The organism is Oceanicaulis sp. UBA6590 (assembly GCF_002433705.1).
GTDB lineage: Bacteria > Pseudomonadota > Alphaproteobacteria > Caulobacterales > Maricaulaceae > Oceanicaulis.
In genome coordinates, this window is the sequence record NZ_DJIQ01000064.1 from 1 (window position 1) to 57,118 (window position 57,118).

48 protein-coding genes, 2 tRNA genes and 1 pseudogene (1 of these 51 cut by a window edge) are annotated in these 57,118 nt (G+C 63.8%); 31 read left to right on the forward strand and 20 right to left on the reverse strand.

All coding sequences use genetic code 11. The features are described 5' to 3' along the window. From B2Z70_RS13305 to aroA, 6 genes and pseudogenes are all read right to left on the reverse strand, one after another. Positions 1-371: pseudogene (locus tag B2Z70_RS13305) on the reverse strand (tryptophan synthase subunit beta); the annotation flags it as partial. Positions 372-471: 100 nt separating this feature from the next. After that, complete coding sequence (locus B2Z70_RS13310) at positions 472-1,122, reverse strand: phosphoribosylanthranilate isomerase (protein WP_292983876.1); 651 nt, start codon at positions 1,120-1,122, stop codon at positions 472-474. A gap of 56 nt (positions 1,123-1,178) precedes the next feature. Next, complete coding sequence (locus tag B2Z70_RS13315; protein WP_292983878.1) at positions 1,179-2,027, reverse strand: putative metalloprotease CJM1_0395 family protein; 849 nt, start codon at positions 2,025-2,027, stop codon at positions 1,179-1,181. Between the two features lie 75 nt (positions 2,028-2,102). Next, positions 2,103-2,387, reverse strand: a complete 285-nt coding sequence (locus tag B2Z70_RS13320) for an integration host factor subunit beta (RefSeq protein ID WP_009802569.1) — start codon at positions 2,385-2,387, stop codon at positions 2,103-2,105. 150 nt (positions 2,388-2,537) lie between these two features. Next, on the reverse strand, positions 2,538-4,235 hold the full coding sequence (rpsA, locus tag B2Z70_RS13325; protein ID WP_009802570.1) for a 30S ribosomal protein S1: 1,698 nt from the start codon (positions 4,233-4,235) through the stop codon (positions 2,538-2,540). 334 nt (positions 4,236-4,569) lie between these two features. Further along, positions 4,570-5,919, reverse strand: a complete 1,350-nt coding sequence (gene aroA, locus B2Z70_RS13330; RefSeq protein ID WP_292983881.1) for a 3-phosphoshikimate 1-carboxyvinyltransferase — start codon at positions 5,917-5,919, stop codon at positions 4,570-4,572. A gap of 118 nt (positions 5,920-6,037) precedes the next feature. Between aroA and B2Z70_RS13335 the strand changes: the two genes are divergently transcribed. Continuing rightward, positions 6,038-6,493 (forward strand): TIGR02300 family protein, encoded by a 456-nt coding sequence (locus B2Z70_RS13335; protein WP_292983883.1) that lies wholly within the window; start codon positions 6,038-6,040, stop codon positions 6,491-6,493. 124 nt (positions 6,494-6,617) lie between these two features. Beyond that, a tRNA-Ala gene (locus B2Z70_RS13340) sits at positions 6,618-6,693 on the forward strand. 55 nt (positions 6,694-6,748) lie between these two features. Here the strand turns inward: B2Z70_RS13340 and B2Z70_RS13345 are convergent. Next, on the reverse strand, positions 6,749-9,982 hold the full coding sequence (locus tag B2Z70_RS13345) for an Eco57I restriction-modification methylase domain-containing protein (protein ID WP_292983885.1): 3,234 nt from the start codon (positions 9,980-9,982) through the stop codon (positions 6,749-6,751). Between the two features lie 182 nt (positions 9,983-10,164). On the opposite strand from B2Z70_RS13345, the gene B2Z70_RS13350 reads away from it, so the two are divergent. Beyond that, on the forward strand, positions 10,165-10,398 hold the full coding sequence (locus B2Z70_RS13350) for a DUF1150 family protein (RefSeq protein ID WP_292983887.1): 234 nt from the start codon (positions 10,165-10,167) through the stop codon (positions 10,396-10,398). A gap of 108 nt (positions 10,399-10,506) precedes the next feature. Next, entirely contained in the window at positions 10,507-11,028 is a 522-nt protein-coding gene (locus B2Z70_RS13355) for an RNA methyltransferase (RefSeq protein ID WP_009802574.1), read from the forward strand. Positions 11,029-11,049: 21 nt separating this feature from the next. On the opposite strand, the gene B2Z70_RS13360 is transcribed toward B2Z70_RS13355, so the two are convergent. The 3 genes from B2Z70_RS13360 to B2Z70_RS13370 all read right to left on the reverse strand — a co-directional run bounded on the left by B2Z70_RS13360 (position 11,050) and on the right by B2Z70_RS13370 (position 13,763). Then, a complete protein-coding gene (locus tag B2Z70_RS13360) occupies positions 11,050-12,321 on the reverse strand; it encodes a UbiH/UbiF/VisC/COQ6 family ubiquinone biosynthesis hydroxylase (protein WP_009802575.1) in 1,272 nt (423 codons plus the stop codon). Between the two features lie 59 nt (positions 12,322-12,380). Next, a complete protein-coding gene (locus tag B2Z70_RS13365) occupies positions 12,381-13,079 on the reverse strand; it encodes a cupin domain-containing protein (protein WP_292983890.1) in 699 nt (232 codons plus the stop codon). A 102-nt stretch (positions 13,080-13,181) separates the two neighbouring features. Next, positions 13,182-13,763: a sigma-70 family RNA polymerase sigma factor gene (locus B2Z70_RS13370; protein WP_292983892.1), complete on the reverse strand. Its 582-nt coding sequence runs from the start codon at positions 13,761-13,763 to the stop codon at positions 13,182-13,184. Positions 13,764-13,929: 166 nt separating this feature from the next. On the opposite strand from B2Z70_RS13370, the gene B2Z70_RS13375 reads away from it, so the two are divergent. Further along, positions 13,930-14,439 carry an invasion associated locus B family protein gene (locus B2Z70_RS13375; protein WP_292983893.1) on the forward strand — a complete coding sequence of 170 codons (510 nt, stop codon included), beginning with the start codon at positions 13,930-13,932 and terminating at the stop codon, positions 14,437-14,439. On the opposite strand, the gene B2Z70_RS13380 is transcribed toward B2Z70_RS13375, so the two are convergent. Further along, the gene (locus B2Z70_RS13380) at positions 14,436-15,305 is read right to left on the reverse strand and encodes a LysR family transcriptional regulator (protein WP_292983894.1); all 870 of its coding nucleotides are present in this window, start codon (positions 15,303-15,305) and stop codon (positions 14,436-14,438) included. The two genes, B2Z70_RS13375 and B2Z70_RS13380, sit on opposite strands and share 4 nt — an antisense overlap. A gap of 90 nt (positions 15,306-15,395) precedes the next feature. Here B2Z70_RS13380 and B2Z70_RS13385 point away from each other — a divergent pair, with 90 nt between their 5' ends. Further along, the gene (locus B2Z70_RS13385; RefSeq protein ID WP_292983895.1) at positions 15,396-16,190 is read left to right on the forward strand and encodes a sterol desaturase family protein; all 795 of its coding nucleotides are present in this window, start codon (positions 15,396-15,398) and stop codon (positions 16,188-16,190) included. Positions 16,191-16,193: 3 nt separating this feature from the next. Here B2Z70_RS13385 and B2Z70_RS13390 read toward each other — a convergent pair whose 3' ends face one another. Further along, positions 16,194-16,991, reverse strand: coding sequence for a DUF6065 family protein (locus tag B2Z70_RS13390; protein ID WP_292983896.1), 798 nt, complete (start codon positions 16,989-16,991; stop codon positions 16,194-16,196). A 50-nt stretch (positions 16,992-17,041) separates the two neighbouring features. Here B2Z70_RS13390 and rlmN point away from each other — a divergent pair, with 50 nt between their 5' ends. Both rlmN and B2Z70_RS13400 read left to right on the forward strand, forming a co-directional pair. Then, positions 17,042-18,229, forward strand: coding sequence for a dual-specificity RNA methyltransferase RlmN (rlmN, locus tag B2Z70_RS13395; RefSeq protein WP_040612636.1), 1,188 nt, complete (start codon positions 17,042-17,044; stop codon positions 18,227-18,229). Further along, positions 18,226-19,578: an RsmB/NOP family class I SAM-dependent RNA methyltransferase gene (locus tag B2Z70_RS13400; RefSeq protein WP_292983897.1), complete on the forward strand. Its 1,353-nt coding sequence runs from the start codon at positions 18,226-18,228 to the stop codon at positions 19,576-19,578. Before rlmN ends, B2Z70_RS13400 begins: the two co-directional genes overlap by 4 nt. Positions 19,579-19,729: 151 nt before the next feature. On the opposite strand, the gene B2Z70_RS13405 is transcribed toward B2Z70_RS13400, so the two are convergent. Then, the gene (locus B2Z70_RS13405) at positions 19,730-21,217 is read right to left on the reverse strand and encodes an NADP-dependent isocitrate dehydrogenase (protein ID WP_292983898.1); all 1,488 of its coding nucleotides are present in this window, start codon (positions 21,215-21,217) and stop codon (positions 19,730-19,732) included. 138 nt (positions 21,218-21,355) lie between these two features. On the opposite strand from B2Z70_RS13405, the gene B2Z70_RS13410 reads away from it, so the two are divergent. Continuing rightward, complete coding sequence (locus B2Z70_RS13410) at positions 21,356-22,225, forward strand: LysR family transcriptional regulator (protein ID WP_292983899.1); 870 nt, start codon at positions 21,356-21,358, stop codon at positions 22,223-22,225. A 6-nt stretch (positions 22,226-22,231) separates the two neighbouring features. On the opposite strand, the gene B2Z70_RS13415 is transcribed toward B2Z70_RS13410, so the two are convergent. Continuing rightward, positions 22,232-22,912 carry a tellurite resistance TerB family protein gene (locus tag B2Z70_RS13415; protein WP_292983900.1) on the reverse strand — a complete coding sequence of 227 codons (681 nt, stop codon included), beginning with the start codon at positions 22,910-22,912 and terminating at the stop codon, positions 22,232-22,234. Positions 22,913-23,101: 189 nt separating this feature from the next. Here B2Z70_RS13415 and B2Z70_RS13420 point away from each other — a divergent pair. The 5 genes from B2Z70_RS13420 to B2Z70_RS13440 all read left to right on the forward strand — a co-directional run bounded on the left by B2Z70_RS13420 (position 23,102) and on the right by B2Z70_RS13440 (position 28,222). Next, positions 23,102-23,191, forward strand: a tRNA-Ser gene (locus tag B2Z70_RS13420). A gap of 111 nt (positions 23,192-23,302) precedes the next feature. After that, entirely contained in the window at positions 23,303-24,139 is an 837-nt protein-coding gene (locus tag B2Z70_RS13425; protein WP_292983901.1) for a protein NO VEIN domain-containing protein, read from the forward strand. A gap of 162 nt (positions 24,140-24,301) precedes the next feature. Then, positions 24,302-25,594, forward strand: coding sequence for a tetratricopeptide repeat protein (locus B2Z70_RS13430; protein ID WP_292983902.1), 1,293 nt, complete (start codon positions 24,302-24,304; stop codon positions 25,592-25,594). A gap of 103 nt (positions 25,595-25,697) precedes the next feature. Beyond that, complete coding sequence (locus B2Z70_RS13435; RefSeq protein ID WP_292983903.1) at positions 25,698-27,593, forward strand: sensor histidine kinase; 1,896 nt, start codon at positions 25,698-25,700, stop codon at positions 27,591-27,593. Beyond that, the gene (locus tag B2Z70_RS13440; RefSeq protein ID WP_009802589.1) at positions 27,590-28,222 is read left to right on the forward strand and encodes a response regulator; all 633 of its coding nucleotides are present in this window, start codon (positions 27,590-27,592) and stop codon (positions 28,220-28,222) included. Before B2Z70_RS13435 ends, B2Z70_RS13440 begins: the two co-directional genes overlap by 4 nt. A 5-nt stretch (positions 28,223-28,227) precedes the next feature. Here the strand turns inward: B2Z70_RS13440 and B2Z70_RS13445 are convergent, their stop codons facing one another. Together B2Z70_RS13445 and trhO are read right to left on the reverse strand one after the other, a co-directional pair. Next, positions 28,228-28,872, reverse strand: coding sequence for a glutathione S-transferase (locus B2Z70_RS13445; protein ID WP_292983904.1), 645 nt, complete (start codon positions 28,870-28,872; stop codon positions 28,228-28,230). Further along, positions 28,865-29,803, reverse strand: coding sequence for an oxygen-dependent tRNA uridine(34) hydroxylase TrhO (gene trhO, locus B2Z70_RS13450; protein ID WP_009802591.1), 939 nt, complete (start codon positions 29,801-29,803; stop codon positions 28,865-28,867). Before trhO ends, B2Z70_RS13445 begins: the two co-directional genes overlap by 8 nt. Before the next feature lie 352 nt (positions 29,804-30,155). On the opposite strand from trhO, the gene B2Z70_RS13455 reads away from it, so the two are divergent. The 3 genes from B2Z70_RS13455 (at position 30,156) to B2Z70_RS13465 (ending at position 36,857) form a co-directional block, all read left to right on the forward strand. Further along, positions 30,156-32,774 carry a TonB-dependent receptor gene (locus B2Z70_RS13455; protein WP_009802592.1) on the forward strand — a complete coding sequence of 873 codons (2,619 nt, stop codon included), beginning with the start codon at positions 30,156-30,158 and terminating at the stop codon, positions 32,772-32,774. Between the two features lie 96 nt (positions 32,775-32,870). Beyond that, positions 32,871-34,895, forward strand: coding sequence for a tetratricopeptide repeat-containing sulfotransferase family protein (locus B2Z70_RS13460; RefSeq protein ID WP_292983905.1), 2,025 nt, complete (start codon positions 32,871-32,873; stop codon positions 34,893-34,895). 15 nt (positions 34,896-34,910) lie between these two features. Beyond that, positions 34,911-36,857, forward strand: coding sequence for a BCCT family transporter (locus tag B2Z70_RS13465; protein WP_292983906.1), 1,947 nt, complete (start codon positions 34,911-34,913; stop codon positions 36,855-36,857). Positions 36,858-36,879: 22 nt separating this feature from the next. Here the strand turns inward: B2Z70_RS13465 and B2Z70_RS13470 are convergent, their stop codons facing one another. Further along, positions 36,880-37,461, reverse strand: a complete 582-nt coding sequence (locus B2Z70_RS13470; protein WP_292983907.1) for a TetR/AcrR family transcriptional regulator — start codon at positions 37,459-37,461, stop codon at positions 36,880-36,882. A gap of 129 nt (positions 37,462-37,590) precedes the next feature. Between B2Z70_RS13470 and B2Z70_RS13475 the strand changes: the two genes are divergently transcribed. From B2Z70_RS13475 to B2Z70_RS13485, 3 genes are read left to right on the forward strand one after another with little or no spacing between them, the layout of a single operon-like run. After that, positions 37,591-38,775 (forward strand): efflux RND transporter periplasmic adaptor subunit, encoded by a 1,185-nt coding sequence (locus B2Z70_RS13475; RefSeq protein WP_009802596.1) that lies wholly within the window; start codon positions 37,591-37,593, stop codon positions 38,773-38,775. Positions 38,776-38,829: 54 nt separating this feature from the next. After that, complete coding sequence (locus tag B2Z70_RS13480) at positions 38,830-42,063, forward strand: efflux RND transporter permease subunit (RefSeq protein ID WP_292983908.1); 3,234 nt, start codon at positions 38,830-38,832, stop codon at positions 42,061-42,063. Then, positions 42,060-43,475 carry an efflux transporter outer membrane subunit gene (locus B2Z70_RS13485; RefSeq protein ID WP_292983909.1) on the forward strand — a complete coding sequence of 472 codons (1,416 nt, stop codon included), beginning with the start codon at positions 42,060-42,062 and terminating at the stop codon, positions 43,473-43,475. The genes B2Z70_RS13480 and B2Z70_RS13485 overlap by 4 nt, the downstream gene beginning before the upstream one ends. 76 nt (positions 43,476-43,551) lie before the next feature. On the opposite strand, the gene hutC is transcribed toward B2Z70_RS13485, so the two are convergent. Further along, complete coding sequence (gene hutC, locus B2Z70_RS13490; RefSeq protein ID WP_292983910.1) at positions 43,552-44,244, reverse strand: histidine utilization transcriptional repressor HutC; 693 nt, start codon at positions 44,242-44,244, stop codon at positions 43,552-43,554. Between the two features lie 96 nt (positions 44,245-44,340). Here hutC and hutI point away from each other — a divergent pair, with 96 nt between their 5' ends. From hutI to B2Z70_RS13515, 5 genes are all read left to right on the forward strand, one after another. Then, on the forward strand, positions 44,341-45,534 hold the full coding sequence (hutI, locus tag B2Z70_RS13495) for an imidazolonepropionase (protein WP_292983911.1): 1,194 nt from the start codon (positions 44,341-44,343) through the stop codon (positions 45,532-45,534). After that, positions 45,528-47,057, forward strand: coding sequence for a histidine ammonia-lyase (gene hutH, locus B2Z70_RS13500; RefSeq protein WP_292983912.1), 1,530 nt, complete (start codon positions 45,528-45,530; stop codon positions 47,055-47,057). Before hutI ends, hutH begins: the two co-directional genes overlap by 7 nt. Beyond that, positions 47,057-48,724 (forward strand): urocanate hydratase, encoded by a 1,668-nt coding sequence (hutU, locus tag B2Z70_RS13505; RefSeq protein WP_292983913.1) that lies wholly within the window; start codon positions 47,057-47,059, stop codon positions 48,722-48,724. Before hutH ends, hutU begins: the two co-directional genes overlap by 1 nt. 8 nt (positions 48,725-48,732) lie before the next feature. Continuing rightward, the gene (gene hutG, locus B2Z70_RS13510; RefSeq protein ID WP_292983914.1) at positions 48,733-49,662 is read left to right on the forward strand and encodes a formimidoylglutamase; all 930 of its coding nucleotides are present in this window, start codon (positions 48,733-48,735) and stop codon (positions 49,660-49,662) included. 86 nt (positions 49,663-49,748) lie between these two features. Next, positions 49,749-51,107 (forward strand): dicarboxylate/amino acid:cation symporter, encoded by a 1,359-nt coding sequence (locus tag B2Z70_RS13515; protein WP_292983915.1) that lies wholly within the window; start codon positions 49,749-49,751, stop codon positions 51,105-51,107. Here the strand turns inward: B2Z70_RS13515 and B2Z70_RS13520 are convergent. Next, entirely contained in the window at positions 51,096-51,560 is a 465-nt protein-coding gene (locus B2Z70_RS13520; RefSeq protein ID WP_292983916.1) for a GNAT family N-acetyltransferase, read from the reverse strand. The two genes, B2Z70_RS13515 and B2Z70_RS13520, sit on opposite strands and share 12 nt — an antisense overlap. Beyond that, positions 51,557-52,150: a TetR/AcrR family transcriptional regulator gene (locus B2Z70_RS13525; RefSeq protein ID WP_292983917.1), complete on the reverse strand. Its 594-nt coding sequence runs from the start codon at positions 52,148-52,150 to the stop codon at positions 51,557-51,559. Before B2Z70_RS13525 ends, B2Z70_RS13520 begins: the two co-directional genes overlap by 4 nt. A gap of 120 nt (positions 52,151-52,270) precedes the next feature. Between B2Z70_RS13525 and B2Z70_RS13530 the strand changes: the two genes are divergently transcribed. From B2Z70_RS13530 to B2Z70_RS13555, 6 genes are all read left to right on the forward strand, one after another. Next, on the forward strand, positions 52,271-53,143 hold the full coding sequence (locus B2Z70_RS13530; RefSeq protein ID WP_292983918.1) for an NAD(P)H-binding protein: 873 nt from the start codon (positions 52,271-52,273) through the stop codon (positions 53,141-53,143). A gap of 41 nt (positions 53,144-53,184) precedes the next feature. Beyond that, on the forward strand, positions 53,185-53,613 hold the full coding sequence (locus B2Z70_RS13535; protein ID WP_292983919.1) for an anthrone oxygenase family protein: 429 nt from the start codon (positions 53,185-53,187) through the stop codon (positions 53,611-53,613). A gap of 205 nt (positions 53,614-53,818) precedes the next feature. Continuing rightward, positions 53,819-54,706 carry a LysR family transcriptional regulator gene (locus B2Z70_RS13540; RefSeq protein ID WP_292983920.1) on the forward strand — a complete coding sequence of 296 codons (888 nt, stop codon included), beginning with the start codon at positions 53,819-53,821 and terminating at the stop codon, positions 54,704-54,706. Positions 54,707-54,809: 103 nt separating this feature from the next. After that, positions 54,810-55,418 (forward strand): flavodoxin family protein, encoded by a 609-nt coding sequence (locus B2Z70_RS13545; RefSeq protein WP_009802611.1) that lies wholly within the window; start codon positions 54,810-54,812, stop codon positions 55,416-55,418. Beyond that, a complete protein-coding gene (locus tag B2Z70_RS13550; protein ID WP_292983921.1) occupies positions 55,415-56,422 on the forward strand; it encodes a cyclase family protein in 1,008 nt (335 codons plus the stop codon). The genes B2Z70_RS13545 and B2Z70_RS13550 overlap by 4 nt, the downstream gene beginning before the upstream one ends. Before the next feature lie 96 nt (positions 56,423-56,518). Further along, positions 56,519-57,118 carry the beginning of an amidohydrolase family protein gene (locus tag B2Z70_RS13555; protein ID WP_292983922.1) on the forward strand. Its footprint extends 843 nt past the window's final position, so only the first 600 of its 1,443 coding nucleotides appear in the window; the start codon lies at positions 56,519-56,521; the stop codon falls past the right edge of the window.

Consider the following 57,118-nt stretch of genomic DNA (forward strand, 5'->3'; position numbering starts at 1 on the left):
TGCTGGCCGGCGCCGGTTTCGGCGATGATGCGGGTCTTGCCCATGCGCTTGGCCAGGAGAACCTGACCGAGGCAGTTATTGATCTTGTGCGCGCCGGTATGGTTGAGCTCGTCGCGCTTGAACCAGATCTTCGCCCCGCCAAATTCCTCGGTCAGGCGCTCGGCGAAATAGAGCGGGCTCGGACGACCCACGAAATCACGGCTGAATTCCTCGAACTCGGCGATGAAATCGGGATCGTTCTTGTAGTGCTCATACGCCTCTTCCAGCGCCAGAATGTTCGGCATCAGCGTCTCGGCCACATAGCGGCCGCCGAACTGTCCGAAACGCCCTTCAGCATCAGGCTGTTGGGAAAATGCGTTGGGTTGGGTCATGACGAAGTCTTTCACGACGACAGGGCGGTGGGGTCCACCATCCTGAAAGGGTCAGAAGGTCGGCCTCAGAGAAGCCGGTAAAGGGCGGCGGCGCAAGCCTTCAGGCTGCTTTGACGGCAGTGATGAAGGCCTTGATTTTGTCTACACATTTCACGCCCGGCGCGCTTTCAACGCCCGACACGACATCGACGCCCGGCGCCCCCGATTGCGCGATGGCGTCCGCCACGCTGTCGATGGTCAAGCCGCCAGCGAGCAGCCAGGGCTGGCCGGGATCAAAGTCTCTCAGAAGGCTGTAATCCCATGCCTGACCCAAACCGCCGGGTCGGTCGGCATGCTTGGGCGGTTTGGCGTCAAACACGAAGCCGTCCACATGGTTCTGATAGGCGCGCGCCTTTTCAAGGTCTTGTGCGGTCGAGATTCCCAAAGCCTTCCATACGCCCAGCTCGGCATAATGGCGGGCGTCGAGGCACCGCATCGGGCTCTCCCCGCCATGCAGCTGGATGTAGTCGGGCCGCATGGCGCGCAGCACTTCGCCCATCAGGGCTTCATCGGGATCGACCAGCACCGCCACCGATTTCGCAGCGCCCTTGCGAGCCGCGAGTTCGCGCATCTGCGCAAGTGAGACATGACGCGGGCTTTTGGGAAAATGGATGAAGCCCAGATAGTCCGCGCCTGCCGCCACGGCGGCGTCGACCGCCGCGATGGAATTGAGGCCGCAAATCTTGATCTGGGTATGGGATGACGCGCTCATGGAGCGGACTTAGCGCTGAAGCGCGGCGTCGCCAAGTCACAGCTGCAAAAGGCAGCCTATGCGAAGATGGCGCTGGTCTGGCGGATCGCTTGCGCCCGTGTGGTGGCGGTATAGGCGCCATTGGCCTGATTGAGCGCGGCGGGAGCAGGCTCGGCGCCGCTGAAGCCGAAGGCGGTCTGGCTCTGATCGGTGTTGGCCTCTGACGCAGGGGCCACCTCATCGCGAGGCAGCACCGAGCCCGATTGCGCCGGGTCGACGGGCTTTTCGCCGTCAAGCGCGGCCTGTCGTTCTTCGCGGTCCTGCGCGGCGAGTTCCGCGCGCGCCTGTTGAGCGGCGGCGTCGGCGGCGGCGGCGACCTTGCGGTCCTGACCTGAGGGCTCGGCCGGGGCGAGAGCGGCGGCCTTGACCACGCGCATCTTCTCGATGGTCGCCTCGGGATCGCCGGCAATGGGGCTTGAATCGATCTGGACCTCGCCGCCCACCGCGTATTGCTGACCGTCTGGTCCTTTTTGATATTCGTAAGAGGGGGCGCTGGCGTATTGGCCGCCCGCGGCCTGGTGCGCCTGTTCATGCTGGCGCACTTCCCGATCGCGCTTCTTCAGCTCTGCGACCTGCTTCTGCTCGCCTTCGGAGAGCGTCTCGCCAGACGCGGACCGGGCGGCGCCGGGCTTGTCTGACGGCTCGGCGGTGCGCGTAGCGTCCTGAGCGCCGACCTGACGGGCCTGGGCGGAGAGGGTGACGGGATCAGAGATGACGCGGCGGGACGTATCCGCCAGTGCAGCGTCGGATGCAGGTTGAGTCCGCCCGTTCGCCTGGGCGCGCAGCTCAGGCGATAGGGGCGTCGCGCCATACCCGCCCTGATAGGCAAGGTCAGCGCCGCCGGCTGTCAGCGGCGAAAGCGCCATGCATCAACTCACAGGTGCAACCTGCCGATGAGCGTGGCCGATAAATCTTAAGGTTTGGGTAACGGGGGTTAAGGCCTAGGCCTTGCCGTCGACCCGTTCACGCAATTCCTTGCCGGTCTTGAAAAAAGGCACGTGCTTTTCCTTGACCGAAACGGGCTCGCCAGTGCGCGGATTACGACCCTGGCGCGGCGGGCGGTTGCGGACGGAAAACGCGCCGAAACCGCGCAGTTCAACGCGGTCGCCACGCTCGAGCGCCTGAGTGATTTCTTCCAGCACCGTATTCACCACCCGCTCCAGATCCTTCTGGTACAGATGGGGATTTTCTTCTGCGAGCTTCTCGATGAGTTCGGATTTGATCATGGTGCGGTCCCCTTGAAGGCCGTCAGTGTAGGAACACCTGAACAGACCCGTCAATCGGTTAGCCGGGTTGCAACCCAAAAAAGAACCCCCGATGCCGGGCATCGGGGGTTCACGCTCCCTCAGACGGGGAGAAAGTTGAAGATCAGACGATTAGTCCTCGTCTTGACCTTTCAGAGCGGCGCCCAGGATATCACCCAGGGACGCGCCGGAGTCCGAAGACCCGTACTGTTCGACGGCTTCTTTCTCTTCCGCCATTTCCAGCGCCTTGATGGACACCGAAACGCGGCGAGACGCCTTGTCGATATTGGTGACGCGCGCGTCGACCTTGTCGCCGACAGCAAAACGCTCGGGGCGCTGCTCGGCGCGGTCACGCGAGATGTCGGACTTGCGGATGAAGGCCTTGACCAGGTTGTCCGGGCCGAGGGTCACTTCGATGCCGCCGGTGGTGATTTCGGTGACGGTGCAGGTCACGGTCTCGCCGCGCTTGAAGCCGCCTTCGTCCATCGGATCGCCGCCCAGTTGCTTGACGCCCAGGGAGACGCGTTCTTTCTCGACATCGACGTCCAGAACCTTGGCGCGCACGGTGTCGCCTTTCTTGTAGTCCTGGATGGCGTCTTCGCCCGAACGATCCCAGTCGAGATCGGACAGGTGAACCATGCCGTCGATTTCTTCGTCGACGCCGATGAACAGACCGAATTCGGTGATGTTCTTGACTTCGCCTTCGACTTCAGAGCCGACCGGGTGCGCTTCCGCGAAGACTTCCCACGGATTGCGCTGGGTCTGCTTGATGCCAAGCGAAACGCGACGCTTGTCCGGATCCACGTCGAGCACCATCACGTCCACTTCCTGGGAGGTGGAGACGATCTTGCCCGGATGGACGTTCTTCTTGGTCCAGCTCATCTCGGAGACGTGCACCAGGCCTTCGACGCCCGGCTCCAGCTCCACGAACGCGCCGTATTCGGCGATGTTCGTGACGCGGCCCTTGAAGACAGCGCCGTTCGGGTATTTCAGCGCCACGCCGTCCCACGGATCGGACTGCAGCTGCTTCATGCCGAGCGAGATGCGCTGGGTGTCCTTGTTGATCTTGATGATCTGCACCTGAACGGTCTGGCCAACCTCGACCACTTCGCTCGGGTGACCCACGCGCGACCAGCTCATGTCGGTGACGTGCAGCAGGCCGTCAATGCCGCCCAGATCCACGAACGCACCGTAATCGGTGATGTTCTTGACGACGCCTTCACGCACTTCGCCTTCGGCCAGCTGACCGACGAGCTCAGCGCGCTGCTCGGCGCGGGATTCTTCCAGGACAGCGCGGCGGGAGACCACGATGTTGCCGCGCGGACGGTCCATTTTCAGGATCGCGAACGGCTGTTCCTTGTTCATGAGCGGAGCCACGTCGCGCACCGGACGGATGTCCACCTGAGAGCCCGGCAGGAACGCGGATGCGCCGCCCAGATCCACGGTGAAGCCGCCTTTGACGCGGCCGACGATGGCGCCGTTGACCGGCTCTTTGGATTCGAACGTCTTCTCCAGACGGTCCCAGGCTTCTTCGCGGCGGGCTTTGTCGCGCGACAGAACCGCTTCACCCATCGCGTTCTCGATACGCTCAAGGTAGATGTCGACCTGATCGCCCAGTTTCGGGGCTTCAGAGCCGGGGCCGGTGAATTCACGCAGGGCCACGCGGCCTTCGGTTTTCAGACCGACGTCGATGACAACGGTGTCGTGCAGGACGGCAGTGACGGTGCCGCGCACCACCGTGCCTTCCATGAGGTCGCGGCCCGCAAGGGACGCTTCCAGCATTGAGGCGAAATCATCGCGGCTCGGGGCCGAGGTGTTGGTTTCAGACATGTTAGAGGATGGCTCCAGGGGTTGTCGTCGTTTCCGGCCGGCCGGTTGTGTCCGGCGGTCTTGCCGCGCGCGGCGGCTGGAAGTCTCCAAATCAGCCGCGAACGGCCGGAATACGCGTTCCAAATGAGCAGAGCGAAGCGGCAGGGCGGCGCGATCGAGCCGTAAGTCAGAACCGACGAACAAGATGAAGGCGCGCCAGGCCGCGGGACATCGCCCGCCCGGCGAATGACTGGCCTCTTCCTGTCCTCAGACGCAACAGGCCAATCGCGCGCGGACTTACCGCAAATTTACTAGGAGAGCAAGGCTTTCAGGGCTGGCTAACTGACTCCAGCCCCTAGGCGATTTCCGCGCCGAGCGCCGCCATGTGGCCAAAGAAGTCCGGATAGCTGGTGGCGATCATGCCGACATCATCCACGCTCACCGGCGCCTGCGCCCCGAGGCCCATGATCAGCGCGCTCATGGCAAGGCGATGATCATGATGGGTTTTCACCATTCCGCCGCCCGGAACGCCGTCCTGACCGCAACCGTGAACGGTCAGGGAATCCTCGCCCAGCTCGATCTCGACTCCGTTGGCTTGCAGGAGCGCGGCGCTGGCAGCCAGCCGATCACTTTCCTTGGCGCGCAATTCCGCCAGCCCCTTCATCACGGTCACCCCGTCGGCGAAGGCGGCGATGACCGAGAGGATCGGGTATTCATCGATCATGGAGGGCGCGATGGAGGCGGGAACCTCGACGCCGTGAAGGGCGCCCGAGCGGACGGTGATGTCCACCAGCTGCTCGCCGCAACGCTCGCCGGCGGGAGTCATCTCAAGGTCCGCGCCCATCATCTTCAGGACCTCGTAGAGTCCGAACCGGGCGCTGTTGGTCATCACGCCGGTGACCGTGATCTCGCTGTCGCGGGTCACCAGCGCCGCAGCCGCCGGGAAGGCCGCCGAGGACGGATCGCCGGGAATGGAGACATTCGCCGGGCTGAGCGTCCGTCCGCCGCGCACCCGGGCGATCAGGCCTGCGCCCTGGCGCTCGACGCTCAGATCGGCGCCATAGACCGGCGCCATGACCTCGGTGTGATCGCGGGTCGCGTGGGGTTCGCGCACGATGGTTTCGCCGTTCGCGCCGAGACCCGCCAGCAGGATCGCGCTTTTCACCTGGGCGGAGGCGACGGGCGGGGTGTAATCGATCGCGTTGAGGCTCGACGAACCGCGCAGCGTCACGGGCAGGCGCCCGCCATCGCTCGACTGGCTTTTCACCCCCATTCGCGACAGCGGATCGAGAACGCGCGCCATGGGGCGCGAGGACAGGCTCTCATCCCCTACAAACTCCGCGGTGAGGTCAAAGCGGCTCGCTGCACCCATCAAAAGGCGCACCCCGGTGCCGGAGTTGCCCAGATCAAGCGGTTCGGACGGGCTGGTCCACTGGCCGCGACCCGTCACGCTCCAGCGGCCAGCGCCTTCGCGCTCCACCTGCGCGCCAAGCGCAGCGACGGCTCGAGCCGTCGCCAGCACGTCTTCACTTTCCAGCAATCCCTCGATGCGGCTCTCGCCATCGGCAAGCGCAGAAAAAATGACGGCGCGATGGGAGCAGGATTTGTCAGCGGCCGCCTGCAGTCGTCCTTTCAGGGCATTGACAGGGCGGGCGGTTTTAGGCCCGCTTACGGCCTTGGACGGGGTGGGCGTGGCGTTGGACATGCAGGCTCCGCGGGCAGGCAGATGACAGAAGGCTTCAATCGGGTTTTGACAGCCGCGCCAGAACATGGCAACTGGCGCGCCGATTTGATCGCCCTTCGCTGTGAAAGGATATGGACTCGTGGCGAAAGCTGAACTTGGGACCAAGCGCGTTTGCCCGGAAACCGGCAAGAAGTTCTATGACCTGAACAAGGACCCGATCGTGTCCCCGTTCACCGGCATGGAATATCCTCTGTCGTATTTCGAGGAAGTCTCTGTCTCCACGAAGGCTCCCAAGCCTGAGAAGGAAGCAGAAGAGGATACGGACGCTGAAGCCGAAGACGAGTCCGATGAGGACGAAACCGAAGACGACGACGCCCCCGAGCTTGACGAGGAGCCGATCGATCTGGGCGGTGATGACGATGAGGACGAAGCGCCGGTCGCCAAGCGCGCAACCCCGGCGGATGATGATCTCGACGGCTTCTCCGACGATGAATCCGATCTCGATGATGATGACGATGACAGCGTCCTTCTGGACGATGACGACGATGATCTGGACGATGATATCGCTCTGGACGACGATGAGGACGACGTCTGATCGCGCGCACTGTCATTGAGGGGATCGAGTGCTGAAAAACAGGCTTGATTGCTCTCAAACGCGCGGCTAGGTTCCGCGCTCTCGAAACGGCGGGCCCCAATCCCGCCCGCTTCGCAAAGGTTTCGGGGCCATAGCTCAGTTGGGAGAGCGCTTGAATGGCATTCAAGAGGTCGGCGGTTCGATTCCGCCTGGCTCCACCAAAAAGAACCCCTGCGCTCACGCGCGGGGGTTTTTCTTGGTCTGGCACGGGTCGCCTCAGATTGCGCTTTCCAGCAGGGTGATCTCGTCCCCGGTCAGGTCAAACAGCGCATAGACGATCTGATCGATCTGGCGCTCGGCGTCCCTGATCTCCGCACTCAGGCGATGAATCTCGGCGCGGTCGCGTTTCATCCAGTCCTCCCAGTCTGACCGTTCAGCGAGCGGAATATCGCTCTTGAAGACCTTTTTCACTTCGGCCCGGAAGGCGGCGAAATCAGGCAAGTCCCACCAGGTCTTGAGTTTGGTGGTCAGCTTGGGTTCGCGATCCGGCGGACACAGATCGGCAATCCGGCGTGTGAACGCGGATTGGAGATCGAGGCGGGATTGGGCGGCTTCTTGTGCCTTTGCCGCGCAATTTGCAATTATAGTGCCTTCTTCGAGGCTAGTATTGGGTAGGGGAAGGTCCTGAATGTATTGGGATTTAGCTCTATAATACCCTCCCCGAGCTAGGGGTGTCATTGCTTTAAAGTAAAACCATATTATTTTTGAGTTTAGTATTCCAAGGTGGGTGTAAGAGCTTGACGGTATTATAAACCCAGTTGTATCGCAAATAGACCCTGTAGTATCAATTTGCATTGACGGACAGGAAATAATGTCTCCATACATAATTTTGGGATTTGAGAATTTCTCATAGTATGAACATGCTCTCAGCTCCCACCAAAAGTCACCTTGATCTGTTCGGCGGCGCGCTCGATCTTCGAATTTAACCAGCCAATCTGATATTGCAGGGTAATGCTGACTAAGTCTTGAGAATGCGAGATCTTCATCCAGGTCACCAAATTGTGATTTAGTCCACCCCTTGGGAAACAAAATTAGCCATTTTTGAGATTCTGAAGAGTGCCATCGTTTCAGATTCTTACCTTCTAGGAAGGGTTTGAACATCTCTTCAGAATTGGGATCTTTGCGGCATATTTCCTGTTTCTTGCTTTCATCAATAACAAAAGCGGGATTCAAGCCAGTTTTTATACCGTATAAGGGCTTCCCATATACCTCTTTCAGGGTCTTGCGCCCCTTGCGGATCTTGTCGCGAAGGGCGCGCAAGGCGGGGTTTTCCAGTTCCCACGAGCCGCAGCCGAGCGCGGATTGCGGATAATCGCCCGCCGCTTGTTCCCAGCTGGCGGCGAAATTGGTTTGCGGCAGGGCGTCCAGCTTCCAGAAGCGCAATTCATGCCCTTTGGGCGCGGCGCCGCGTTTGAGCGTCAGGATGGCGGGGTAGGTGGTGACGCCTTCAAACACCTGAAGATCGCCAAAATCCACCACGCTTTCAATTGTGGCCTCTTTCAGCAGATAGTCACGCAAGGGCCTGCCCGAGCCGGTCTTGAAGAAGGTATTGGACGAGATATAGCCCAGCCGCCCACCGGGCTTGAGCAGGCGCAAGCCGCGTTCATAGAAATAGCAATACAGGTCTGCCCGGTCGGCGACCACTTCGTAGCGCTTTTCCAGATAAGGCTTGAGCGGCTTCAGGAATTCCATGCGCACATAGGGCGGATTGCCCAGCACCACATCGAACCCGCCTTCTTCAAAGACCTGGGGGAAGGCGCTTTCCCAGCTGAAGGCGTGATCGAGATAGGCGAAATTGCTGTCCTCGATCAGGCTGTCGCCAACGCGAATGCTGGGCGAGAGGCTGTCGAGCACCTTGCCGCGTCGGGCGGTCTTGATCCACAGCGACAGCTTGGTGATCTCGACGCTTTCCTCGTTCACATCCACGCCGAACAGGTTCTGGGTCAGGATCTCGCTATCAGGCACGTAATCGAGCAGGTCGCCGAAATGCTCGGTATGGGGCAACAGATCCCTGATCTTGTCGTTCACCCGCGTCAGCTCGGCCTTCATGAAATCGAACGCCATAATCAGGAAGACGCCGGAGCCGCAGGCCGGATCGACAATGCGCAGTGTTCTCAGGCGCTCGCGATAGGCTTGCCAGGCTTCAAGTTCGGCCGTCTTGCGCTTCCACTTGATCGCTTCATAGTCGGTGACATCCACGCCTTTCAGGGCGTGGGCGCGCAAAATGTCCTCGAAAATCTCTTTCAGATGCACGCCCAGCGTCTGGGCGACGATAAAGCGCGCCACATAATCTGGCGTATAGACCACGCCATCGCGCTTGCGCCGGCCTGTTGTGCCGCTGGTGCGCTCTTGCTCGACCTCCTCGCCGCGGGCGATCGCCTGCAGGCGCTCCACATCGGCGATGGATTGCTCGAAAATGTGACCCAGCACGGTAACGGAGACTTCAGAGGCGAAATCGTATTCGCCCAGCGTCTTGAAGCCTTCACAGATGTCATCGGGCAGATTGAGGGCGTCAATCGCCGCATCCTCGCGAAATAGGCCGCCATTATAGCGCGGAATGTTCAGCTCCGTGCTGCCTTGGTCGATAGCGCGGAAGAGGCCCTTGAAATTGTCCCAAACCGGGCGCGGATTGTAGGGGTCACGGGCGATGAAGGCGTTTTCAAGCGTGTTGTTGGGCAACAGCCCGGTGTCTTCAGCGAAGGCGATGAAGAGGACGCGGTCGAGGATCTTCTGGGCCAGGGCGATGGCGTCGAGCGGGGCGATCTCGGTATTGGCGAATTGCACCGCGTTCAGAAGCTGAAGGCGGAGCGTCTTATAGTCCTGATAGAGGTTGTCGGTGATGTCCTTGTCTTCGCGCCGACTGTCCTGCAGCAGGGATGCGGTGCGTCCAGATAGCAGTGTCTCTGCGGACAGGAGCAGTCTGAAGCGGGCGTATTCGACTGGGTCTTTAAGCTGATCGAGACGGAAGCTTTCATAGGCGCTGGCGCCTTCCCCGAAGCCATAGAGCCGTAACTCGACCATGTTGGAGACCAGCACCCATTTCACGCCCCGGGCGTTCATGGCGTATTCCCACGCCTGCTGGACCGGGCTCTTGTTGCGCCCGGGCATGATCGCGTCGAGATCGGTGGTGTCCGCGCCCTTCAGCTCGAACGGCGCCAGGATTTCAGGCGCCTCGCCGCCGAAATGGCCCAGGGCCAGATCGACGCTGCCGCGCAGAATGGTTTGCTCTGAAGAGACGGTGTAGCGCGCCCCGGCCGCCGGTCCCTCATAGCCCAGCACACCCTGAATGATCTTGTTGGTAAACTCACCATGCAGCGCGACTTCCTTGAGCCGCTTGACGCGACCGGACTGAATCAGTTGCGCCCATTCTTCCAGCAGTGTGAGGTGGTCGGAGGGAATGGCCTCGGGTTTGAGGTGTCGGGCAAGCGTTTTTTTGTTGAACAGATTCATGACGGCTTTCAGAGCGTTACGTCCGGATCAGCTCACTTGAAACGAGTCTGGTGTGCACGTGCAAGTCTTATCGCGCGTATGATGCGGCATCATAGCGTGCTCCGCCAGACCGGCGCATGCCTTGAACGTTCTGATAAGAAAACCCATGTGATAGTCCAACAAAGCAATGCATGGGGCGTTGGATGGATACCGAAACCGAACTGATGCTGGACACGACGCCGACGGTGTATGTGCGCACCATCGACGCGACCGAAATCATGGAGCAGGCGGCGAACGCCGGGGTCAAACTCGATTCCGACGCGACGCTCTACGCCATCCATGACGAGAACGGTCAGCGCATGGCTGTGTTCTCGGACCGTGAAGCGGCGTTCGCCGCCGCGCGCGACCATGGCGCCGAGCCGGTGAGCGTGCACTAGCCTTCAATCCTGACAGGATGACGCAAGACGCCCCCTGCGCTGCAGGGGGCGTTTTCGTGTGCGCTTGGTGGTTTGCCACAGACGACGGGCGCGGCTAAACGCAAATCCATGAGAGGTTATTTCGCAGTCGGCGTCGAAGGCATTTCCAAGGCGCGCAATCTGGGCGCGGTCATGCGCACGGCGCACGCCTTTGGCGGCAGCTTCGTGTTCACCGTGGGCGCGGCCAATCGCGCGCGCGAGATGTTCCAGACCGACACCGCCAAGACCACCGAGAACCTGCCCTATTACGACTGGGAGACGGTGGACGACATGGCCTTGCCGCGCGGCTGCCAGATTGTCGGTGTGGAATTGACCGATGATGCGGTGGAATTGCCGAGCTTTCGGCATCCGCGCATGGCGGCCTATGTACTGGGCAAGGAGCGCGGCGATCTCAGCCCGGAAATGCTCGAGCGCTGCGCGCATGTGGTGAAGATCCCCACGAAATTCTGTGTGAACCTGTCCGTTGCGGCCGCGATTGCGCTCTATGATCGCACATTGTGTCTTGGGGGCTATCCCGAGCGCCCGGTGATGCCGGGCGGCCCGCTCGAAGACAAACAGCATGTCTGGGGCGCGCCCAAGAAGCGCACCTGAGCCTCTGACGCTCTCGATCCTCTACAGGTGCAGGCTGTCCCCGCGCAGGAGCGCTGGCAGATCGCCCACCTCGCCGCCCGCGGTGCGCATGAAGAAGCGTCGGGCGACCGGAATCTGGTCGACAATCGACAGGCCCAGCCCGCGTGCGGTGCGGATCAGGCTGTGATCGTTGGAGAATAGCAGCGTGAACAGGTGCGAGCCCAGCCCGACGGCGGCTGAATCCGTCCGCCGCCAGCGTTCATAGCGTTGCAGGGTGGCGGGCGCGCCCAGATCCAGCCCGGCGCGCTTGGCGTCCACCAGCACATCGGCCAGCACCGCTGCGTCACGGACCCCGAGATTGAAGCCCTGGCCCGCAATGGGGTGGATGCCGCGCGCGGCGTCCCCCACCAGAGCCAGCCGATCATCAGTGAAGCGTTCGGAGAATTTCAGCGTCAGCGGATAGGTCCAGCGCGGGCTGACCGGCTTCACCCAGCCCAGAAAATCGCCAAAACGCGCTTCCAGCGCTTCCTGGAAACCTTCGTCGTCCATGTCCTTAAGCGCATCCGCCGCCTTGGGCTTCTCGCACCAGACCAGGCTTGAGCGATTGTTGGGCAAGGGCAGGATGGCGAACGGGCCGGTGGGCATGAAGAATTCATACGCCACGCCCTCATGGCTGAACTCATGCTCGACGGTCAGTACCACGGCTTTCTGGTTATAGGCGTGATCGACGGTGCGCACGCCCGCCTGTCGTCGCAGACCGGACTGGCGCCCCTCACAGGCCACGATGAGCGGCGCTTCGAGAACCTTGCCGCTTTCGAGCACCAGCCGGTTCCTGCCCGGCGTCGCATCGGGTTGCATATGGCGGGCGCGTTCTGGCGCAAGAACCGTCAGGCCCGCCTCGTCAGCCGCCTTGGCCAGCGCCACGCGCGTCCAGCGGTTCTCGGCCATGTAGCCCAGCGCCTCGCCGTCATCCTCGGGCGAGATCTCGCGGCGATCAAAATGCAGCTGGTCATGGCCCGGCCCACCGGGCTTCAAACCGTCATAGGGGCGGCCATCAACGACCAGTATGTCTTCGATTGGCTGCACGTGTTCGCGCAGATGCTGGCCGGCGCCCACCGCGTCGAGCATGCGCATGGAGGTGTAGGCGAGCGCCGAGGAGCGCCCGTCAAATTCGGGCGTGACGTGCTGGGACAGCTCCATCGCGTCCACGACAGCCACAGCCAGCCCGGCTTTGTGCAGGGCCAGCGCCAGGGTGAGTCCGGCGAGCCCGCCGCCGGAAATCACCACATCGCCAGAGAAGATCGGTTTGCTCATGGGGGACAAGATAACAACGCCCCCGCCGAAAGAAAGCGGCGCGGCGCCGCAGGCCGCGCCTAGCGGCTCAGCGCCCGCTGGATCCAGCCCAGAGCGCCCGTGAAGGCCAGAGGGCCATCGGTGACGGCGAGCACGATGCAGACCTCGCCTTCATCGGCGACAGGTTTGTGGATCGTGTCGGGATTGGCCATGCACACCTCGCCCGGGCCATAGCTGGCGCGGCCATCGGAGAAGCCGCCGGTCAGCACGAGCGTGAATTCGGTGCAGTCATGGCCGTGATGAGGAACGCCGCGGCCCGGCTCGATACGGATCAGTTCGGCCTTGGCGCCGTCCTCATTGAGCAGGGTCATGTTGCGTACGCCAGGGCCTGCGAAGGACCAGCCGCCCTGGTCGAGGGCCAGGTCGCGCACCGGGTCGGGCAGGTTCAGCAATTCCTCGATCGCCTGGCCGGCCTTGCTTGCGGCGTTGCGAGAGCGTTCGGAGCCCGCCCTTGAGTCAAAGCGCGCCGGACCGGCTTCGCCCAGCCCTGCTTCCTCGCTATCGATCACGTCAAACAGGGTGGCCAGCGCGTCGGGCATCATCGAGGCCGGCGTTTCCTGTTCCAGCAATACGCCCGCCATGGTTTCCACGACGTCGCGCGCCTGCGCCACATCCGCGTTCACCGCGGCCTGGGCGTCCAGCAGCAGGCGCATCGGAGCCGACAGGGCGCCCGAAGCGTATGCGGTATAAATTTCGTCACCCAGCGGATGGTTTGTCATGGTCGTTTCTGGTCGTCGTCTGCTACAGCGTCGCGGATATTGATCAGTTTTGCCTGATATCAAGTCTGCGGGCCATATTTCTTCTCAAGCGTTCAGTTTTGTTTACAGGGTGTCGGAATCCAGCACCCGTCTGAGTTTGTCGAACGCCAGCCTGAGCCTTGATTTCACGGTGCCCAGCGGCATGCCGAGCTGGTCGGCGATGTCGCGATGGGACAGCCCGTCAAAGAAGGCCAGCCGCAGCAGCGCCACCTGCTCGTCCGGCAATTCCAGCATGGCGGCGCGCACCCGATCATCGCGATCGCTGGCGTGCACGGCGTCGTCAGGGGCCTCGATCTCCGGCGGGCGAAGGCTCGGATCCTCGCCGTCGAGGGCGGGTTTGTTGGCCTGTCGCGCGGCGTCGATGCGCCGGTTGCGGGCGATGCGGAAGATCCAGGTGGAGGCGGACGCCTGGTCGGGATCAAACTGGCTGGCCTTGCGCCAGACGGTCAGCATGATCTCCTGGGTCAGCTCCTCGGCCAGGCTGTCATGGGCGTTGAGCCGCAACAGATAGGCCTTCACCCGGGGCGCATAGAAATTGAACAGCGCCGCAAACGCCTGTCGGTCCCGCTGCGCGGTGGCCAGAACCAGCGAATTCAGGGTCGTGCGGTCCGGCGTTGCGCCGGAAGAAAAGGGGGCGTCAGGCAAGTTTCACCCTTGAAGCTCTTTGCAGATCACTCTCACATCCGCACTCATGACGATCAAGCCACATCCTGCCTTGAAACCGCCGTCTCAGACCGCTTTAAACAGGGACGCGGATCTGCGCCAGCAGATCTGCCAGCGCCAAACCGCTTAAACTGAATGGAAATTCGCCATGCGCGTGCTTTTAGCCAGCCTGTGTCTGTCCCTGACGAGCCTGACGCCCGCTCTGGCGCAGGACGCCTCCGAGCCTGAATTCCAGGGCGCGCATCGCGACTGGCGCGTGTTCACACGCGGCGAAGGCGAGGCGAAGGTCTGCTATGCGCTGAGCCGGCCGCAGGAAGCGCTGCCGAGCAATGTCGATCATGGCGACGTGTTCTTCCTGGTGGCGAGCTGGGCCAGCGGGGCGGCGGACAACCAGCCCAGCTTCCTGGCCGGGTATCCGCTGCGTCCTGACAGCCCGCCGCGCGTGCGGGTCGGCTCGGATCGCTTCCAGATGTTCGTGTCCGAGCAGGAAGGCTTCCTCGAGGAGACAGGCGAGGAATCCCAGCTGGTGCGGGCCATGCGGCGCGGGTCCGACATGCGGGTTGAAGCGACCAGCAATCGCGGCACCGCCACCGCCTACACCTTTTCGCTGCTGGGCGTGACCGCGGCGCTGGAGCAAGTGGACGATCTCTGCGGCTAGGCGCGTCGCGCCGCCGCTTCAAAACAGTCAAACAGATGATCGCGCGCTGTGCTTTGCGGGGCGTTGGCGCGATAGATCAATGCGGGACGCAGGCGCAGGCCGCTCGGCGCGTCGGGCAACGGGACCAGCCCGTGCTCGGCCATCAGCCGGTCCATGACCGAGTGCGGCGCCGCCAGGATATGGTCAGACGCCGCGCACGCCAGCGCCAGCACGGTGTAATCGTCGCAGACCAGACCCGGCCGTTCCCCGCCCCAGGGCAGGGGCTGGCGGGCCAGACGGTCCGGCGGGGTGGCCGTCGCCAGCGGAAACCGCTCCGGCGGGGCGCTCGCAAGGGCCGGGTGGCCGGGGCGCACCAGGGCTGCGACGCCTTCTTCGGGCAGGGCGTGGACCCTCAGAGCGGGATCGTGCTCGGCTTCACCCATATCCGCCGCCACCAGATCAAGCGCTCCGCGCCGCACCTGGTCGAGAAGCGCGTTCGCGGCTCCGGCGCGAATGGTCAGCTGTACGGTGCGGCCTGCACGGTAGAAGCGGGCGACCGCCTCGGGGAGCAGGCGATAGGTGACGCTGGGGCCGGCCCCGACGCTGAGCACGCCATCCTCACCGCTGCGCCAACGCTCTGCTTCGGATTTGAGGTCCTCCGCCTGTTGCAGCAGCGCGCGTGCGCGCGGCAGCAGGGCTTCTCCCATGCGGGTCAGCACCAGCTTGCGCCCGGCGCGTTCAAACAGTGCGCCGCCCAGATCCGCTTCCAGCTGGGCGAGAGACTTGGTCGCTGCAGGCTGGCTGACATGCAGCCGTTTGGCGGCGGCGGTCAGCGTGCCGGCGTCAGCAGAGGCGACAAAGAGGCGGGCCGTCCGAAGGCTTAGCATGGGTTATAATCCATGGTTATGTCATCATGTAAAACTTGTATTGGAAGTTATGGCAAGCCTCGCCCAATCTGGGGCTGGGAGGCGACCGTCATGATCAATGAGAAAATCCTGGTTCCGGCCATTTTTGCGGCTTTCATCCTGCTGGAAGCGGTGACGGGGAGGTTCTTCCAGAAGGAGAAGGGCTCGACGCGGGATGTGGTGATCGAGGTCTCATCCTCGCTGACAATCGTGCTGATCACCGTGCCGCTGATCTTCGCGGTCGCGCCCTTGCTGGTCGAGGCGGTTCGCCCCGGATCAGAGGATGCGCTGGCCTTTCTGCCCTGGTGGGCGATGCTCGGCATCCTGCTCGTGGCTGACGACATGACCCAGTACTGGTGGCATCGCGCCAGCCACACCTTTCCTGTGCTCTACAATCTGCACCGGGCGCATCATTCGGGCGGCTATCTGTCGATCCGCACCGCCTATCGCAACAACCTGTTCTATTACCTGTTCATGCCGGGTCTGTGGCTGGCCGCCATCCTCGTGCATCTGGGCTTCTATCCGGTCTATGCCGTGTATCTCGTCGTGAAGATGACGGTGATATTCGGCGCGCATTCCGCCTGGCGCTGGGATGAGGCGCTCTACAGGGTTCCGGCTTTCACACCGGTGATGTGGGTGCTTGAGCGCACCATCTCCACGCCCGCCACCCACAGCGCCCATCATGGTCTGCACAAGGAAGACGGCGTCACTCATTACAAGGGCAATTACGGCAATCTGCTGTTCTTTTGGGATGTGCTGTTCGGCACCGCGAAGATCACCCGCCGCTATCCCGAGACCTATGGCATTGAAGGCGTGGAGCCGGTCAGCGCCGGGCGTGAACTGCTCTGGCCCCTGGTGCGCAAATAGGGGCTAGCGAGTCTTTGGTGCGGCCTTGGTGAAGGGTTTGACGCGCAGCTTGGTCTTGTGGCTGGGTGCGCCCTTGCCGCCATCGGGCATCAGGCCGCGATAATAGCCCTTTTGCCATTTTTCCTCAGCGGCGTCGGCGTCGTTCTCCCGCAGGCGACCGGCGAAATCGGCGCGGCTCAGTCGCCATGTCTCCATCGCCTGCGCGGTTTTCGGATCAGACTGGATGGGGCGGATCTCGGGCGTGATCTTGTCAAATAGATCGCGCCGGACCGGGAAGATATGCGCAATGGCTTCATCGGCCTCAAAGCGCAACTCGCCGGGGCGGGTGAAGCGCCAGTTCATGGTGAAGCTGTAGGGACTCCAGTCGGTCTCGATCACGCCGGACAGGGGCGCTATGCCGTCCTTGACCGCGTTGACCGGGCCCTGGACCCAGATGTTCCAGCCGGGCGGGGTGCGCAGCAGGAACCCCATCTCGAAGGTCAGGATTCCGGAGCCGAAATTGCTCATCGGTCTGGCGGGGGCCTGCCCGGACGCTGCGTCGGGGTGAATGCTCACATCCTCGACCCGATCTCCGCCGGTCCAGCGAGCGGTGAAGCCGGACGGGGTGAAGACCTCCCAGCCATGCTGGTTCCCGATCACCAGTGGCAGGCAGCGATAGGCATGGCTCTCGGGCGTGTCGTCCATCCAGGAGCGACGCGATGAGGCGGGACGAACAGGCGGGTCAAAGGCGGTCAGCGGATGGCAAATCAGTTTCATGGCGGGCATGAGACCGACCGCGTGCGGCGGACGCAACCCCGCCATGCGTTCTCGCCCCTCGAACTTTGTTCAGTTTTCCATTATATGACGCCGCCATGAACGCACCTTTGAAAACCCTCGACCTGTCCTTTTCCAACCGGCCGGAAACGACCGGTCCCATCGCCCTTGTCGGCATGACGCGTCCGCAATTGCGTGACGCGCTCGTCGAGCATGGCCTTGTGGACGAGAAGAAAGCCAAGATGCGCGCCGAACAGCTCTGGCGCTGGATCTATCATTACGGCGTCACTGAGTTTGATCAGATGACGAACGTCTCCAAGGATCTGCGCCAGCAGCTGGAGGCGAAGTTCACCCTTGCCCGCCCGGAAATCACCGAGCGTCAGGTCAGCGTGGACGGCACCCGCAAATACCTCATCCGCATGGCGTCGGGTGTTGAGGTCGAGACGGTCTTCATTCCCGCCGTGGCGCGGTCGGGCGCGCTGTGCGTGTCCTCCCAGGTGGGCTGCACGCTCAACTGCACCTTCTGCCATACCGGCACCCAGCCGCTGGTGCGCAACCTGACCGCCGCCGAGATCGTCGCCCAGGTGATGATCGCGCGCGATGATCTTGGCGAATGGCCGACCTCCAACGAGGACCGCCAGATCACCAATATCGTCTTCATGGGCATGGGCGAGCCGCTCTACAATCTCGACCATGTGTCGGATTCGATCGATGTGATCTCCGATCATGAAGGCATCGGCATTGGCCGTCGCCGCACCACGGTGTCGACCTCGGGCGTCGTGCCGAAAATCCCCGAACTCGGCGAGCGCACCCGCTCCATGCTGGCGATCAGCCTGCACGCCACCAATGATGAATTGCGCAACGAGCTGGTGCCGCTGAACAAGAAATACCCTATCGCCGAGCTGATGGACGCGATCCGGGCCTATCCGGACCTGTCCAACTCCAAGCGCGTGACGTTCGAATATGTGATGCTGAAGGGCGTGAACGATAGCCTCGCCGAGGCGCGGGCGCTCGTGAAACTGCTCAAGGGCATTCCGGCCAAGATCAACCTCATCCCGTTCAATCCCTGGCCGGGCAGCCCCTATGAGTGCTCGGACTGGGATCAGATCGAGGCCTTCGCCGATGTGGTGAACCGGGCGGGATACGCCAGCCCGATCCGTACGCCGCGCGGCCGGGATATCTTTGCGGCCTGCGGTCAGCTGAAAAGCGAAAGCCAGAAGATCCGCGCCAGCGAACGCCGGCGTCTGGAACGTGAGGCGGAAGCGGCGCAAGAGGATCAGGCGTGAACCGGCAGCAGGACCGCCGCCAGCCGCGCAGATCTGGACCCGAGCCCAAATCCTCCACCAAGAACCTGATGCCTCGCGCGGTTGCGCTGGGCGCCGTCGAGGGCGTGCTCGCCAAGGCCGTGCCGCTCGATGGGGCCTTGGCCGGGCGACCCGAATGGAAGCGGATGGAGCCGCGGGACCGCGCCTTTGCGCGCGCCATCGCCTCCGCCGTCATTCGTCGTCCCATCGCGCTCGACGCGGCCCTGATGCAGGTGCTCGACAAGCCCTTGCCGGATGAAGAGGTGAAAGCCCATCTCATCCTGCGCTGCGGCGCGGCGGAACGCCTGATCCTCGACACCCCAGCGCATGCGGCCGTGGACGCCTGGGTCAGCCTGATGGCGCAGGATCGCCACACCGCGCGTTTCAAGAATCTCGCCAACGCCGTGCTGCGCCGGGTGGTTGATCAGGGGAAGGATGCCTTCCTTGATTCCGATCCGCTTGAGGACCTGCCTGACTGGCTGGCCGAGCGCTGGGTGGAGACCTATGGCGAGCCCACCGCGCGCGCCATCGCTATCGCACGCTCTGTCCCGCCGACGCTCGACCTGACCGCCAAGCCGGGGTTTGACACCCAGAGCTTCGCCGAGGAGATCGGCGCCAGCGTGCTGGAAACCGGGACCATCCGCCGCCCGGACATTGGCGCGGTCGATGGCCTGCCCGGTTTTGAAAACGGGGACTGGTGGGTTCAGGACGCCGCCGCTGCGCTGCCCGCGAAACTGCTGGGCGTGAAAGCGGGCGAGACAGTCGCTGATCTCTGCGCCGCGCCGGGTGGCAAGACCTTGCAGCTCGCTGCGACCGGCGCATCCGTGATTGCGGTCGACGCCTCGCCCAAGCGCCTGAAACGCCTGGAAGACAATCTCGAACGCACAAAGCTCAAGGCCGAGATTGTCGCCGCGGATGTGGCTGACTGGACGGCGCCCGAACCGCTGGACGCCATCCTGCTCGACGCGCCGTGTTCTGCGACCGGTACGCTGCGCCGTCGCCCGGATGCAGCCTGGGCCAAGCAGCCCGGCGACATCGCCAATCTTGCGGACATTCAGCGCCGACTGCTGGATGCGAGCTTCAATCAGCTCAAACCGGGCGGCCGCCTCGTCTACTGCACCTGTTCGCTGGAGCGCGAAGAGGGGGAAGACCAGATCGAGGCCTTCCTCTCGCGCACGCCGGACGCGCGCCTTGATCCGGTGACGGCGGACGAATTGCCGGGACTCAAGGCTGCGATCACGCCAGACGGCGCCGTGCGCACCCGCCCGGATTTGTGGTCCGAACGTGGCGGCCTGGACGGGTTCTACATTGCCCGGATCGTGAAGGGGTAGGGCGCTCCCGCCTTTCCCATTCCTCTGATTTCAAACTGAAAAACCCCGGCCTGGCATGGCGCCGGGCCGGGGTTCTTTCAGGCTGACATGTGTATCGCTGGCGGAGCTTCCGGGTGCTGGAGGCAGGCCCGGGAGTCCAACACGTTCAGCCCTACTGGCCCTGACCGAGCGAATAGCCGGGCTTGCCGTCAAACTCGTAGAGTTGCTCGGTCTTCACGAAATCAATGCCGGCGGCCTCGATGCGGCCCAGAAGGTCGACCACATCGGCGTTCTTGCTGACGGCCCCGCTCATGAAGCGGCAGCGCCAATGGTCGGTCTTGAAGGTTTCCGGCAAACCGTTCGGCCAGACCTTCACGCCACGATTGGTGATCATCTTCAGGCTCAGGGATGCATCGCCCGCTGCGGCGTTCAGCGCGCCGGCGAGTTCATCGGGGTTCTGGGTCGGCATGTCGACGAAGACATCCACGCCCACCAGGGTCTTGGTCTGGCGCTCACGGCGCTTGTAGGGCGCGATCTCGACGCCGCCAGCATCCGCATTATAGCGCACCGGGGTGAAGGTGCTCGGCTCCTGACCCAGACGGGCGATGACGGCGTCGGCAAAGGCGTCGGTGCCCACTTGTTCCTTCGTCATGTCTTCAGACGCGATATCGACGGTGTGAACGCCGTCCTCCAGCGTCTTGAGCCAGGCATTGTGGATTTTCTCCGCAACATCGGCCTGACCGATATGCACCAGCATCTGCACGCCGGCCAGCAGCAGGCCGGACGGGTTGGCGATGCCCTGACCGGCAATCATCGGGGCGGAGCCGTGAATGGCTTCGAACATGGCGCAATGCTCGCCAATATTGGCCGAGCCGCCCAGGCCGACCGAGCCGGTGATCTCGGCGGCGACGTCAGAGATGATGTCGCCATACAGGTTCGAGGTGACGATCACGTCGAACTGTTCGGGCGCGTCAGCGAGCTTGGCGGTGCCGATATCGATGATCCAGTGATCGGTCTTGATGTCGGGATACTCCTTGGCGATCTCGTCAAAGACCTCATGGAACAGACCATCGGTCAGCTTCATGATGTTGTCCTTGGACAGGCAGGTCACCTTCTTGCGGCCATTGGCGCGGGCGTAATCAAACGCATAGCGCACGATCCGCTCGCAGCCCGGACGCGAGATCAGCTTCAGGCACTGCACCACTTCATCGGTCTGGCGGTGTTCGATGCCGGCATAGAGGTCTTCCTCGTTCTCGCGCACGATCACCACATCCATGTCCGGATGGCGCGTCGCGACGAACGGGGAGAGCGCCGCACAGGGGCGCACATTGGCGAACAGGCCCAGCGATTTGCGCACGGTCACATTGAGCGATTTGAAGCCGCCGCCCTGGGGCGTGGTGATCGGCGCCTTGTAGAAGACCTTGGTGCGGCGCAGGGAGTCCCAGGCGCTGTCCTCGATCCCCGCGCTCACACCCTTCAGATAGACCTGCTCGCCAATTTCGATCGGCTCCGGCGCCAGCGCCGCGCCCGCGGCGTTGAGCACCTTCAGGCTGGCCTTCATGATTTCCGGACCGATGCCGTCGCCATAGGCCACGGTGATCGGGGTCGGGGTGCGGGTCGCCGTAGCGGCGGACTTGGAGGCGGAGACGTGGACGTTCATGCGGGTTTCCTCATTCCAGCGTGAGACTTTGCAAACCGGCGCCGGGTGGACGAAGCCGGGATGAGGGCTGTTTAGCCGCATGCAGCCAGATTTGAAAAATTGATTGTCATGCGTCCATGCATTTGAAAAACTCATCCAATGCAAACTGACCGTCTCGACCTTGATCTGTTGCGCGCCTTCGTGGCGGTGGCCCAGTCCCAGAGCTTCACCCGGGCGGGGGAGCTGCTCTTTCGCAGCCAGTCCGCCATCTCGCTACAGATCAGGAAACTCGAACAGATCACGGGCGAGCGCCTGTTCAGCCGCACCGCGCGGCGCGTGACGCTGACGCCGGCGGGCGAGCGGCTGATGGGCTATGCCGAACGCATGCTGGCGCTGCATGACGAGGCGCTCTCGGCGTTTCGCGATGGCGGCGCGCGCGGCACGGTGCGCCTGGGCACGCCCGAAGACATCGCGACGGCGCACCTGCCCAAGGCGCTGGCGGAATTTTCCCGCGCCCATCCGGGCATCCAGCTCGAGGTGACCTGCGACCTGACGCTGAACCTGATGAAGATGTATCACGCCGGCCGGCTTGATGTGGCGCTGGTGAAACGTGAGCCCAGCGCCGCTGTGGATGGTCAGCGCGTCTGGTCAGAGCCACTCGTCTGGGTGGGGGCGAATGACGGCGTGTTTGAAACAGGCGGCGTGACTGCTCTCGTGGTCAGTCCCGAACCCTGCGTCTATCGCAAGCGAGCCGTGGAAGCGCTGGGCAAGGCCGGCGGCCGCGCCCGAGCCGCCTATGTGTGCGGCTCGCTCGCCGGTGCGCTGGCGGCCGTGCGCGCCGGTCTTGGCGTGGCGGTATTGCCGCGGGACTTTGCGCCCGATGATCTCGCCATTGATGAGGGCCAGCGCATGCCGCCGCTTGCGGATGCCGAGGCGGTGCTGCTGACCGCGGCTGACGCCGGGCTTGCCGCCCGACGCCTCGCCGATCATCTGGCGCACGCGCTGGAGGACGAACCGGCGCGGTTCTAGAGCGCTTTAGGCCGTCTGGGCGTCCGCCGCCTTGTGAATCTCATTCACGAGGTCTGCATCAAGATTGAGCCGCGCCGCCAGCATCTGCAGATAGGCCTGTTCGGCGGGCGTATCGATCTCGATGGCCACAAGGGACGCGGCGTAGATTTCCGCGGCGTGTTCGGGCGTGTCGGCAGCGTCCACCACGGCGTTGATGTCGAGCGGGGCGGAGAGTTCGTCAAACACGAAGGCCTTGTCCTCGGCGCTCAGATCCATGGCGTTCAGGCGCGCAAAGATGGCGTCCTTCTCCTCGGCGTCGACCTTGCCGTCGGCCTTGGCGGCCGCGATCATCGCGCGGACGAGCGCCTTGCCCAGCTGATCGACCGCAGCCTCATCCGTCGGGGCGGGCAGGAAGGCGGAGTTGTCCGGCGCGGGGGTGAAAGCGGCGTCCTGGGGAGCGGCCGCAGACGGAGCGGCGCCCTGACCCTGCTTGTTCTGCTGGGATTTCTGCCAGGCATGGTAGGCGATCCCGCCAATGGCGGCGACCGCGCCATACTTGGCGGCCGTGCCCATCATCTTGCGCCCTTTCTTGCCCATCAGCATGGACGCGGCGAAGCCGGCGGCCAGTCCGCCGCCGCCCGCCAGCGCCGTGCGCTGGGCGTTGGGGTCAGTCTGAAGGGCGGTGATGATCTTGTTCACGTCAAACATGGCGGACCTTTCAAGAAGAGGCTGGCGCAGCGCAGAGCCAAACGTCCGTCTGGGCGCGGATGGATGGGTCAGAAGCACTTGGGAATACGGCAATTCCAGCGCAAGAACCCGTTACCGCTTTTTCACGCACATGGAGCAGCCCTCCGCGCTTGACTGCCGCCTCTGATTGGGTACTTTCCGCCGCCTTACGGTGAGGTGGCCGAGTGGTCGAAGGCGCACGCCTGGAACGCGTGTAGGCGGGCAACCGTCTCGTGGGTTCGAATCCCACCCTCACCGCCATACTTCTTTTGACGACGTCAAGACAGGTCCCTTTCCGGGGCCTTTTTCTTTGCGCCGACTTTCCCCGATGCAGGTGATGACAAATGAATTTCAGCACCTTAGCCTGGCGTCATGTCAAACAGGCCTTGGGATGATCGAGAGAACGACCTGATCGTCGCAGACTATTTCGCGATGTTGTATCGTGACCTTTCAGGGCAGGCTTACAACAAGGCGGAGCATCGGCGCGCCTTAATGCGAAAGCTCGAAAACAGATCGGAAGGATCTGTCGAGTTCAAGCACCAGAATATAAGCGCTGTCCTTAAAGGACTCGGCGAGGACTGGATTCAAGGCTACAAGCCAGCGTTCAATTTCCAGATGTCGCTTGTTGATGCTGTGGTCTGGTGGCTGTCAGAGAATCCATCCTGGCTGGAGCGTCACACGTATTCTCGTCCACTGATGGGCATGGCTGAAGAAGCGCCGCTTTGGATTGGCCCCCCGCCGACTTTGTCAAATGAGCCGCCGCCCCAAGAGCTTGACCAGATGCTTCAAATTGCGCGGAAGTTTGACATTGCTGAGCGCGATGAGCGTAACCGGGCCCTTGGTCGATCTGGTGAAGAGCGTGTCTTCTTTAATGAGCGATCGGTTCTGAAGTCTGCCGGTCGTGATGACCTGGCGCGTCAAGTGCGATGGGTGTCGCGAGACGAGGGCGATGGCGCCGGGTACGATATCGCGAGCTTCACACTGAGCGGGCAAGAGCGACTTATCGAGGTGAAGACGACGAATGGCTGGGAGCGTACGCCATTCTACATCACACGGAATGAGTTGGCTGTTGCGGACGCGCGGAGATCAGAGTGGTGTCTGCTGCGCCTATGGAACTTCTCTCGCGAGCCGAAGGCGTTTGAATTGTATCCACCTCTGGATGCCCACGTTTCGCTGACAGCGACATCATTTCAGGCGAGTTTTCATTGATCTAAGGAACTTCTCTCTCTCCCTGAGGCGCTGAAGTATTACCTTTGAAATCAATTTTCTGATTGATCTCCTTTGTGATTTCCCTGCCGCCCCCTGAACAGGGGAGGCGCGGGGGATGCGTGCCGGTCTAGCCTCCCCGCTCTGCTGAGATGGGAGGCTCACATGTTCCGATTCCTGATCGTTCTCGGTCTGCTCTGGGGGGCGGGCGCTGCGGCCGAGGCCCGGCAATCGCAATCCGAAGCGGGGTGCCGCGCCAATGACGCTGAAGCCTGCTTCTATACCGGGGCGGAATATGCGCAGGGCATGGGCGTGCCCGAGAACAAGCAACGCGCGGTCGAGTTCTTCCTGCGCGCCTGCGATCTGGGCGTGCCTGACGGATGCAACACGGCGGGCGTTCTGGTGAGCCGGGGCGACGGCAATGTGGCGCGCAATGTGATCCGCGGCGTCGAGTATATGGAGCGCGCTTGTGCGATGGGACATGCGGACGGCTGCAGCAATGGTCTGGGCCATCGGATCAGCACATCGTCTGAGGCGGGCAATCTCAACCGGGTCCTGCCGACCGCCCGCGCCGGCTGTGAGGCCGGGGTGGAGAATGCGTGCCTGTGGGGGCTGGACTGGGCCTATGACGGCAATGAGGGGCAGTTCATTCGGCTCATCAACATGGATGAGGCGGCCTGGTTCGCCGAGCAGTCGTGCGACCGGTATCGCGACATCAAGGGCTGCGACGTGGCGGCGCGGCTGTACGCCAACCCTGAATTCCCGACCTTCGACGCCGAGAAGGGCATGCGCTATTCGCTGATCCGCTGTGACGAGCAGAATTCATCCGGAGACTGCCGGAATGTGGCGGCGGTCTATGTCCTGATCGAGGAGCATCAGCTGGGCGCGCGGTACTATGAGCGCGCCTGTTCGCTGGGGCATGAATTCTCCTGCGGCATGGCGCAGGAATGGCGGACCTATTTTGCCGAGGTCGCCGAGTATGAAGCCCGTCAGGCCGCACAGGCGGCGGAGGTGAACGCCGCCTTGTCCCAGGGCCGGTATGGCGATGCGGTGTCTGTTGCAATCAATTCGGCGCGGTCCCAGGACCTGGCTCAGCGCGCCATTCTGGCGGCGCGCAATGCGGGACGTATGGGAGATGTGGCGACCAATGATCTGTACGCCGCCGCCCTGTGGTTTTCCTCGGGGCCGGTGCGGCAGGCTGCGGATGCGGAGATGGCTGCGCGCGGCACGGGACTGGAAGGGACGTTCGGGACCGGAACCAACACAGCGGGCGCTGCAGACGCCCGATGGCGTGAACTCTATGGTTCCAGCGCCCCCTCCTACAGCTCAAGCGCGTCCAGTGTGACGCCGCCCAGCGTGGCGAGCGCTGCGGAGATTTCCGCCGCCACGCGGGATCGTTATCGCTATGCGCATTGCGTGATGAGCGGTAGCAATACAAGCGCATCGGTCTGCCAATAGGCGGATTACGCGCGGCCTGCGACCCTCGCGCCGATTACGGCGCAAGTGACGATCGGGGACGCTCGTCATGGGCAAGCAGGTCGCGCGAAGGGGGCGAAGGGGCATGCAGCAGAACTTGAAGACGGAGGCGGTGCGTCTGGCCGCCACACCCTTCACGCGGTTGATCGTGTTGACGGCCCTGGGGCTGGCGGCCTTTGCCCTTCTGAGCCTTCTGTCCCTTCAGCCCCAGACCGGCTGGTCCTGGTCGCCTGCGGACTGGCGCAATCCCTTCACCATTGATCCGGGGATCTGGAGCTCCTTGCTGACGGGGCTGGTCGCCTATCTGCTGTCAGCCTGGGTGTGGGCGCTCAAGCCCGCAAGCCTGCCGGCCAGCCTGTTCGCCATCAGCGGTCTGGCCACTTTGGCCTTCTGTTTCTCCTCGTTCTCCTTCTCGATTGCCCTGCCTCTGACGGAAGACACGATCGCCTGGTTCTGGATCGTGAACATGCTGGGGGCGTCTTCGTTCGGGATCATCATGATCAGCCTGTTCCTGATTTACCCGACGCGGTTGCCTGGTTGGCGGATGCTGATGGCGCTCACCGGTCTGGGGTTCGGGCTGTGGACCCTGCTGCGCACATTCGGTCCCTGGCGCGAATTCGCCGAGGTGCAGCTGATCACCACGGTGGAGATGCTGGTGATTGTCGGCGTTGTGGCCTGGCAGATGTGGGCGAGCGCCCACGAACCCCGCGCCCGCGCGATTGCGGTCTGGCTGGGCGTGTCGGTGCTGTTGGGCGCGGGCGCCTTCATCGCAACCGTCGCTGCGCCCCTCAGTTTCGGCTTCCAGCCGCTGGTGCGGGAGAACTACGCCTTCGCCTTCTTCCTGGCGATCTATGTGGGTCTGGCGGTCGGGCTGATGCGCTTTCGCCTGTTTGACCTCGGCGCCTGGTCCTATCGCATCATCTTCTATTCTGCAGGGGTTCTGCTGATCTTCGCCTTGGATCTGGGCTTGATCACGCTTCTGTCCATCGGGCCGTCCCAGGCGCTTGGCGTGTCGCTGCTGGTGGCGGGCTTCGCCTATCTGCCCTTTCGCGAGCGCATCTGGCGACACTTCGCGATGAGCGCGCGCCCCGAGGATACGCCCTTGTTCAGTGGCGTGCTCGAAGCCGCCTTCAAGCCGTCGGCGGCGGAACGCTCCCAGGCGTGGACGGACTTGCTGAGAGCGCATTTCCGCCCGCTTTCGCTGGATCTCGACTCCCTTCCTGTAAGCGAGCCTCAAATCGAAGAGGAGGGGTTGGTGCTTCGTCTTCCCGCCAGTGACGATGCGCCAGTCCTCCGCCTTGCCTACAAGCAGGGCGGGCGCGCCCTGTTCAATTCGCGTGATGTTCTCTTGGCGAAGGAGCTGATCGCCCTGGCGCAAAAGGCGCGCGAGAACCGGTCGGCCTATGATCGGGGCGTCAGCGAGGAGCGGGTGAGGATCGCGCGCGACCTGCACGACAATATCGGCGCTCAGCTGATGCGCGCCCTGCACTCGGCAGCGACCGAGAAAAAGGATGCGATGATCCGCGATACGCTGTCGGATCTGCGCGACGTCATCAATCATGCGCATGGCGCGGAGTTGTCCCTGGATGAATTGCTGGCGGACTTGCGGGCTGAAACCTCTGACCGGCTTGAGGCTCATGGCGTCCGGCTTCACTGGACGCTGGAGGCCGCCGCGGGCCACAGGCTGATGCCGGGCCAGGTTCATGCGCTGCGATCTGTGGTGCGCGAAGCGGCGAGCAACACCATCAAGCATGCAGACGCCCGGATGCTGTCGATCAAGGTCAGGGCCCGGCAAGGACAAATCCGGATCGAGATCCGTGATGATGGCGTCGGGTTCGATCCGGCCCAAAGCTCGTCCGGTCAGGGCGTGTCGAACATGCGGGCGCGCATGGAGAGCGTGGGCGGCGCGTTCGATGTGGTCAGTCAGAAGGCCGGCGTCGCCCTGCACGCCAGCTTTCCCTGCCAGGGACTGTCATCATGAAGACGATCTTGCTGGTCGAGGACATCGCAGAAACCCGCGCCTGGCTGCGCGAAGCGGCCGAGCTGGCGTTTCCGGGCTGCCGGATTTCCGAAGCGACACGCGTGCGCGACGCCTTGGGTCTCATGCAGAGCCGGGCCTTCGACCTCGCCATTGTGGACCTGGGATTGCCGGACGGCGATGGCGGTCAGCTGATCCAGGCCATGAAGGACCACCATCCTGCCGCCACCATCGTTGTGGCGACGGTCATGGGCGATGACGCCTCGGTGATTGCGGCGCTTTCAAACGGCGCGGACGGTTATCTTCTGAAGGATGCGCGGCAGGACGTCTTTGTGCGGCAACTGACCGCCATTGATCAGGGCGAGCCTGCGCTCTCTCCCTCCATCGCCCGACGCATCATCGAGCATTTCCGGCGCACGGCGCTGGTGGAGACCGATGGCGGGGATCTGACCCCGCGTGAGCGGGATGTGCTCAGCCTGATCGGGCGCGGTCTGCGCAATGCCGAGGCCGCTTCGGCGCTGGGGTTGAGCGAGCACACCATCGCGGGCCACATCAAGTCGGTCTATTCAAAGCTCGGCATCTCCACCCGGGCCGAAGCGGCGCTTCTGGCGTCACGGCTGGGCCTGACCTGATGGCGTCAGTCCTGACGCCCGGCCGCTGACTCGAACAGGTCATGCTTCTGCATGATGCGCTTAAAGCGGTTCGAGTTCAGATGATCGTCAAGCCAGCGCTGAAGATTGGGCCAGGGCTGGGCGTCAAACCAGTCCCGATCGGTATTGGCGAACTGGCGCACGAACGGAAAGAGCGCAATATCGGCAAGGCAGGGCGCGTCGCCCAGAAGCTGGTCGGACTGACCAAGCCGGTCTTCAAGCGCATCCAGATGCCCGCTGGCGGCGGCCCGGTGCTCGCTCGCCACCGCGCCTTCATATCGGGTGTCGTACTTGTAGCGATCAAGATGATGCTTGAACGGGCCGTCATTGGCCGCGATCAGCGCCTCCATCTCCGACCGGTCGCCCGAAGGCGGGGTCAGCCAGTTTTCGGGGTCATTCTGCTCAAGCGCCCAGAGCATCACATCCAGGCTTTCCTCGATCACGCCTCCATCGGGCCGGACAATCACCGGCACCGTACCCTTGGGCGAGGCGGCCAGCATTTCGGCGGGCTTGTCCTTGAGGAGGATTTCGCGGTGCTCGACCGCGATGCCGGCGACATCCAGCGCCATCCGGCCGCGCATGGCATAAGGGCAGCGACGGAAGGAGTAGAGGATCGGGCGCGCGTCAGTCATCCGAAGCGGCCGAGGCGTCCAGCACAGCCCCTACATGTCGTTCGCCGCGGGCGGCGGCGCGGGCTTCCTGACGCTGGCGCTCGGCATAGCGCTGGCGTTGTTCCCCGGTGCGGGATTCATGGCAGTGCGGACAGCTGACGCCGGGGGAGAAGAACGCCGATTTGAGGTCTTCGGGGCCGAGCGGTTCGCGGCAGGCGTGACAGGTGGTGTAATCGCCTTCCTTCAGGCCATGGCCGACCGCCACACGCCGGTCAAAGACGAAGCACTCGCCTTCCCACAGGCTGTCCTCCTCGGGCACGGTCTCGAGGTATTTCAGGATGCCGCCCTTGAGGTGGTAGACCTCATCCAGCCCTTCAGCGAGGGCGAAGGCGGTGGATTTCTCGCAGCGAATGCCGCCCGTGCAATACATGGCGATGCGGGCGTTGGGCCGGGTCTGGCGGAACTTGCGGAACCAGTCGGGAAATTCGCGAAAGCTCGTGGTTTCAGGATCCACCGCGCCCTTGAACTGGCCAATGCGCACTTCATAGGCGTTGCGCGTGTCGATGGTGACCACGTCCGGCGCGCTGATCAGGTCGTTCCAGTCTTCAGGCTCCACATAGGAGCCTACGGCGCGGGTCGGGTCCACGCCTTCGACCCCCAGCGTCACGATCTCCTTTTTCAGCCGAACCTTCAGGCGCAGGAAGGGCTGCTCGCTGGCGACGGAATCCTTGTGTTCGATGTCGGCGCAGCCAGGCAGGGAGCGGATCACATTCAGGACCGCCTCGATGCCGTCCGGAGAGCCGGCAATCGTGCCGTTGATGCCTTCGCGGGCGAGCAGCAGCGTCCCCATCACGTCATGCGTGCGGCAGGCGCTCAGCAGATGGTCCTGCAGCGCCTTGTCGGCCTGCAGCGGGGTGAACTTGTAAAGGGCGGCGACGCGGAACTGGGTCATGGCGGTCTTATGCCAAAATCAGCAGCTCAGGGGTACTGGCGGATCGCAGGCTGCGTCAATCCTGCGCGCATTGCCTCCTGTGCCGAGCCTGTCGGGCGTTAAATTCGAACACGAACCAAGATTGTGGCGAAGGTGGAGGGGAAGACCTGCGTTCTGGAAACGGTTTCAGCCTGTTGTTTCAAAGCAACAACTTGATCCAACTTAATGTAAGATAACAGAAATATCGAACCGGTCTCGTACGTGGCCGGACTTTTGATGCACCGCAAAAGCTTTGTGGCGAAAGCTTGGCTGGTCAGGGGCGAATGGTTTGTTTACATCGGAATAATCATAATCAATCGGAGAGCGCTAAACGATGAGTCTCAAGAAACGAGTTCTCGCCAGCACCATGTTGTCCGCCGCCATGGGCGTCGTGATGGGCGGTGCGGCAGTCGCGCAGGTGGACCGCATTGTCGTCACCGCCACCAAGACCGAACAGGATTCCCAGGACATTCCGGTCGCCGTTTCCGCCATTGGCGAGAACGATCTGGAAGAGCTCGATGTGGATGTGTTTGCGGACTATCTGGTCCAGCTTCCCGGCGTCACCGCCGGCGGCAGCGGGCCGGGCCAGAACACCATCTACATCCGGGGCATCGCATCGACCACGCCGAACATGACGACGGCCGGCGTGGCGGGTCTTGCGCCGAACGTGGCGTTCTATCTGGATGAACAGCCGCTCGCCCAGCCGGGCCGGAACCTTGACGTCTACGCTGTTGACCTTGAGCGCGTGGAAGTGCTGCCCGGACCGCAGGGCACGCTGTTCGGCGCCTCCTCACAGGCCGGCACAGTGCGCATGATCACCAACAAGCCGGCCATCGGCCTTTATGAAGCGGCCGCCAATTTCGGCGTCTCCTTCACCGAGGGCGGCGAAGCCAGCTACAAGACCGACGCCATGGTCAACCTGCCGGTCAGCGACAATTTCGCGCTGCGCCTGGTGGGCTTCTGGGATCAGCAGGGCGGTTATATCGATAACGTCCAGGGCACGGTGAACACGTCGGAGTCCGCACGCTTCCGCCCCGCGGGCACCGTGCGCGCAAACGGCGTTCCGGTGAGCGCGCGTCGCGCCGGTTTCCAGGCCGGCTCCGACCTGTCGGGCGTGACCTTCATCGATGCCGACAATTCCGCCCTGGTCGAGGATGACTTCAACGACACCACGTATTCCGGGTTCCGGATTTCGGGTCGTTACGAGTTCAATCCTGACTGGCGCCTGACCGTGTCGGCGATGAGCCAGCAGCTCGATTCCGATGGCGTCTTCTTCCAGGACCCAGAGCTCGACGACTATGAAGTCTCGCGGTATTCCGACGAAACCCTGCAGGACGACTTCGTCAACGCCGCCTGGACGCTGGAAGGCCGCGTCGCCATGCTGGACGTGGTCTACACCGGCGCGTTCACCGATCGCGACACTGATCAGATCATCGACTACACCGAGTACATGTTCGTGGGGCAGTACTTCCCGTACTATACCTGCGAAGGCTCCGTGACCTATCCAGGCGCGGCTGCGCCGTCGGGCACCTGTTACAGCCCGCAATCGCTGGTGGATTCCACGACCAACACCCAGGTCGAAAGCCACGAGCTGCGCTTCAACACCCCGCAATCGGAACGCCTTCGCGTGACGGCCGGTGGCTTCTATTCCAGCACGGAAGTCGAAGAGCGCAACGATTTCACCTATTTCGGCATGATCCAGGCGGATCCGTTCGGGCCGTTTGCGCCGAACTTCCCGTTCACCACGGGCTTCACCTCTGATCCGGGGCCGTTCCCGGAAGGCGTGATCTTCCGCAATGACGTGCGCCGCACCGACGAACAGCTCGGCGTGTTCGGCGAGGTGAGCTATGATCTTGTGCCGGGCGTGTTCTCCGTGACGGCGGGTGCGCGCTACTACGACATCGAGGTCGATCTGGCCGGCAGCGCCAACGCCTCGTTCTGTAACTCTGGCGGGACCGATGCGAACGCGTTCGGCACCGACATCTCCGACCTTTACAACGGCGATGGCCAGTACACCTTCCGGGGCACCTGCGACACCAGCCGCCACATCACCTATAACGACACCCAGTCCATCGCCGACATCATGGCGATCGACCCGGCGCTCAGCATGTCGCAAGCCCAGCAGATCTTTAACGCCACGCGGGCGCCGGATGTGGCCGCGACCGATGGCGCGATCTACAAGCTGACGGGCACCTGGACGCCTGCGGCGGGCGTGCTTCTGTACGCCACCTATTCGGAAGGCTTCCGTCCGGGTCTGCTGAACCGTCCGGGCGGTGCGCCGGGACCGAATGGCTACACCGTGCCGTTCGCGATCGATTCCGACGAACTCACCAACTATGAGCTCGGCTGGAAGCTGGATCTGTTCGGCGATCAGCTGCGCTTCAACGGCAACGCGTTCTTCGTGGAGATCGAGGACCTGCAGACCACGATCTTCGATCCGTCGATCGTGAACCTGTTCTTCTCCGATAACGCCGCGGACGCCGAAATCATGGGCGTCGAGGGCGATGTCACCTGGGCGCCGGCGGATGTGCCGGGTCTGACGGTGTCGGGCGCCTTCTCGGTGCTGGACAGCGAGATCACCGAGGTGCTGACCCCGACCGATGACGTCGTCGAGGGCGAGGAGCTGGCCTATGCGCCCAGCCTGCAGCTCAATGCGCGTGCGCGCTATGAGTGGCAGCTGGAGAACAGCTGGACCGCCCACGTTCAGGGCCAGGTGATCTATTCCAGCGACAGCCGCTCCGACATCATCGAGATCAACGCGATTGATGTGGACAGCTACGCCACGCTGGGTCTGCGCACCGGCCTGACGTCCGATAACTGGACCGCGGAAATCTTCGTGGACAATGTCACGGATGAGAACGCCGAGCTGGCCAACAATTTCGTCAACGATCGCGAGCGCGTCACCGTGATGCGTCCGCGGACCTACGGAATTCGCTTCGGCATTTCCTACTAGGACGAAAACACCCGGCCTGACGATCAGGCCGGGTGTTCTCACGATGTCGGCGCTCCATTTCCCATGGGGCGCCGGTTCGTGTTTTATGGAGATGTGATGTCCGCTGACGAAACCCAGACCCAGGCCCTCCGCGAGGCGGAGACGCATATGCGCAAGGGCGCCTTCGAGGCGGCCTTGCAGGTTCTGGAGCCGGTCCTGAGCGATGCGCCCGACCATGTGGACGCGCTCTACATGCGGGCGGTCTGTCAGCGTTATCTCAAACAGGGGCATGACGCCCGCGCGACTCTCGATCATTTACTGCGCGTCGCGCCCGAATTCGGCCGCGGGCTGCAGGAAGACGGACATCTGTTCCGTGATCAGGGCGATCGCGATCGTGCTCTGGGCAGTTACCGCGCTGCGGTGCGCGCCAATCCGGCGCTTCACGCCGCCTGGTCCGCCCAGGCGCAGATTCTGGCTGAGCAGGGCCGTGCGGATGAAGCCCGGCTGGCGCAGGCCCAGGCCGATCAGATCAAGGCGCTGCCGCCCGCGCTGCAGGCGGCCATGCATCATCTTCATGAGAACCGGCTTCTGAAGGCGGAAAACCTGTGCCGGTCCTGGCTGACCCAGAACCCGAAGGACGTCGCCGGCATGCGGCTTCTGGCCGAGATCGGCTCGCGGCTGGGCGTTCTGGAAGATGCGGAGTTTCTGCTTGAAAGCGCTGTGACCTTCGAGCCGGGCAACGCCGATCTGCGGGTGGACTATATCCGCATCCTCAGAAAGCGTCAGAAGTTCGGCAAGGCGCTCGAGGAAGCCCAGACCCTCTATGATCGCGACCCGGACAATCCGGTCTTCATTTCCCAGCTCGCCATCGAGCGAATGCAGACCGGCGACTATGCACGCGCCGTCGAGCTGTTCGACCGGGTGCTGGAACGCGCGCCGGGCGATCCGGCGACCCTGACTTCACGCGGGCATGCGCTGAAGACCTGGGGGCGGTCGGAGGAGGCCATTGCTTCCTACCAGGCGGCTTGCCAGAGCGACCCCGCCCATGGCGACGCCTGGTACGGGCTTGCAAATCTGAAGACCTATCGCTTCGACGCGGACGAGCGCGCCATTATGCAGGCCGAGGACTCGCGTCCCGGACAGCCGCTTCAGACCCGGATCAATCTCAATTTCGCGCTGGGCAAGGCGTTCGAGGACGAGGGTGATTTCGCTTCCGCCTTCGAGCGCTATCGCGAGGGCAATGCGCTGAAGACCCGCCAGACCCGCTACACGACCGATCAAATCGAGCGCGAGTTCGAGGCGCAAAAGAAATACTGCACGCCGGACCTGTTTTCGCCGTCCGCTCCCAGCGGCGACCCGTCCCCGGACCCCATCTTCATCGTCGGATTGCCGCGGGCGGGCTCGACGCTGCTGGAGCAGATCCTCGCCTCCCACTCCCAGGTGGACGGCACGCTGGAATTGCCCAACATCATCTCGATCAGCCATGCCTTGCGCGGACGCCAGCGCGCCAGCGACAAGACCCGCTATCCGCGCATCCTGTCAGAATTGGATTCAGAGGCGCTTGAAAAGCTGGGACGACGCTATCTGGAAGAAACGGCGATCCATCGCAAGGGCGCACCCTTCTTCACCGACAAGATGCCGAACAATTTCCGCCATATCGGTCTGATCAAGGCGATCCTGCCCAATGCGAAGATCATCGATGCGCGCCGCCATCCCATGGCGTGCTGCGTGTCGGGCTTCAAGCAGCTCTTCGCCGAAGGGCAGGAATTCACCTACGGACTCGAGGAGATCGGCGCCTATTACCGCGGCTATGTGGAGCTGATGGATCATTGGGACCAGGTCATGCCCGGTCAGATCCTGCGCGTGATCCACGAGGATGTGGTGAACGATCTCGAGGCGCAGGTCCGGCGCATCCTCGACTATTGCGGCCTGGAGTTCGAGCCGGGCTGCGTGGCGTTTCACAAGACCAAACGCGAAGTGCGCACCGCCAGCTCCGAACAGGTGCGCCAGCCGATCAACACGAAAGGCCTCGAGCAATGGAAGGCGTATGACGCCTGGCTCGATCCGCTCAGAGACGCGCTGGGCCCGGTGCTCGACGACTGGCGTCGGGACACGCCGCTGCAAATCGCCGCCTGCTCATAACGAGAGGACCACCCCATGAAGAAGTTTGAACCCGCCGTATTCATACCGGCCGCAATCCTCATATTCGCCGGGGTGGGCTATGCGGTTCTGGCGGGGGATCAGGCTGAAACCCTGTTCGTGCATCTTCGCATGATGATCACAGAGAAGGCCGGCTGGGTCTATTCGGTGGGCGTGGGCGTCTTCCTGGTGGCTTCGGTGTTCGTCGCCCTGTCGGATTGGGGGCAGATCAAGCTCGGGCCGGATGATTCCGAACCCGAGTACGGCTTCCTGGGGTGGTTCGCCATGCTGTTCTCGGCGGGCATGGGCATTGGTCTGATGTTCTTTGCGGTCGCCGAGCCTCTGACCCACTATATCGCGGCGCCGCTGGGCGATCCCGAGACCGTCGAGGCGGCCGAGCAGGCCATGGTGCTGACCTTCTTTCACTGGGGCATTCACGCCTGGGCGGTCTACGCGATCGTGGGGCTGAGCCTGGCCTATTTCGCCTTCCGCCATAACCTGCCGCTGACCATCCGCTCGGCGCTCTATCCGCTGATCGGGGACCGGATCTATGGCCCGATCGGTCATGCGGTGGATGTGGTCGCCATCCTGGGCACGCTGTTTGGCGTAGCCACCTCGCTCGGCTATGGCGTCAACCAGATCAATGCGGGGCTGAACACGCTGTTCGACGTGCCGATCTCGCCTGTCGTGCAGGTGGTGCTGATCGGCCTGATCACGGCGCTTGCGACCACCTCGGTCCTGGCGGGGCTGGACGCCGGCATCAAGCGTTTGAGCGAGTGGAATCTCTTCCTGGCCATCGCCCTGATGCTGTTTGTCTTCATCGCCGGGCCGACGCTGTTCCTGATTGGCGCCTATGTGCAGAACATTGGCGACTATATCGACCAGCTGGCGGTTCTGACCTTCAATGTGGACGCTTATGGCGATGGCGTCTGGGTCAATGACTGGACCCTGTTCTACTGGGGCTGGTGGATTTCCTGGTCGCCGTTCGTGGGCATGTTCATCGCCCGAATCTCGCGCGGCCGGACAATCCGCGAGTTCATCTTCGGCGTCCTGTTCGGACCGACCCTGTTCACCTTCCTGTGGATGACGATCTACGGCAATTCCGCCCTGCTGCAGGCGGTGAACGGCATGGCCGACCCGATCCTGCAGCTGGTCAGGGACGGGGATACGCCGCTGGTGCTGTTCGCCTTCCTGGACACCCTGCCATTCAGCGCCATCACCTCGGTGCTGGCGATCATCCTGGTGACGACCTTCTTCGTCACCTCGTCGGATTCAGGCTCGCTGGTGAAAGCCACGCTGGCGTCGGGCGGCTCGCTGACCACGCCGCTCTGGCAGCGTTTCTTCTGGGCGGTGCTTGAAGGCGTTGTCGCAGCCGTTCTGTTGCTGACGGGCGGTCTCGCCGCGCTGCAATCGGCGACTATCGCCGCCGCCCTGCCGTTCACGCTGGTTATCTTCCTGGCGTTTGTCGGCCTGATGCGGGCCTGGTCCATGGAAACCGCACGCCGGGCCGGCGCCAAGTCGGCGCCGCAACTTCCGGTCGAGGGCGCCGCCGTGCCGTGGCGGACGCGGCTCAAGCTGATGTTCTCCACGCCCAAGCCCGAGGATGTGCGCGCATGGATGAAAGACGCCGTCGACGCCGCCTTCCGCGAGATCGTGCCCGAACTGGAGAAGCAGGGTCTGAGTTCGCGCGTGGAGACCGATGAGGAGCAGGACCGGATCTGGCTCACCATTGAACATGGCGAGCAGCCTGACTTCGTCTATGGCATCGAGCTCAAGAGCTATGAGGACACGGCCGTGCCCGGCTCGAGCGTCAGCCAGCAGAATTCACGCGGCGAGGTGTTCCTGGCCGAGGGCGGCCAGCACTATTGCATCTACGGGTATTCCAAGACGCAGGTGATCCGTGACGTCATCCGTCATTACGAGCGTCACCGTCAGTGGATCCACCATCTGGTGAATGTGAACTAACCGGCGGACGGGAGAGCCGCCGCTAGTCGCCCGGCTGCGGGAAGGGCGCAAGCGCGTCTTCCAGAATGGTCCGGATGCGGTCCTTGAGCATGGCGGCCTCGTGCTCGGGCACGCCATACGGGCCCATGATCGTGCGGCTGATGGCGAGGCCCATCAGAACGCTGCCGAACAGGCGCGCCCTGAGATCGCATTGCTCGCCTTCGAGCAGCGCGGCGACGGGCTTGTGAAAGCGTGTCTCGATGGAGTCGCGCACCGCGCAGGCCGCGTTGCTGGAGCTGGCGGAGTTCAGCATGATCAGCAGATCCACGAGCTTGTCGTCATCCTGCGGCCCATCGGTAAGCATCTCCGCGGCGAGCGCAGCCATGCCGCTGCGGCCTTCCAGGAGGAATTCGGGATGATTGCGACCGTTTTCGAGCGCTTCCAGAAACAGGCCTTCCTTGGAGCCGAAATAGCGCCCGATCAGAGCGGAATCCACGCCGGCCTCTGAGGCGATGTCGCGAATGCCGACATTGTCATAGGTGTCGTGGGCAAAGAGTCGCCGCGCCGCGTCCAGGATCTTGGCTTCCGTCGCGTTACGATTCTTGGTGATGGGACCGCAGTTCAAATTCCGACCTTTCTGAGAACAGTTCTCATGTCTTCAGCTGTTGACATTTTGTGTGCGCTGCACAATATGTCATCAATCGATGACAAAATCAAAAGACGTTTAGACGCACTCAACGGAAGGTCCTCCCCCATGTCATTTCGTTTTGGCCTCCCCGGCGCCGCGATTGCGGCGCTTGTCCTCGTTTCAGGCTGCGGACAGGCGCCCGCCGAAGAGAACAACGCGCCGCCGGCGCCCGTGGTTCAGACCGCCCAGCCTCTCAGCCTCGAAGTGGCGGACTGGGATGAATTCACCGGCCGGTTTGAGTCGCCTCAACAGGTGACCATACGGGCACGGGTGAGCGGCTATCTGCAAGAGGTGCATGTCGAGGATGGCGCTCTGGTGGAAGCCGGCGACCTTCTCTTCACGCTGGATCAGCGTCCCTATCAGGCGACGGCCAACGCCGCGCGCGGCCGGGCGCAACAGGCGCGGGCGACGCGTGACCAGGCGCAGGCCGATCTCAACCGCGCCCAGCAATTGCGTGAAGCGGACGCCATTTCCGAGGAAGAACTCGAACAGGCCCGCACCGCCTCCGCCACCGCGCAGGCCGCCTATGCGGCCGCCCAGGCCGATGCGCAATCAGCAGCCCTCGAGCTTGAATACACTGAAATCCGCTCGCCCATCGCCGGACGTCTCTCACAGCGCATGGTGGATCCGGGCGACCTTGTCTCGGCTGCGGGCGAACCCATGATCACGGTCGTTCAGACCGACCCGCTGCAGTTTCCCTTCTACGCCTCGGAAAGCATCTTCCTGCGCTATCAGCGCGAGGAAGGCGCGGGCCTGGGCGCGCCGGTCCAGGTGCGTCTGCAGGACGAGACCGAGTTCACCCATGACGGCGTGCTGAACTTCATCGACAACGCGGTCGAGGCCGGTACGGGCTCGATCCTGATGCGGGCCGAGTTCAACAATGAGGACGGCCTGATCCGACCGGGCATGCTGGGCACGATCCGGGTCCGCGGTTCGGCGCCCTATCAGGCGCTGCTCGTGCCCAAGACGGTCATCTTCTCCGACGCCACCCGGCGCTATGTCTTCGTGCTGGGCGAGGGCGATCTCGCCACGGTCCAGCCGGTGACCCTTGGCCCGGCCGTGGACAATCTTCAGGTGGTGCATGGCCTGTCGGCGGATTCGCCGGTGCTGGTCAGCGGACTTCAGAACCTGCGTCCGGGAACCCAGGTCCAGGTGCGGCCCGGCGGTGAAATCGTTCACCAGCCTGCGGATGCGCAATCGGGCTCAAATCTACAAACCCGGCCGGCGGGCAGTGCGCGCATCGCGCAATAACGCGCGCACCCCGTTTCGCCTGTCCCCCCTTTTTAAAGTCTGGAAAGACCGCACATGCGCCTTTCACATTTCTTCATTGAGCGGCCGATCTTCTCAGCTGTGATCGCGGTGTTCATCACCCTGATCGGCCTGTTCGCCTATCCGTCGCTGCCCCTGTCGCAGTATCCCGAAATTGCGCCGCCCACCATCGAGGTGCAGGCCAGCTATCCCGGCGCGACCGCCGAGGATCTCGCCGAGCAGGTCGCCGCTCCGCTGGAGCAGGAGATCAACGGCGTCGAGGACATGCTCTACATGACCTCGTCCGCCACCGCCTCGGGCCAGGTGGCGCTGACCGTGACCTTCCAGCCCGGCACCGATCTCGATACGGCCCAGGTGCTGGTCCAGAACCGGGTCAACCGCGCCGAACCGCGCCTGCCCGAACAGGTCCGCCTGCGCGGCGTGCAGGTGAACCAGCAATCGCAGGGCTTCTTGCTGATCGCGGCGCTGATTTCGCCCGACGAGTCCCTCGACAAGACCTTCCTTGGAAATTACGCCAACACGACGCTGCGCGATCGCCTGCTGCGCCTTGAGGGCATCTCCAACGTCCAGATCTTTGGCGGCGGGAACTACGCCATGCGGGTCTGGATCGACCCCGAGCGCGCAGCGGCTCATGACATGACCGCCGGCGATGTGGTGGCCGCGCTTCAGGCGCAGAACATCCAGGCGGCGGGCGGATCGCTGGGCCAGCCCCCGTTTGACGAGAACAATCCGGCCGAGTTTCAGCAGGCGATCTCCGTTCAGGGCCGCCTGATGAGCACCGAGGAGTTCGGCAATGTTATCGTCAAGCGCGGCGAGAACGGCCAGCTGACCCATCTGCGGGAAGTGGCGCGGATCGAACTCGCTGAGGAAGACTATTCCATCAAGGGCTATTTCGGCGGTGATCCCGGCGTGGCCATGGCCATCATCCAGCAGCCGGGCGCGAACGCGCTCGACGCCGCCAATGCAGCGCTGGAAGCGCTGGACGAAGCCTCCGCCGACTTCCCCGAAGGCATGGAATACTTCATCCCCTACAACCCGACCGAGTTTGTCCAGGCGTCGGTGTCGGCGGTGCAGCGCACCCTGATCGAAGCCGTGTTCCTGGTCGTTCTGGTCATCGTGATCTTCCTGCAGAACTGGCGCGCGGCCGTGATCCCCATCGTGGCGATCCCGGTGTCGATCATCGGCGTGTTCGCCGTGCAGCTGGCGCTGGGCTTCTCGATCAACTCGCTGTCCCTGTTCGCCCTTGTGCTGGCGGTGGGCATCGTGGTCGATGACGCCATCATCGTGGTGGAGAACGTCGAGCGCCTGATGCGCGAGGGGATGTCGCCCCGAAAGGCGGCTCACCAGTCGATGAAGGAGGTCAGCGGCGCGCTGATCGCCATGACGCTGGTGCTGGTGTCGGTGTTCGTGCCGACGGCGCTGGTGCCGGGCATTCCGGGCATCTTCTATCGGCAGTTCGCGGTGGCGGTCGCCACATCGGCAGTGATCTCGCTGATCATCTCGCTCACCCTGTCGCCGGCGCTCTCCGCCCTCATCCTCAAGCCTCACAAGGAAGAGGATCATGGTCCGGGCTGGCTGGCGCCTCTGCGCTTCGCCGCCAACAAGTTCAATGCCGGGTTCGACTGGCTGTCGGACCGCTATGGTCGCCTGACCGGGCGTCTGGTGCGCCTCGTGACGATCATGCTGATCGCCTATGCCGGCCTGCTGGCGATGACGGGCTGGCGTCTGATGGAAACCCCGACCGGCTTTATCCCGGAGCAGGACCAGGGCTTCCTCATCGGCGTCATCCAGTTGCCGCCCGGCGCGTCTCTGGACCGTACCGACCGCGTGATGCAGGCGGCTCAGGAGGTGCTTCTGAGCACGGACGGGGTGAGCACGACCGCGGCTATTGTGGGCCTCGACGGCGCCAGCTTCTCCGCTGCGTCCAATGCGGGCACCATCTTCATTCGTCTCGATGATTTCGCCGAGCGCGAACACCATCCGGGCATGTCGGCAGTGCAGCTCAGCCAGCAGCTGACGGGCACGATCAACATGGCGATCCCCGAAGGCGGCGCCTTCATCATCGCGCCTCCGGCGGTCCAGGGGCTGGGCAATGGCGGCGGCTTCAAGATGATGATCCAGGCCCGCGAAGGGCAAAGCTATGCCGAGCTCCAGAACTCTGTCTTCGCCATGATGGGCGCGGCGCAGGAGAACCCGAACGTCACCCAGGTCTACTCCACCTTCAACACCAACGCCCCGCGCATTGATGTGAATGTGGATCGCGAGCTGGCCTTCCAGCTCGGCGTGCAGCCGGCGGATGTCTATGAAACCCTGGGCGCTTACATGGGCTCCACCTATGTGAACGACTTCAACTTCGTGGGTCGGACCTTCCGGGTGCTGGCCCAGGCTGACGCCGAGTTCCGCAATGATGTCTCTGACCTCGCCCAGCTACGGGTCCGGTCGGCCTCGGGCGGCATGGTGCCGATTTCCGCGATCGCCCAGATCCAGGAAAATTCCGGGCCCGTACGCGTGGTGCGTCACAACCTGTTCCCGTCCATCGAACTGCAGGGTCAGGCCGCGCCGGGCGTGTCCACCGGCCAGGCGCTGGCCTCCATGGAGGCGCTGGCCGATCAGATCCTGCCGGACGGGGTCAGCTATGAATGGACCGAGCTCGCCTATCAGCAAAAGGCGGCCGGCAATTCGGGCCTGATGATCTTCGGCCTCGCCGTGGTCTTCGTCTTCCTGGTGCTCGCGGCCCAGTATGAAGCCTTCACCCTGCCCTGGGCGGTGATCTTCATCGTGCCGATGTGCGTGCTGGCGGCGATGATCGGGGTCAATCTGGCCGGGTCGGACAACAACATCCTGACCCAGGTCGGCCTTGTGGTGCTGATTGCGCTGGCGGCGAAGAACGCCATCCTGCTGGTCGAGTTCGCCAAGCAGGCCGAAGACCGCGATCACAATGGCCCGCAGGAGGCGGCGGTCGCCGGCGCGCGCGTGCGCTTGCGTCCGATCCTGATGACCTCCTTCGCCTTCATCTTCGGCGTGACGCCCCTGGCGTTCTCGCACGGGGCCGGCGCGGAAATGCGTGAGGCGCTGGGCATCGCGGTGTTCTCGGGCATGATCGGGGTGACCGTGTTCGGCCTCCTGTTCACGCCGGTCTTCTATGTGGTCGGGCGCTGGCTTTCGGGGCTGATGCCCCAGGGGCCGAGCGGCTCGACCGATCCCGATTACTGGCTGACTGACGATGATCCGGGCGCCGAGCGCGCCGATCAGGAAGGAGGTCGCGCATGACCTTGAAATCCCTGACCCTCATGATGGCGAGCACGTTGGTCCTGACCGCCTGCGCCACAACTGAACGGCCTGATGTCTCCGATTCCACTCTGACCGGACGTCTGGAGGGCCCGCTGGTCTCGACCGCTGACGCTGCGCCCTTCACGACGGCGCAGCCGGATGCCCGGTGGTGGCGGCTCTATGACAGCCCCGAGCTGGACGGGCTGATCACGGACGCGCTCGAGAACAACAATTCTCTGGCCCAGGCCGCCGCCTCTCTGGAGCAGGTTCGCGCCAGCCTGGGCGAAGCCCGCTCCGCACGCCTGCCCTCCACCGAGCTGTCCGCGCAGGGCGGCTATGTGGAGCAACCGCTCTCCCAGGGCGGCTATGACGGTGAACAGTATGACGCCGGCTTCTCCACCAGCTGGCAGGTTGATCTGTTCGGCCGGGTGAGAAACGCCATCCGCGCGGCGCGTCAGGATGTGGTCGCTGCCGAAGCGGCCCATGACGCCGCCGCCATCCTGGTGGCCGGCGAGACCGCCCGCGCCTGGGCGGATTATTGCGCCGGAACGCGGCTTGTCAGCGTGGGCGAGAACAATGTCGCCCTCGCGGAGCAATCGCTGGATCTGACCGAGCGTCTTTATGATGCGGGTCGTGGATTGCGGCTGGATGTGGTGCAGGCGCAAAGCCGTCTGGAAACCAGTCGCGCCGAACTGCCCTCCCTGCGCGCCTCACGCGACGCCGCCGTCTTCCGCCTCGCGACCCTGACCGGGCGCACCCCGGCGGAAATGCGCGCGGTGATCCCCGCCTGCGAGGTTGCGCCGCGTCTGGAAGGCGCGATTGCGGTGGGGGATGTGGCGAGCCTTCTGGCGCGTCGTCCGGATGTGCGCGAAGCCGAAGCCCGTCTCGCCGCAGCCTCTGCGCGCGTGGGCGTCTCTGTCGCCCAGCTCTATCCGTCGGTGACGCTGGGCGGCTCCATCACCTCCACCGCCTTTGATCTGGGCGATGTGGGCGATGAGGACAGCCTGTCGGTCTCCCTCGGCCCGCTCATCTCCTGGAGCTTCCCGAACCAGACGGCGGCGCGGGCGCGCCTGCGCCAGGCTGAAGCGGGAGCGCAGATCGCGCTTGCCGGCTTTGACCAGACGGTGCTGGAGGCGCTGCAGGAAACCGAAACCGCATTGACCGTCTTTGCGGCGGAGCGCCAGCGCCGGGCGTCGCTGGAAGTGGCGCGGGACGCCGCGGCGGAAGCCGCGCGCCTCGCCCGTATCCGCTATCAGGCCGGATCGGAAAGCTATATCGCGGTGCTCGATGCAGAGCGCACCCTCGCCAATGCGGAAACGGCGCTTGCCAGTTCCGATGCGGCGGCGGCGAGTTCCGAAGTGGACGTTTTCATGGCCCTGGGCGGTCGCTGGACTGATACCGGCGACGAATAGGCTCTTGGTTCATGAAACGTGTTGAAGGCCGCGCTGGATGTCCCCCCATTGGCGCGGCCTTCATGATTTTCGGGCCCTAGAGAAGATCGCCGGACTCGGTGATGATTTCGAATTCGTCCGCCCGGTTTGAAAGCCGCACGGCGGTCAGGGGCGCATCCCGGAATCGGGTCTGCCGTTCGATGACGAACACCGGCGCGCCCGCTTCAAGCCCGAGATGGTCCTGATCGATCTGATGGGCCCGCTCCGCCCGCAGGGCCGTGCGGATGAAGGAATAGGGCGCGCGCTGGACCAGCCATTCATTGGGGCTGATGGTTTCGAAGGTCTCGTCCGCCGCCTCGGGCACGGCGTCGAGATTGATCAGCCGGTCCTCAAGCTGGAACGGCTTGCCGTCGCTCAGATGCAGGCAGCGCACATGGCGCAGCGGCGCGCCCTCAAAGAGCGCCGGATCGAGCGGAGAGGCGGCCGCCTCATCCACGCAGATCAGCTGATAGCCATAGCGTCCGCCACGCGCTTCGATCTCATGGCGCACAATGGGAATGGTCAGGGTGGAGCGATGACCGCGACGGTCCACGACCCGCGTCCCTGCGCGGCGCTTGCGCTCGATCAGGCCCGCCTCTGACAGGCTGGCCAGCGCACGCCGGATCGTGCCGCGCGCGACGCCGAACTCGTCCGCCAGATCCTCTTCGCGCGGCAGGGTGAAGCCTGCCGGCCAGCTCTGGTCATTGATACGGCGCAACATCTCTGTGCGGATGGATTCATAAGGATGCATGCCGCCCTTTTATGACGGCTGAGTGATTCAGCAAAGCCCGTCTTGATCCGCAATTTCAATATGTATAGACATATTGAACGTGTGACGGAGCGATCCATGAAACTGTTGACCGATCTAGTGCTTGCCGGGTCTGACGCCCCGACGCCCTATGGCCGTATCGAGCGCGGCGCGCTGGTGCTGGAGGGGGATCAGATCGTCTATGCCGGGACGCAGGCCGATCTGCCGGAGCAATACGTCTCCCTCAAGGCCACCTCGCTGGAGGGACGCCTCGTTACACCCGGTCTCATCGATTGCCATACTCATCTTGTCCATGGCGGCAGCCGGGCGCGCGAGTTCGAGATGCGCCAGTCCGGAGCCAGCTATGCCGATATCGCCAAGGCGGGCGGCGGCATCGTCTCCACCGTCGCGGCGACCCGTGAGGCCAGCGAGGACGCGTTGATCGAGCAGGCGCTGGTGCGGCTCGACCGTCTGATCGCGGACGGCGTCACCACGGTGGAAATCAAGTCCGGCTATGGCCTTGATCGCGACACCGAGCTCAAGCAATTGCGGGTCGCGCGGCGTCTGGGCGAGCTGCGCAAGGTCCGCGTTGTGACGAGCTTTCTGGGCGCTCACGCCATTCCCAAAGGCATGGACGCGGACGCCTATATCGACACGGTCTGCATCCCCGCCCTGACAGAGGCGCACGCCGCAGGACTCGTCGACATGGTGGACGGCTTCTGTGAAAGCATCGCCTTCTCCCCCGCACAGATCGCGCGGGTCTTTGACGTGGCCGCCGAGCTGGGCCTGCCGGTGAAACTGCATGCCGAACAGCTCTCCGATCAGGGCGGCGCCGCGCTGGCGGCGCGCTATGGCGCAAAGTCTGTCGAGCATCTCGAATACATTTCCGACGCCGATATCGACGCGCTGGCGAAGGCGGGCAGCGTGGCGGTCATGCTGCCGGGCGCATTCTACTTCCTGAAGGAAACCCGCAAGCCGCCCATCGAAGGGTTCCGCCGCGCCGGCGTGCCGATGGCAGTGTCGACCGATTCTAATCCCGGCTCCTCGCCCATGACCTCGCTTTTGCTGGCGATGAATATGGGCGCGACTCTCTTCGGCCTGACCCCGGAAGAAACCCTCAAGGGCGTGACCGTGAACGCCGCGAAAGCGCTGGCGCGCGATGATCTGGGCCGTCTGGCGCCCGGTTGCCGCGCCGATCTCGCGGTCTGGGATGTCGCCGATCCGGCTGAACTCACCTATCGCATGGGCGACGCCCCGCTCCATGCCCGTTATCTGGGAGGCGAAGCGTGCTGACGCCCGGTTCTGTCACACTCACCGAACTTGAACATACCTGGCGCGAGGGCGGCGATATCCGCCTTGACCCCGCTGCGCGTGACGGCGTGCGCCGCTCGGCTGAACAGGTCAAAGCCGCAGCCCGCGGGTCCGAGGCCGTCTATGGCGTCAATACCGGCTTCGGCAAGCTCGCCTCGATCCGCATTGCGCCCGATGACACCGCCGCGCTTCAGCGCAATCTGATCCTGTCTCATTGCTGCGGCGTGGGCGAGGAGACGCCCGAAGCCATTGTCCGCCTGATGATCAGCCTCAAGCTGATCTCCCTGGGCCGCGGCGCATCGGGCGTGCGTGATGAGCTGATTGATCTGCTGGAAGCCATGCTGGCCAAAGGCGTCATGCCCGTCGTGCCCGCGCAAGGCTCGGTCGGCGCGTCGGGTGATCTCGCCCCGCTCGCCCATATGGCCGCGGTGATGATCGGCGAGGGGCAGGCGCGCTATCAAGGTCAGGTGCTGTCCGGCGCCGAAGCGCTTGCGAAAGCCGGGCTGAGCCCGGTGGTGCTGGGCCCCAAGGAAGGGCTGGCGCTGATCAACGGCACCCAGTTCTCCACCGCCTATGCGCTGGCGGGCCTGTTTGAGGCGCAACACGCCGCCCGCACCGCGCTTGTGACGTGCTCTTTGAGCGTGGATGCGGCGATGGCCTCGACCGCGCCGCTGCTGGAAGAGATCCACACGCTGCGCGGCCAGCCCGGCCAGATCACAGCGGCGCGGGTGATGCGGGGCCTCCTGGAAGACAGCGAGATCCGGCAATCGCACCGCACCGATGATCCGCGCGTTCAGGATCCCTATTGCATGCGCTGCCAGCCCCAGGTGGTCGGCGCGGCGATGGACATGCTGGACAACGCCGCCCGCATGCTCGAACGCGAAGCCAACGCCGCGACCGACAATCCGCTGGTGCTCGCCGATGAGGGCGTGATTGTCTCGGGCGGGAATTTCCACGCCGAGCCGGTGGCCTTCGCCGCCGACATGATCGCGCTGGCGGTGTCGGAAATCGGCGCCATCGCCCAGCGGCGCATCGCGTTGCTTGTGGACCCCACCCTCAGCTTTGACCTGCCGCCCTTCCTCGCCGCCGATCCGGGCCTCAATTCGGGCCTCATGATCGCGGAAGTGACGAGTGCGGCGCTGATGAGCGAGAACAAGCATCTCGCCAATCCGTGCTCGACGGATTCAACGCCCACTTCGGCCAATCAGGAAGACCATGTCAGCATGGCCGCCCATGGTGCGCGCCGCCTGATGCGGATGACGGCGAACCTGTTCCACATTCTCGGGATCGAGCTGTTCTGCGCCGCCGAGGGCGTGCGCTTCCGCGCGCCGCTCAAGACCTCCGCGCCGCTGCGCGCCGTGATCGAGGTCTTCAGCGCCGAGATCAAACCGCTTTTGCAAGACCGCTATCTCGCCCCTGATCTCGAAGCCGCAGCGCATCTGGTGCGCGGTCCGCAGATCCTGGCCGCCGCCGGGGTGAGCGCCTCAGATTTGGAGACCCTGTGATGACTGATCGTCGCCAGAACGCCCGTGAAGTCCGCCCGCCGGTGGGGACCGAGCTTAACGCCAAATCCTGGCTCACCGAAGCTCCGCTCCGTATGCTGATGAACAATTTGCATCCGGATGTGGCCGAGAACCCCGATGAGCTGGTGGTCTATGGCGGCATTGGCCGCGCCGCGCGCGACTGGAACAGCTTTGACAGGATCGTGGAGAGCCTCAAGGCGCTTGAAGGTGACGAGACTCTGCTGGTCCAGTCCGGCAAGCCGGTGGGGGTGTTCCGCACCCATGAGAACGCGCCGCGCGTTCTGATCGCCAACTCCAATCTGGTGCCGCACTGGGCCAATTGGGACCATTTCAACGAACTCGATAAGAAGGGTCTGGCCATGTACGGCCAGATGACCGCGGGCTCGTGGATCTATATCGGCACCCAGGGCATTGTTCAGGGTACGTACGAAACCTTCGTCGAGGCCGGTCGCCAGCATTATGACGGCGATCTCAAGGGCCGCTGGATTCTGACGGCGGGCCTCGGGGGCATGGGCGGCGCCCAGCCGCTAGCCGCTGTGATGGCGGGCGCGTGTTGTCTGGCCATCGAGTGCGACGAGACCCGCATCGATTTCCGCCTGCGCACCGGTTATGTGAACGAGAAGGCGACCTCGGTGGACGAGGCGCTCGCGATGATCGAGCGCTGGACCAAGGCCGGTGAGGCCAAATCCGTGGGTCTTCTCGGCAACGCCGCCGAGATCGTGCCCGAGCTGCACAAGCGCGGCGTCCGCCCGGACATGCTGACCGACCAGACCAGCGCCCATGACCCGATCAATGGCTATCTGCCGGCGGGCTGGAGCGTGGCCGAATGGCGCGATGCGCGTGAACGCGATCCCAAAAAGGTCGAGGCGGCGGCCCGCGCCAGCATGAAAACCCATGTGGAAGCCATGCTGGCGTTCCATGCCGATGGGGTTCCGACGCTCGATTACGGCAACAATATCCGTCAGATGGCGCTGGAAGAGGGCGTGAAGAACGCCTTTGATTTCCCCGGCTTCGTCCCGGCCTATATTCGCCCGCTCTTCTGCCGCGGCGTCGGCCCGTTCCGTTGGGCGGCGCTGTCGGGTGATCCCGAAGACATCTACAAGACCGACGCCAAGGTGAAGGAGTTGATCCCCGATGATCCCCATCTTCACCAATGGCTTGATATGGCGCGTGAGCGCATCAGCTTTCAGGGCCTGCCGGCGCGCATTTGCTGGGTGGGTCTGGGCCAGCGCCATCGTCTGGGGCTGGCGTTCAACGAGATGGTGCGCACCGGCGAGCTGAAAGCGCCGGTGGTGATCGGACGGGATCATCTGGATTCCGGTTCCGTCGCCTCGCCGAACCGCGAAACCGAAGCCATGAAGGACGGCTCGGACGCCGTGTCGGACTGGCCGCTGCTCAATGCGCTTCTCAACACCGCCAGCGGCGCCACCTGGGTCAGCCTGCACCATGGCGGCGGGGTCGGCATGGGCTTCTCCCAGCATTCGGGCATGGTGATCTGTTGCGACGGTTCAGACGCCGCCGACAAACGCCTCGCCAATGTGCTGTGGAATGATCCCGCCACCGGGGTGATGCGGCATGCCGACGCCGGGTACGAGATCGCCCTCGACTGCGCGCGGGAGAACGGGCTCAATCTGCCCGGCATTCTCTAGGAGCAAAGATGAGCGTCACACGCACTCAAGCCCCGGACTGGACCGGCCGCATGGACCCTGAAGACGGGCCCGATGCGATCCGTCTGAATCAGCTTGTAAAGCCCGGCGCCAAGCGCGCCGTCATCGGCTTTGCCTGCGATGCCGGGGTGAAGCGCAATAAGGGCCGGATCGGCGCCAAGGAGGGCCCCGCCGCCCTGCGTCAGGCTTTGGCGAACCTCTCCGCGCCCGCGAACGCTCTGGCGTTCTCCGATCTCGGGGATGTGGCCGTGGATGGCGACGCGCTGGAAGCGGGGCAGGAGACGCTGGCGAACGCCATCGCTGACGCCCTGCCACAGCTTGAGCGGCTGGTGGTGCTGGGCGGCGGGCATGAAACCGCCTTCGCCAGCTTCAGGGGTCTTCGCAAGGCGCATCCCAAGGCGCGCATCGGCATTCTCAATCTCGACGCCCATCTTGATCTGCGCCTGCCGGGCGAGGCGGGCGGCTCCTCCGGCACGCCCTTCGGCCAGATCCGCGACCTGGACCCGGAGGGATTTGACTATCTGTGTGTGGGCTATGCCGAGGAATCCAACACCCAGGCGCTCCTCAAGCGGGCGCAGGACTGGGGCGTGGGGCTGGTGCGCGATCACGAGCTGATCGCCGATCCGCTGGCGGCGCATCCGGCGATCACCGACCTTATCGCCCGCAATGATGTGTTCTACCTCACCATCGACATTGACGTGCTGAGCCATTTTCAGGCGCCGGGCGTCAGCGCGCCCGCCGCCCGCGGCATTCCCTTCTCCACGATCGAGCAGATCGTCAGCTTCGCCATCAAGACGGCTGCGAGCCTCAAGACGCCGTTGGCGCTGGCCGATCTCGTCGAGCTGTCGCCCGCCCATGACCGCGATGGCGTGACCGCAAAGAGCGCCGCCCTGTTGGCGCGTCGCCTGTTGATGAGCTGATCGGACGCAGGCGGTTTGACGGCGTGAGACCTTGTCAGCTCCGGGCTGGCGCGGCTCTATGGCGTCAAAGGTCTTGAGAGCTGCCCATGAATGTCCGGCGCAATCTACGGGTCCGCGATATCAGCGGGCTAATCGAATCCCGTTTGTGGGCGCAAATCCTGGTGGCGATGGTGGTCGGCGTCGGGCTGGGGCTGCTGCTGTCGCCGCAAACGGAAGGCCCGTTCTCGCTCAGCCCGGAGAGCGCCGAACTCTGGGCGGAATGGCTGCGCCTGCCCGGTCAACTCTTTCTCAATGTCATCCAGATGGTGGTGATCCCGCTGGTGGTCACCTCGATCATTCTCGGGCTCACCTCGGCGGGCGATCCGGCCTTCCTGCGCAAGGTGGGCCTCAGGATCGCGCCCTATTTCGTCGGCACCACGACCCTGGCGGTGCTGCTGGGGGCGCTGGTCGCCACCACGATCAAGCCCGGGCGGTTCATCGATGGCGCCGGTTTCACCTCCGAAGCAGTGAGCGCGGCGGGTGAGGTGATGGAGGCCCCGGCCGCCCTGGCGTCGGTCCCCGACCAGATCGCCAATCTGGTGCCCGCCAATATCGACAACGCCATGCTGACGGGGAACATGCTGCAGATCGTGGTCTATGCCCTCTTCATCGGGGTGGCGATGTCGATCATCGGGCCGGACCGCTCCGAGCCTCTCAGCCGCCTTCTTCAGACCGTGCAGGAAGTGGCGATGAAGATTGTCGGCTGGGCCATGCGGCTGGCGCCCTTCGCGGTGCTGGGGCTGATTTCCGACTTTGTCATTCGAGCAGGCCTTGATGCATTGGTGGGCTTGTCCGCCTACATCCTGTCGGTGCTTCTGGGGCTGATCGCGCTTCTGGGCGCCTATCTACTGATCGTGCTGGTTCTGGGACGGCGCAATCCCTTCGCCTTCGCCGGTCAGGTGGTGGAGGCGCAATTGCTCGCTTTCTCCACATCGAGCTCGGCTGCGACCATGCCCTTGTCCCTGCGGGTGGCCGAGGACCGGTTGAAAGTCGCCCCGCCCATCGCCCGTTTCGTCATTCCGTTGGGCGCGACGGTGAACATGGACGGCACGGCGCTCTATCAGGTGGTCGCCGCGCTCTTCATCGCCCAGCTCTTCGGGGTGGAGGTGAACACGGCCCAGTTTGCTCTGCTGGTGGTGACGGTGGTGGGGGCCAGTATTGGCAGCCCGTCCACACCGGGCGTCGGCATCATCATCCTCGCCACCATCCTGCAAGGGATGGGCATTCCGGCGGCGGGGGTGGCGATCCTCCTGGGCGTGGACCGGATTCTAGACATGTGCCGGACGGCGGTGAACGTCACCGGCGACCTGACCGCCTGCGTGGTGATGGATCGCTGGCTGGAGGATGTGAAGGACGACCCGCTCGCCGCTGTGCCCGAGAGCGCCCCGCCGGCCTCAGAGAGCTAGCTTGAAGCCTTCATGGCTCGCGATGAAGCCAAGGCTCTCATAAAAGCGGAGGGCGTCAGAGCGGCTCTTGTCCGAGGTGAGCTGGACAAGCTGACACTTGCGCTGCCGGCACTGGTTGATCGCCCATTCGAGCATCTCTCGGCCCAGCTTTGCGCCGCGCAAACGGCTGGCGATGCGCACGCTTTCAATCTGGCCGCGCCACATGCCTCGCCGCGACAGGCCGGGGATGAAGCTGATCTGCAGGCAGCCCGCCACGCCGTCTTCATCCTCCACCACCGCCAGCAACTGGTTCGGGTCCGTCTCGATCGCGCGAAAGGCCTGCGCATAGGCCGGGTCGGTTGGCGTTGCGACGCGCTCGCGCGTCTGCCCCAGGGCGTCATCGGCCAGCAGTGCGATGATGGCGTCAAGATCACGAGCCTCGGCGCGACGGAAGCGGGGCGATACACGGCTCATGCGTCGATGATCTCGGCGCACAGATAGGCCCGGCTGAGCGCCTTCATGTCCTTGATATAGCGCGTCTGATCCCAACCGCAGTCCTGCACCAGGCTTTCCCAGTTGCGCACGGACAGGAGCGTCCACAACATGTCCGTTGCAGGTTTTTCGCCAAGCCCGGCCCTCAACCGCCCTGCCATGGCCAGCGCCTTCACCGCGGCTTCACAGCCCTGGCGCATGGCGTTCATCCGGTCGTCCCAGGCCAGGCGCGCGGCGTCATCGGTCGGCGCCATCGCCATGAGCGCCTGCCCCACCGGGTAGATCACGGGGATATAGCCGCCCCAGGCGTCGATATAGGCGTCCAGTCGCTCCAGCCCTGTGGCGGATCGGCTGGCGACAAGCCGCTCCTCCACATGTTCAACCTCATCAATATGCCGGGTCAGGGCGATCAGCAGCTCCGCCCGCGTCTTGAAATGCAGGTAGACGGCCTGCCGGCTGACCCCGGCCGCCTTGGCCACATCGCTCATGCGGGTGACGGCGCCGGCGTCGCTTTCCAGAAGGGCGCGGCAGGCGTTGAGAATTCGGGTGCGGGTGATCGAGGCGTCCGCCATTCGAGGCTCCTTCAGGGGAAACCGGGTCAGGTTCGAATACGCTTGACATCGTGTCAAGTTGCTGTCACTTGTCATCATGTAAACTTTACATAGCGTCAAGTGACGCGTCAGGAGCTTGAGATGAGTATCTTCACATCCGTTCGCCGCGCGTTCACGCGCACCTCTCCCATTCTGGTCACCGGCGCGACCGGCAAGACCGGCAGCCGCGTTGCAGCCCGGCTCGCCGAGCGCGGTCATGAAGTCCGTCTTGGTTCACGACGCGCCGAGATCCCGTTCGACTGGAACGCGCCGCAAGGCTGGGCGGCAGCGCTCAAGGATGTGAAGGCGGTCTATATCGCCTACGCGCCGGACCTTGCCGTGCCGGGCGCGGTCGAGCTGATCAACCGTTTTGTCGAGGCGGCGAAAACCGCAGGCGTGGAACACCTTGTGCTGTTGTCAGGTCGGGGCGAGGAAGAGGCCCAGGCGTGCGAACAGATCGTTCTGAAAAGCGGTCTGAACGCGACGGTGGTGCGCGCCGGCTGGTTCAACCAGAATTTCTCCGAAGGCGGGTTTGCAGACATGGTCCGGGCCGGGCGGATCACTCTGCCGGGTGCAGACGTGCTCGAACCCTTTGTGGATGTGGACGATATCGCTGATGTCGCGGTCGCTGCGCTGACCGGGGATGGTCATGCCGGCGAGATCTACGAGGTGACCGGCCCGCGCCTTCTGGGCTTTGCGGATATGGCGCAGATCCTGTCGGAAGCGTCAGGGCGCGAGATCGCCTACATCCCGCTGAGGCATGAGGATTTCATAGAGGGTCTCAAGGCCCAGGGCGCGCCGGGCGAAGTGGTCTGGCTGATGGATTACCTCTTCAGCACCGTCTTTGACGGCCGCAACGCCCATGTCTGTGACGGTGTGGAGCGGGCGCTCGGACGCAAGCCGACCGATTTCGAGACCTTCGCGCGCAAGGCTGCAGCGGCGGGCGCCTTCAGGGTCACCGAGGCGGCCGAGTGATGGGGATGGCCCTTTATGCAAGCATGGTTCTGGGCCTCGTCATGATGACGGGGCTCGGGGCCGGGGTGTTCCTGGCGTTCTCCGACTTCATCATGCGCGGGCTGCAACGCGCCGAGGCCGGAGCCGGGGCGATGATCGCGATCAATCAGGTCATCTTTCGTTCGATCTTTCTCACCGGCTTCATGCTCACGACACCGGTGGCGGCAGGGCTCGCGATCTGGGCGCCGGACGGGGTGAGCGATGAGGTGCGAGCCCTGATCGGCGCAGGTGCTGTGATCTATGGCGTCCTCGTGTTTGGGCTGACCGCGGTGCGTAATGTGCCCCTCAACAAACAGCTCGAAGCCTCAGGCGGCGAAGCGTCGGTCTGGGGTCGGTATCTCCGCGTATGGACGGTGTGGAACCATGTTCGTAGCGTCGGGGCGATTATGGCCTTTGGCCTGTTCGTGCTGGCGTTTGCACGCCTGATCTGACGTCCGGAGGGCGCGATGAGACCCTGTCTGGCCCCTGCTTTTCTGAGTCTGTCCCTGCTGGCGGCGCCGCAGCCGGACCGGGCCGTTGAGCGATTGTCCTGCCCGGCCCTGACGCCGGAACCGGATCTGACGGCAGAGCGCCCGCTTTCCCCCTTCGCCGACTTGGCCCAGACTGACGCCATACGGGCGGACCGGGGTTGGCGTCATGGATCGACTGAGCACGCTTGAGATTTTCAGGAAGGTCGTGGACCGCAATGGTTTCAGCGCGGCGGCGCGGGATCTGGGTCTGTCGAATGCGTCGGTCAGCAAGGCGATCAAGGAGCTGGAGGCCCAGCTGGGCGCGCAGCTGATCGTGCGCACCACCCGCTCGCTGCATCTGACCGATGTGGGACAGGCCTATTATCAGCGGGTGGGGGGTGTTCTGGATGCGCTTGATGACGCGGACGAGCTGGTGCGGTCGGAGACCGCCACTCCCCGCGGGCGATTGAGATTGGCGGCGCCCCTGTCCCTTGGGCTGGTGGCGCTTCAGGAAGCGCTCCTGTCCTTTTGCAAGACCTATCCCGACATCCTGCTCGACCTTCATATGAGCGATGCGGTGGTCGATGTGGTAGGCGAAGGGTTCGACGCCGCGATCCGCGGCGGCAATCTGCCCGATTCAAGTCTGAAAGCCCGCAAGCTCATGTCGCTGGACCGTGTGGTCGTGGCGTCGCCAGACTATCTCGCGCGGTCTGTCGAGCTGAAACGACCTGAGGATCTCTCTCGTCACGATGCGTTGATCTATTCCGGCGCCGAGCATAGCGAGACCTGTATTCTCAAGCGGGACGGCGAGGCGGTTCAGGTTCAGCTTCGCCCACGCTTGCGGGTGAACAGCTCCATCGCGGTCAAGAGCGCGGCCGTGGAAGGGCTGGGCATCGCCGTCACCCCTCATGTCTATGTGCGTCAGGCTCTGGAAGAGGGCGCGCTGGTGCAATTGCTGCCGGATTGGTCGATTGAAGGGCGCGCGCTGTATGTCGTCTATCCGGAACAGCGCGAAGTGTCGCGAAAGCTGCGTGTCCTGCTGGACCATCTGGCCGAGACCTTCCGCGAACGTTAGCAGTCTTATTTTTCAAATCGTGAAATATATATTCAAAAATTTGCCAATTATTTTCAATTTGTGAACGGCCTAGCTGTGTCCCGTCAAACAACGGGAGATCCTCATGCAGGCTCATATCGCAATCGCCTATCATTCCGGATATGGCCATACCCGGGCGCTGGCGGACGCTGTCGCCCAAGGCGTGGCGCGTGTACCGGGCGCCACGGCCGCGCTCATCGATGTCGTCAGCCTGTCCGACCCGGACTGGAAGGCGCTGGGCCAGGCCGACGCCATCATCTTCGGCTCGCCCACCTATATGGGCGCGGTCTCGGGACCGTTTAAGCATTTCATGGACCTGACTTCGGCGACCTGGCTGGCGCGCGGATGGTCCAACAAGCTCGCCGCCGGCTTCACGGTCTCAAGCTCCCAGGCGGGCGACAAGTTCGCCACGCTGAGCCAGCTCTCCACCTTCGCCGCCCAGCACGGCATGATCTGGGTCAGTCTCGATCAGCTGCCGGGCAATAACAGCTCCACCGCCAGCGTGGACGATCTCAATCGGATCGGCGCCTCCATCGGTGTGATGGCGCAGGCCAATAATGATCAGGGCCCGGATGTGGCGCCGCCAGGGTCGGACCGGGAAACCGCAGCCCGGCTGGGCGTTCGTGTGGCGGAGCTGACGCTTCGTTTCCTGCGGGGCGCGGATGCGGCCCGGATGATGGAGGCGTCGGCATGAAACCGCATCTGTGGGCCAGTCTGGCGGCCTTCGCCCTTATCGCCTTTCCCGCCCAGGCGCAGACGGAAGATGTGCCGGCCAAGGTCGGCGTCAGCCCCTGGGGCGCTGAGGACGAAATCGGCCGGCTCAACCTCATGACGGACGAGAGTCAGGCCGCGATCCTGAGCCGGATTTCCGGCGGCGCGCCCCATGACCTGTCGGTGGAGTATTTCATCGGCATGCCCAGCTGGCAGGCGGCGGGCGACCCCCATTACCGCATCTGGATGACCCATACGCCCCATGGGACCGAAGTTGATGACCCTCTCGGCGTCGGTCACGCGATGAACGCCCATGTGGGTTACACCGGGGCGGCGGTGGCGATGTACACCCACACCGGCACCCATATCGATGCGCTGGTCCATTTCGGTCTGAACGGTGAGGTCTGGAACGGGTTCTCCGCTGAGGACCATCTGGGCGATCGCGGCTGGCGCGTGGGCGGGGCGGAGGCTCTGCCGCCCATTGTGGCGCGCGGGGTCATGCTGGACCTGGCCCGCTACAAGGGCTTGAGCATGCTGGAGGACGGCTATCGGATTACGGCGGATGACTTGCGGGGCGCGGCGGAACAGCAGGGCGTCACGCTGCAAACCGGTGATGTGGTGCTGATCCGGACCGGCCGGATGCAGGTTTATGAGGACGCCGGGCGGTACATGCGCAACCCGCCCGGCCTGGGGCTGGAAGCGGCGCGCTTCCTGATTGAGGAGGCGGGCGCAATGGTCGTGGGCGCGGACAATCTCAGCTTTGAGGCCTTCCCGTCCGAAGATCCGCATAATTATGTGCCCGTTCATACCTATCTGCTGGCCCAGCAGGGCGTACCCATTCTCGAGCTGGTCAATCTTGAAGGCTTGGCGCAAGCCGGCGTGCATGAGTTCGCCTTTGTGGGCGGCGGGTTGAAGCTGCGGGGCGCGGACGCTGCGCCCTTGCGGCCCCTGGCCTTTCCCCTGACCGCTGGGGCGCCGCGCCCCTGACGCTGAAAATGGCGTGAAACGCCCAGCCCCGGTCCGGATTTGCGCTTCCCTTGCGATGTGCGCGATTCCAGACTGGGGCCAGTTATGGGGGGCGGCATGCGGATCTTGACGATCGGATTGACGGTTCTGGCGCTTTTGGCGGCTGGGATCTGGGCGGCATTCTTCCGATGGCCGGGCGCGCTGGTCAGTGCGTCGGTTGAGCCGGCGGTGCTGATTTCGGATGTGCGTCTGGTGTCCATGAGTCCAGGCGCTGCAGAGGTCGAACTCCACAAGGACGTCCTCGTGCTCGACGGCGTCATCGTCGCCATCGCCGATCACGGCGGGCTGGATGGGGATCCGCGCGTCGCAAGCGCGCTGCGGGTCGACGCCAGCGGTCAGACGCTGCTTCCGGGGCTGATCGACGCCCATGTGCATGTCTGGGATGTGCCCGAACTCGCCGCCTATCTCGCACATGGGGTGACGACCGTGCGCAATGTGTCGGGTCTCGAGGTGCATCTGCGCTGGGCAGAAAGGATCGAGCACGGGGCGCTGCTGGGCCCGACCTTGCTCACGACCGGTCCGATTCTGAACTCTCCCGGTCCCAACGCCCAGCAGAACCATGTGCTGGTGATGACGCAGGACGAGGCGCGCGCCGCGGTGCGCCGCCAGCATGAGCAGGGTTTCGAGCATCTCAAGGTCTATTCCAACCTGACGGAA

Coding starts and splice junctions, on each gene's coding strand:
- B2Z70_RS13435 (WP_292983903.1), top strand. CDS start 25,698: ATGCAGCAGAACTTGAAGACGGAGGCGGTGCGTCTGGCCGCCACACCC.
- B2Z70_RS13415 (WP_292983900.1), bottom strand. CDS start 22,912: ATGTTTGACGTGAACAAGATCATCACCGCCCTTCAGACTGACCCCAAC.
- B2Z70_RS13515 (WP_292983915.1), top strand. CDS start 49,749: ATGAATGTCCGGCGCAATCTACGGGTCCGCGATATCAGCGGGCTAATC.
- B2Z70_RS13430 (WP_292983902.1), top strand. CDS start 24,302: ATGTTCCGATTCCTGATCGTTCTCGGTCTGCTCTGGGGGGCGGGCGCT.
- B2Z70_RS13460 (WP_292983905.1), top strand. CDS start 32,871: ATGTCCGCTGACGAAACCCAGACCCAGGCCCTCCGCGAGGCGGAGACG.
- B2Z70_RS13530 (WP_292983918.1), top strand. CDS start 52,271: ATGAGTATCTTCACATCCGTTCGCCGCGCGTTCACGCGCACCTCTCCC.
- trhO (WP_009802591.1), bottom strand. CDS start 29,803: ATGACCCAGTTCCGCGTCGCCGCCCTTTACAAGTTCACCCCGCTGCAG.
- B2Z70_RS13475 (WP_009802596.1), top strand. CDS start 37,591: ATGTCATTTCGTTTTGGCCTCCCCGGCGCCGCGATTGCGGCGCTTGTC.
- B2Z70_RS13355 (WP_009802574.1), top strand. CDS start 10,507: ATGAGAGGTTATTTCGCAGTCGGCGTCGAAGGCATTTCCAAGGCGCGC.
- B2Z70_RS13410 (WP_292983899.1), top strand. CDS start 21,356: ATGCAAACTGACCGTCTCGACCTTGATCTGTTGCGCGCCTTCGTGGCG.
- B2Z70_RS13405 (WP_292983898.1), bottom strand. CDS start 21,217: ATGAACGTCCACGTCTCCGCCTCCAAGTCCGCCGCTACGGCGACCCGC.
- B2Z70_RS13360 (WP_009802575.1), bottom strand. CDS start 12,321: ATGAGCAAACCGATCTTCTCTGGCGATGTGGTGATTTCCGGCGGCGGG.
- B2Z70_RS13375 (WP_292983893.1), top strand. CDS start 13,930: ATGCGCGTGCTTTTAGCCAGCCTGTGTCTGTCCCTGACGAGCCTGACG.
- aroA (WP_292983881.1), bottom strand. CDS start 5,919: ATGTCCAACGCCACGCCCACCCCGTCCAAGGCCGTAAGCGGGCCTAAA.
- B2Z70_RS13535 (WP_292983919.1), top strand. CDS start 53,185: ATGATGACGGGGCTCGGGGCCGGGGTGTTCCTGGCGTTCTCCGACTTC.
- B2Z70_RS13350 (WP_292983887.1), top strand. CDS start 10,165: ATGGATACCGAAACCGAACTGATGCTGGACACGACGCCGACGGTGTAT.
- hutG (WP_292983914.1), top strand. CDS start 48,733: ATGAGCGTCACACGCACTCAAGCCCCGGACTGGACCGGCCGCATGGAC.
- B2Z70_RS13485 (WP_292983909.1), top strand. CDS start 42,060: ATGACCTTGAAATCCCTGACCCTCATGATGGCGAGCACGTTGGTCCTG.
- hutC (WP_292983910.1), bottom strand. CDS start 44,244: ATGCATCCTTATGAATCCATCCGCACAGAGATGTTGCGCCGTATCAAT.
- B2Z70_RS13425 (WP_292983901.1), top strand. CDS start 23,303: ATGTCAAACAGGCCTTGGGATGATCGAGAGAACGACCTGATCGTCGCA.
- B2Z70_RS13545 (WP_009802611.1), top strand. CDS start 54,810: ATGCAGGCTCATATCGCAATCGCCTATCATTCCGGATATGGCCATACC.
- B2Z70_RS13320 (WP_009802569.1), bottom strand. CDS start 2,387: ATGATCAAATCCGAACTCATCGAGAAGCTCGCAGAAGAAAATCCCCAT.
- B2Z70_RS13385 (WP_292983895.1), top strand. CDS start 15,396: ATGATCAATGAGAAAATCCTGGTTCCGGCCATTTTTGCGGCTTTCATC.
- B2Z70_RS13480 (WP_292983908.1), top strand. CDS start 38,830: ATGCGCCTTTCACATTTCTTCATTGAGCGGCCGATCTTCTCAGCTGTG.
- B2Z70_RS13550 (WP_292983921.1), top strand. CDS start 55,415: ATGAAACCGCATCTGTGGGCCAGTCTGGCGGCCTTCGCCCTTATCGCC.
- B2Z70_RS13540 (WP_292983920.1), top strand. CDS start 53,819: ATGGATCGACTGAGCACGCTTGAGATTTTCAGGAAGGTCGTGGACCGC.
- B2Z70_RS13525 (WP_292983917.1), bottom strand. CDS start 52,150: ATGGCGGACGCCTCGATCACCCGCACCCGAATTCTCAACGCCTGCCGC.
- B2Z70_RS13440 (WP_009802589.1), top strand. CDS start 27,590: ATGAAGACGATCTTGCTGGTCGAGGACATCGCAGAAACCCGCGCCTGG.
- B2Z70_RS13310 (WP_292983876.1), bottom strand. CDS start 1,122: ATGAGCGCGTCATCCCATACCCAGATCAAGATTTGCGGCCTCAATTCC.
- rpsA (WP_009802570.1), bottom strand. CDS start 4,235: ATGTCTGAAACCAACACCTCGGCCCCGAGCCGCGATGATTTCGCCTCA.
- B2Z70_RS13465 (WP_292983906.1), top strand. CDS start 34,911: ATGAAGAAGTTTGAACCCGCCGTATTCATACCGGCCGCAATCCTCATA.
- hutI (WP_292983911.1), top strand. CDS start 44,341: ATGAAACTGTTGACCGATCTAGTGCTTGCCGGGTCTGACGCCCCGACG.
- B2Z70_RS13345 (WP_292983885.1), bottom strand. CDS start 9,982: ATGAATCTGTTCAACAAAAAAACGCTTGCCCGACACCTCAAACCCGAG.
- hutU (WP_292983913.1), top strand. CDS start 47,057: ATGACTGATCGTCGCCAGAACGCCCGTGAAGTCCGCCCGCCGGTGGGG.
- B2Z70_RS13365 (WP_292983890.1), bottom strand. CDS start 13,079: ATGACAAACCATCCGCTGGGTGACGAAATTTATACCGCATACGCTTCG.
- B2Z70_RS13445 (WP_292983904.1), bottom strand. CDS start 28,872: ATGACTGACGCGCGCCCGATCCTCTACTCCTTCCGTCGCTGCCCTTAT.
- B2Z70_RS13380 (WP_292983894.1), bottom strand. CDS start 15,305: ATGCTAAGCCTTCGGACGGCCCGCCTCTTTGTCGCCTCTGCTGACGCC.
- B2Z70_RS13455 (WP_009802592.1), top strand. CDS start 30,156: ATGAGTCTCAAGAAACGAGTTCTCGCCAGCACCATGTTGTCCGCCGCC.
- B2Z70_RS13390 (WP_292983896.1), bottom strand. CDS start 16,991: ATGGCGGGGTTGCGTCCGCCGCACGCGGTCGGTCTCATGCCCGCCATG.
- B2Z70_RS13520 (WP_292983916.1), bottom strand. CDS start 51,560: ATGAGCCGTGTATCGCCCCGCTTCCGTCGCGCCGAGGCTCGTGATCTT.
- B2Z70_RS13315 (WP_292983878.1), bottom strand. CDS start 2,027: ATGGCGCTTTCGCCGCTGACAGCCGGCGGCGCTGACCTTGCCTATCAG.
- rlmN (WP_040612636.1), top strand. CDS start 17,042: ATGAACGCACCTTTGAAAACCCTCGACCTGTCCTTTTCCAACCGGCCG.